General features: G+C 67.9%; 49 protein-coding genes (2 of these 49 running past the window's edge). 23 read left to right on the top strand and 26 right to left on the bottom strand.

The features are described 5' to 3' along the window. Both AC1DS3_RS00730 and AC1DS3_RS00725 read right to left on the bottom strand, forming a co-directional pair. Window positions 1-218, bottom strand: the 5' portion of a protein-coding gene (locus AC1DS3_RS00730; protein WP_441632855.1) for a hypothetical protein. The gene continues 232 nt to the left of window position 1, outside the view; 218 of the gene's 450 nt are visible here — the first part of the coding sequence; it begins with the start codon at window positions 216-218; the stop codon falls past the left edge of the window. Window positions 219-415: 197 nt separating this feature from the next. Next, complete coding sequence (locus tag AC1DS3_RS00725) at window positions 416-1,864, bottom strand: hypothetical protein (protein WP_441632666.1); 1,449 nt, start codon at window positions 1,862-1,864, stop codon at window positions 416-418. A 662-nt stretch (window positions 1,865-2,526) separates the two neighbouring features. Between AC1DS3_RS00725 and AC1DS3_RS00720 the strand changes: the two genes are divergently transcribed. The 4 genes from AC1DS3_RS00720 to AC1DS3_RS00705 are packed head-to-tail and all read left to right on the top strand — an operon-like array spanning window position 2,527 to window position 6,195. After that, the gene (locus tag AC1DS3_RS00720; RefSeq protein ID WP_441632664.1) at window positions 2,527-3,306 is read left to right on the top strand and encodes a GntR family transcriptional regulator; all 780 of its coding nucleotides are present in this window, start codon (window positions 2,527-2,529) and stop codon (window positions 3,304-3,306) included. Between the two features lie 50 nt (window positions 3,307-3,356). Then, window positions 3,357-4,382 carry a tripartite tricarboxylate transporter substrate binding protein gene (locus AC1DS3_RS00715; RefSeq protein WP_441632662.1) on the top strand — a complete coding sequence of 342 codons (1,026 nt, stop codon included), beginning with the start codon at window positions 3,357-3,359 and terminating at the stop codon, window positions 4,380-4,382. Further along, complete coding sequence (locus AC1DS3_RS00710; RefSeq protein WP_441632660.1) at window positions 4,379-5,686, top strand: 3-isopropylmalate dehydratase large subunit; 1,308 nt, start codon at window positions 4,379-4,381, stop codon at window positions 5,684-5,686. Before AC1DS3_RS00715 ends, AC1DS3_RS00710 begins: the two co-directional genes overlap by 4 nt. After that, window positions 5,683-6,195 (top strand): LeuD/DmdB family oxidoreductase small subunit, encoded by a 513-nt coding sequence (locus AC1DS3_RS00705; RefSeq protein ID WP_441632658.1) that lies wholly within the window; start codon window positions 5,683-5,685, stop codon window positions 6,193-6,195. The genes AC1DS3_RS00710 and AC1DS3_RS00705 overlap by 4 nt, the downstream gene beginning before the upstream one ends. A 64-nt stretch (window positions 6,196-6,259) precedes the next feature. On the opposite strand, the gene AC1DS3_RS00700 is transcribed toward AC1DS3_RS00705, so the two are convergent. Beyond that, window positions 6,260-6,967, bottom strand: coding sequence for a phosphoribosyltransferase (locus tag AC1DS3_RS00700; RefSeq protein WP_441632656.1), 708 nt, complete (start codon window positions 6,965-6,967; stop codon window positions 6,260-6,262). A gap of 408 nt (window positions 6,968-7,375) precedes the next feature. Here AC1DS3_RS00700 and AC1DS3_RS00695 point away from each other — a divergent pair, with 408 nt between their 5' ends. Continuing rightward, complete coding sequence (locus AC1DS3_RS00695) at window positions 7,376-7,558, top strand: hypothetical protein (RefSeq protein WP_441632654.1); 183 nt, start codon at window positions 7,376-7,378, stop codon at window positions 7,556-7,558. A gap of 99 nt (window positions 7,559-7,657) precedes the next feature. On the opposite strand, the gene AC1DS3_RS00690 is transcribed toward AC1DS3_RS00695, so the two are convergent. The 3 genes from AC1DS3_RS00690 to AC1DS3_RS00680 form a co-directional block, all read right to left on the bottom strand. Then, window positions 7,658-7,834, bottom strand: a complete 177-nt coding sequence (locus AC1DS3_RS00690) for a CsbD family protein (RefSeq protein WP_441632652.1) — start codon at window positions 7,832-7,834, stop codon at window positions 7,658-7,660. 408 nt (window positions 7,835-8,242) lie between these two features. After that, window positions 8,243-9,889 (bottom strand): EAL domain-containing protein, encoded by a 1,647-nt coding sequence (locus tag AC1DS3_RS00685; RefSeq protein WP_441632650.1) that lies wholly within the window; start codon window positions 9,887-9,889, stop codon window positions 8,243-8,245. Next, window positions 9,886-11,940, bottom strand: a complete 2,055-nt coding sequence (locus tag AC1DS3_RS00680) for an ATP-binding protein (RefSeq protein WP_441632648.1) — start codon at window positions 11,938-11,940, stop codon at window positions 9,886-9,888. Before AC1DS3_RS00680 ends, AC1DS3_RS00685 begins: the two co-directional genes overlap by 4 nt. A 383-nt stretch (window positions 11,941-12,323) precedes the next feature. Between AC1DS3_RS00680 and AC1DS3_RS00675 the strand changes: the two genes are divergently transcribed. After that, window positions 12,324-12,929 (top strand): response regulator, encoded by a 606-nt coding sequence (locus AC1DS3_RS00675; RefSeq protein ID WP_477126540.1) that lies wholly within the window; start codon window positions 12,324-12,326, stop codon window positions 12,927-12,929. 149 nt (window positions 12,930-13,078) lie between these two features. Continuing rightward, the gene (locus tag AC1DS3_RS00670; protein WP_477126539.1) at window positions 13,079-13,522 is read left to right on the top strand and encodes a nucleoside deaminase; all 444 of its coding nucleotides are present in this window, start codon (window positions 13,079-13,081) and stop codon (window positions 13,520-13,522) included. 161 nt (window positions 13,523-13,683) lie between these two features. Here AC1DS3_RS00670 and cynS read toward each other — a convergent pair whose 3' ends face one another. Beyond that, complete coding sequence (cynS, locus tag AC1DS3_RS00665; protein WP_174425784.1) at window positions 13,684-14,127, bottom strand: cyanase; 444 nt, start codon at window positions 14,125-14,127, stop codon at window positions 13,684-13,686. A 77-nt stretch (window positions 14,128-14,204) separates the two neighbouring features. Further along, on the bottom strand, window positions 14,205-14,330 hold the full coding sequence (locus AC1DS3_RS00660) for a hypothetical protein (RefSeq protein ID WP_441632642.1): 126 nt from the start codon (window positions 14,328-14,330) through the stop codon (window positions 14,205-14,207). Window positions 14,331-14,807: 477 nt separating this feature from the next. Between AC1DS3_RS00660 and AC1DS3_RS00655 the strand changes: the two genes are divergently transcribed. From AC1DS3_RS00655 to AC1DS3_RS00600, 12 genes are all read left to right on the top strand, one after another. After that, window positions 14,808-14,999, top strand: coding sequence for a DUF4089 domain-containing protein (locus AC1DS3_RS00655; RefSeq protein WP_174425783.1), 192 nt, complete (start codon window positions 14,808-14,810; stop codon window positions 14,997-14,999). Further along, the gene (locus tag AC1DS3_RS00650) at window positions 14,996-16,408 is read left to right on the top strand and encodes an AtzE family amidohydrolase (RefSeq protein ID WP_441632639.1); all 1,413 of its coding nucleotides are present in this window, start codon (window positions 14,996-14,998) and stop codon (window positions 16,406-16,408) included. Before AC1DS3_RS00655 ends, AC1DS3_RS00650 begins: the two co-directional genes overlap by 4 nt. Next, on the top strand, window positions 16,366-16,998 hold the full coding sequence (locus AC1DS3_RS00645) for a GntR family transcriptional regulator (protein WP_477126538.1): 633 nt from the start codon (window positions 16,366-16,368) through the stop codon (window positions 16,996-16,998). The genes AC1DS3_RS00650 and AC1DS3_RS00645 overlap by 43 nt, the downstream gene beginning before the upstream one ends. Window positions 16,999-17,084: 86 nt before the next feature. Then, the gene (locus AC1DS3_RS00640) at window positions 17,085-18,077 is read left to right on the top strand and encodes an ABC transporter substrate-binding protein (protein WP_441632635.1); all 993 of its coding nucleotides are present in this window, start codon (window positions 17,085-17,087) and stop codon (window positions 18,075-18,077) included. A gap of 1 nt (window position 18,078) precedes the next feature. Next, window positions 18,079-18,843, top strand: coding sequence for an ABC transporter permease (locus tag AC1DS3_RS00635; RefSeq protein WP_441632633.1), 765 nt, complete (start codon window positions 18,079-18,081; stop codon window positions 18,841-18,843). Then, on the top strand, window positions 18,840-19,673 hold the full coding sequence (locus AC1DS3_RS00630) for an ABC transporter ATP-binding protein (protein WP_441632631.1): 834 nt from the start codon (window positions 18,840-18,842) through the stop codon (window positions 19,671-19,673). Before AC1DS3_RS00635 ends, AC1DS3_RS00630 begins: the two co-directional genes overlap by 4 nt. Before the next feature lie 496 nt (window positions 19,674-20,169). After that, entirely contained in the window at window positions 20,170-20,502 is a 333-nt protein-coding gene (locus AC1DS3_RS00625) for a hypothetical protein (protein ID WP_441632629.1), read from the top strand. A gap of 237 nt (window positions 20,503-20,739) precedes the next feature. After that, window positions 20,740-22,164, top strand: a complete 1,425-nt coding sequence (locus AC1DS3_RS00620; protein WP_441632627.1) for a mannose-1-phosphate guanylyltransferase/mannose-6-phosphate isomerase — start codon at window positions 20,740-20,742, stop codon at window positions 22,162-22,164. Then, on the top strand, window positions 22,151-23,371 hold the full coding sequence (gene gmd, locus AC1DS3_RS00615) for a GDP-mannose 4,6-dehydratase (protein WP_441632625.1): 1,221 nt from the start codon (window positions 22,151-22,153) through the stop codon (window positions 23,369-23,371). The genes AC1DS3_RS00620 and gmd overlap by 14 nt, the downstream gene beginning before the upstream one ends. After that, window positions 23,364-24,410: a GDP-L-fucose synthase family protein gene (locus AC1DS3_RS00610; protein WP_441632624.1), complete on the top strand. Its 1,047-nt coding sequence runs from the start codon at window positions 23,364-23,366 to the stop codon at window positions 24,408-24,410. The genes gmd and AC1DS3_RS00610 overlap by 8 nt, the downstream gene beginning before the upstream one ends. A 1-nt stretch (window position 24,411) precedes the next feature. After that, window positions 24,412-25,512 carry a glycosyltransferase gene (locus AC1DS3_RS00605; RefSeq protein WP_441632622.1) on the top strand — a complete coding sequence of 367 codons (1,101 nt, stop codon included), beginning with the start codon at window positions 24,412-24,414 and terminating at the stop codon, window positions 25,510-25,512. A gap of 100 nt (window positions 25,513-25,612) precedes the next feature. Continuing rightward, the gene (locus tag AC1DS3_RS00600) at window positions 25,613-26,875 is read left to right on the top strand and encodes a glycosyltransferase WbuB (RefSeq protein WP_441632620.1); all 1,263 of its coding nucleotides are present in this window, start codon (window positions 25,613-25,615) and stop codon (window positions 26,873-26,875) included. A gap of 53 nt (window positions 26,876-26,928) precedes the next feature. Here AC1DS3_RS00600 and AC1DS3_RS00595 read toward each other — a convergent pair whose 3' ends face one another. The 6 genes from AC1DS3_RS00595 to AC1DS3_RS00570 all read right to left on the bottom strand — a co-directional run bounded on the left by AC1DS3_RS00595 (window position 26,929) and on the right by AC1DS3_RS00570 (window position 34,933). Beyond that, a complete protein-coding gene (locus AC1DS3_RS00595; RefSeq protein ID WP_441632618.1) occupies window positions 26,929-28,122 on the bottom strand; it encodes a glycosyltransferase in 1,194 nt (397 codons plus the stop codon). Window positions 28,123-28,207: 85 nt separating this feature from the next. Beyond that, window positions 28,208-29,548: a hypothetical protein gene (locus tag AC1DS3_RS00590; protein ID WP_441632616.1), complete on the bottom strand. Its 1,341-nt coding sequence runs from the start codon at window positions 29,546-29,548 to the stop codon at window positions 28,208-28,210. After that, entirely contained in the window at window positions 29,542-30,714 is a 1,173-nt protein-coding gene (locus tag AC1DS3_RS00585; RefSeq protein ID WP_441632614.1) for a glycosyltransferase family 4 protein, read from the bottom strand. Before AC1DS3_RS00585 ends, AC1DS3_RS00590 begins: the two co-directional genes overlap by 7 nt. Next, window positions 30,711-32,825 (bottom strand): glycosyltransferase, encoded by a 2,115-nt coding sequence (locus tag AC1DS3_RS00580; RefSeq protein ID WP_477126537.1) that lies wholly within the window; start codon window positions 32,823-32,825, stop codon window positions 30,711-30,713. The genes AC1DS3_RS00585 and AC1DS3_RS00580 overlap by 4 nt, the downstream gene beginning before the upstream one ends. 63 nt (window positions 32,826-32,888) lie before the next feature. Continuing rightward, the gene (locus AC1DS3_RS00575) at window positions 32,889-34,076 is read right to left on the bottom strand and encodes a glycosyltransferase (protein WP_441632608.1); all 1,188 of its coding nucleotides are present in this window, start codon (window positions 34,074-34,076) and stop codon (window positions 32,889-32,891) included. Next, window positions 34,073-34,933 carry a class I SAM-dependent methyltransferase gene (locus AC1DS3_RS00570; protein WP_441632607.1) on the bottom strand — a complete coding sequence of 287 codons (861 nt, stop codon included), beginning with the start codon at window positions 34,931-34,933 and terminating at the stop codon, window positions 34,073-34,075. The genes AC1DS3_RS00575 and AC1DS3_RS00570 overlap by 4 nt, the downstream gene beginning before the upstream one ends. An 887-nt stretch (window positions 34,934-35,820) precedes the next feature. Here AC1DS3_RS00570 and AC1DS3_RS00565 point away from each other — a divergent pair. The 4 genes from AC1DS3_RS00565 to AC1DS3_RS00550 all read left to right on the top strand — a co-directional run bounded on the left by AC1DS3_RS00565 (window position 35,821) and on the right by AC1DS3_RS00550 (window position 40,933). Further along, entirely contained in the window at window positions 35,821-36,762 is a 942-nt protein-coding gene (locus AC1DS3_RS00565) for a response regulator transcription factor (RefSeq protein ID WP_441632606.1), read from the top strand. Window positions 36,763-37,122: 360 nt separating this feature from the next. Next, entirely contained in the window at window positions 37,123-38,217 is a 1,095-nt protein-coding gene (locus AC1DS3_RS00560; RefSeq protein ID WP_441632853.1) for a polysaccharide biosynthesis/export family protein, read from the top strand. Between the two features lie 11 nt (window positions 38,218-38,228). Beyond that, a complete protein-coding gene (locus AC1DS3_RS00555; RefSeq protein ID WP_441632605.1) occupies window positions 38,229-38,693 on the top strand; it encodes an arsenate reductase/protein-tyrosine-phosphatase family protein in 465 nt (154 codons plus the stop codon). Next, window positions 38,690-40,933, top strand: a complete 2,244-nt coding sequence (locus tag AC1DS3_RS00550; RefSeq protein WP_441632603.1) for a polysaccharide biosynthesis tyrosine autokinase — start codon at window positions 38,690-38,692, stop codon at window positions 40,931-40,933. Before AC1DS3_RS00555 ends, AC1DS3_RS00550 begins: the two co-directional genes overlap by 4 nt. Window positions 40,934-41,026: 93 nt before the next feature. Here AC1DS3_RS00550 and AC1DS3_RS00545 read toward each other — a convergent pair whose 3' ends face one another. From AC1DS3_RS00545 to AC1DS3_RS00490, 12 genes are all read right to left on the bottom strand, one after another. Continuing rightward, window positions 41,027-42,877, bottom strand: coding sequence for an alpha/beta fold hydrolase (locus AC1DS3_RS00545; protein ID WP_441632602.1), 1,851 nt, complete (start codon window positions 42,875-42,877; stop codon window positions 41,027-41,029). Window positions 42,878-43,192: 315 nt separating this feature from the next. Continuing rightward, window positions 43,193-45,601: a polysaccharide biosynthesis tyrosine autokinase gene (locus AC1DS3_RS00540; RefSeq protein WP_441632851.1), complete on the bottom strand. Its 2,409-nt coding sequence runs from the start codon at window positions 45,599-45,601 to the stop codon at window positions 43,193-43,195. Window positions 45,602-45,642: 41 nt separating this feature from the next. Further along, window positions 45,643-46,365 (bottom strand): Crp/Fnr family transcriptional regulator, encoded by a 723-nt coding sequence (locus AC1DS3_RS00535; protein WP_441632600.1) that lies wholly within the window; start codon window positions 46,363-46,365, stop codon window positions 45,643-45,645. 279 nt (window positions 46,366-46,644) lie between these two features. After that, window positions 46,645-49,269, bottom strand: coding sequence for a glycoside hydrolase family 2 protein (locus tag AC1DS3_RS00530; protein ID WP_441632598.1), 2,625 nt, complete (start codon window positions 49,267-49,269; stop codon window positions 46,645-46,647). A gap of 11 nt (window positions 49,270-49,280) precedes the next feature. Continuing rightward, window positions 49,281-50,273 carry a DUF1839 family protein gene (locus tag AC1DS3_RS00525; protein ID WP_477109227.1) on the bottom strand — a complete coding sequence of 331 codons (993 nt, stop codon included), beginning with the start codon at window positions 50,271-50,273 and terminating at the stop codon, window positions 49,281-49,283. Continuing rightward, entirely contained in the window at window positions 50,273-51,277 is a 1,005-nt protein-coding gene (locus AC1DS3_RS00520; protein WP_441632594.1) for an amino acid--[acyl-carrier-protein] ligase, read from the bottom strand. The genes AC1DS3_RS00525 and AC1DS3_RS00520 overlap by 1 nt, the downstream gene beginning before the upstream one ends. Window positions 51,278-51,287: 10 nt before the next feature. Further along, a complete protein-coding gene (locus tag AC1DS3_RS00515; RefSeq protein WP_441632592.1) occupies window positions 51,288-52,487 on the bottom strand; it encodes an acyl-CoA dehydrogenase family protein in 1,200 nt (399 codons plus the stop codon). Further along, window positions 52,484-52,735, bottom strand: coding sequence for an acyl carrier protein (locus AC1DS3_RS00510; protein WP_441632590.1), 252 nt, complete (start codon window positions 52,733-52,735; stop codon window positions 52,484-52,486). Before AC1DS3_RS00510 ends, AC1DS3_RS00515 begins: the two co-directional genes overlap by 4 nt. A 127-nt stretch (window positions 52,736-52,862) precedes the next feature. Further along, on the bottom strand, window positions 52,863-54,272 hold the full coding sequence (locus AC1DS3_RS00505) for an undecaprenyl-phosphate glucose phosphotransferase (RefSeq protein WP_441632588.1): 1,410 nt from the start codon (window positions 54,270-54,272) through the stop codon (window positions 52,863-52,865). Window positions 54,273-54,398: 126 nt separating this feature from the next. Beyond that, on the bottom strand, window positions 54,399-55,067 hold the full coding sequence (locus AC1DS3_RS00500; RefSeq protein ID WP_441632586.1) for a phosphatase PAP2 family protein: 669 nt from the start codon (window positions 55,065-55,067) through the stop codon (window positions 54,399-54,401). A gap of 650 nt (window positions 55,068-55,717) precedes the next feature. Further along, window positions 55,718-56,029: a hypothetical protein gene (locus AC1DS3_RS00495; RefSeq protein WP_441632584.1), complete on the bottom strand. Its 312-nt coding sequence runs from the start codon at window positions 56,027-56,029 to the stop codon at window positions 55,718-55,720. 99 nt (window positions 56,030-56,128) lie between these two features. After that, window positions 56,129-56,569, bottom strand: the 3' portion of a protein-coding gene (locus AC1DS3_RS00490) for an ANTAR domain-containing protein (RefSeq protein WP_441632583.1). 9 nt of this gene lie beyond the right edge of the window; the window shows 441 of its 450 coding nt (coding positions 10-450); its start codon lies beyond the right edge, outside the window — the gene reads right to left on this strand; its stop codon occupies window positions 56,129-56,131.

Below are 56,569 nucleotides of genomic sequence, written 5' to 3'. Positions count from 1 at the left end.
ACAGGCTTGCCGAGACCGGCGAGAACGCCGCGCTCACGTGCGGTCGCGGGAGGTATTTGGTCCGGTGCCGCCGCGCTATGTTCCGTGGCGGTGCCGGTGTTGGCCGCGGGCACTGCGGCAGATGGCCCCGCGGGCTGCGGCTCGGCGCAGGCCTGCAGGCCTGGCCAAACGAGGATTGCTGTCGTCATCGCGATGACAGCGGAGCGGACCGATCGCATTGGTGTCTCCTTCAGCCTTCCGTATGCCGCCCCCATCCTGGCGGCCACGCAAAAGACGAGTGGACTCTTCGTCGAATGGGGCATCCCGGACACGAGCAACGCGCCGGAATGCCCTAAGTTGCCGGAGTCAAGCCGTGCCGGCGGAACGTGCGTGCGGGCCATCCACCCGCTGCGCACGCCACCGCCGCGCACTTGCCTTACTTGCCGACCGCCAGGTTGGCCTGGACGTTGACGCTTTGTTGCACCAGCGAAGCGAAGCCGCTGTTTTGGTTGGCGATCATGATGCCCGCCGCCGACTGACCAACGCTGGTCATGGTGTTGGACATATTGAAGGTGCCAGCATTGACGGAGTTGCTACCGCCGGCACCGCCGGCACCACCCACTGCGCCATTACCGGTACCACCAGTGCCGCCCATGCCCACGCCGCCAGCGCCACCGCCGCCGGATGCCGCACCAACCGCGCCGTTGCCGGCCGTTGCGCTGCCGTTGCTGGCCATGGTCGATGCGCCGCCATTGGTCGCGCTGCCGCCTGCACCGCCGTTACCGCCCACGCTGGCTTGGGCTCCGCCCGCGCCGCCCGTGCCGCTAGCTGCGCCGGCAGTAGAGGTCGCTGCGCCGCCGCTACCCGAGCCGCCTGCGCCGCCCGTGCCGCTGGCTGCGCCGCCGGTCGCCACAGCCGTGCCAGAGCCACTGGAGCCACCGGAGCCACCCGATGCCGTTGAGGCGCCGCCAGCCGCAGTAGCCGTACCGGCACTGCCGTTGCCACCACTTCCATTGTTGCCCCTGGCTCTGCTGTCGCCACCGAGGCCAACGCTTGCCGCAAGCGCGCCACCGCCGTCACTGCCGGCGCTACCGCCCTTGCCGCCGCCGCCCGTCTTCGCCGCGCCAAGCGCGCCGCCGCCGTCGCTGTAGACACCGCCGCCCTTGCCACCCAGGCCAGCACTGCCAGCAAGCGAATCGCCACCAGACGCCCTGGCGTTGCCGCCGTCGCCGCCCCAGCCAACGGCCTTGCCGCCATTGCCGCCGTCGCCTGCACTGGCGCTGCCATTGGAGGCATAGCCCGCAGTGGCGCTGCCATTGGTAGCCGAACCGCCGCTGCCGCCGCTGCCGCCGTTGCCGCTGTTGCCGCCATTGCCACCAGTGCCGCCCTTGCCGGTGCCGCCATAGCCAGCGCCGCCCTTGCCACCGGCGCCGCCATTGGCATTGCCGTTGTTGGTGGCAACGTTGCCGATATTGCCGATCGAGATGCCGCTCACCGAGCCAGACAGCTTGCTGATGGCGATGGCCTTGCTACTGTTGAAGGAGTTGCTGAAGTTGGCGGTGGCCGTGCTGCCGTTGTTGGCGCCAGCGTTGCCATAGCCGTCGTCGAAGGTGACCTTGCCCTTGTTATCGGCGTTGGTCTTGGTAACGGTGGTGTTCTTCGTCGAGGTCTTGGTGTCTACCTTGGTGTGAGTGCTGGAATCCTGCCACGCCGTGGAGTTCTCGTTTGCCGCAGCGCCACTACCGGACTGAGTTGAAGTTGCAGTGGCCGTTTGTGTGTTACTGCCAAATGATTTCGCGCTATTGTTGTTCGTCGGATTGGCCCAGGCCTGACCGCCAGCCCCAAGGGCTAAAGCAATCGCCGACGCAAGTAAGGTCTTTTTCATACAAAGCTCCCAGGAGGATGTCACAGCGGCTCAGCCTCGCACCGGCACTCGGGGAGAATGCCGGCCAGAGGCTCAGGTCCGGCATTCCGCCAAACCAGCCTCTCATTGCGCATAATCAGTGCCAGGGAGTGGCTCAAATCCCGCGATCCCTTGAAGCACAAGGGCTACAAAGCCTTCAAATCAGCCTTTCTCTAGCTTCCTGACGACGGGCGCGGGCGCCGCCGCTGTGAACCGCACACGACATGTCACACGGCTGTGACACGGCCGGACGCACTGCATGGACAGGCTTTCCCCGGGACAGCCGAAAATTCCCTGCTATCAGGCCTTTAGCGGGGTTCCTAAGGAAAACCCTTGGCCGCAAGCGCTGTATCAGGAATGAAACACGCCTCGCTGCCGGTGCGCTGGTCGCCGCTCGCGACGGGTCTCAAGCCTTCGGATGACACCCGGCCGTTGCAGTCAGGCACGGCATGCGTTGCCCTGCCGCGCAGGGGGTTTAATGTATGGTGATTGCGCTGCATGCTGCCCATGCGGTGCGCGCGCGCAACGCCTTCGCAATGTTTAAGCAACTAATAAGCAACATGCAGCAACATGACTAGGCTCTATGTCTGATTTAAAGTACATTAAGGCTAATTCAAACCTGTCGCCCAATCACAAGGGAAACCATGAGTGAAGCCGTCGTTCCCCTGTATCACCAGATTTACGTGGTACTACGCCAACAGATCGTGGAAGGCCGCTTTGGTCAAGGCCCCTTGCCCGGTGAAATCGACCTCGCCAAGCAGTTTCACGCCTCGCGCGTGACCATGCGGCGCGTGTTCGATCGCCTGGTGCAGGAGGGGTTGGTACGCCGTCACCGTGGCCTTGGCACCTTCGTCAACCCGCATCCGATCAAGCCGGTCACGCTCGGCGACCGGCCCGGCAGCCTGCTCGACAATATCATCGACATGGGCCAGAAGACCTCGGTCAAGGTGATCTCGATCGACGATGTGCATGCCACCCCGGAAGTCGCCGAAGCGCTTGGCCTGCAGCCGGGCGACCCGGTGGTCAAGGTGGTGCGCGTGCGTCACTACGGCAGCCGCCCGCTGTCGCACATCACGGCCTATCTGCCGGCCGACCTGGGCCGCGGCCTGAACCGCAAGGATCTCGAGATCACGCCGATGCTGCGCCTGCTCGAGGCCGCGGGCGTGCAGCTTGGGCGCGCCACCCAAACGCTCTCGGCCCGGCTGGCCGACGTGGTGGTAGCGCCGCTGCTGGACGTGCCGGTAGGCGGTGCGCTGCTGGCGGTGCGCCGCGTGGTGCTGGACAAGGCTGGCCGCCCGGTGCAATTCCTGCTCGGCCAATACCGTCCGGACCGCTACGAGTACCGCATGGAGCTGTCTCCCGCCGGCGGCGACAGCGCCAACGTATGGGTGGAGCGCGAAGCACGAACGGGGCTGCGCGAGTAAGAAAAGCAAGCGATACTGCACGCTCACGATCATCCTGGAAGGAAACCGCGATGCCTGCACCCCGCATGGGCCGACCACGCTCCCAAGCGCTCACACACCCCTCGCGCCGCAAGGCAATGCGCGGGCTGCTCGGCGCCGCCAGCCTTGCCTTGCTTGCGCAGGCGCCGTCAGCGCGCGCCCAGGTGGCCGGGCGCAAACCCATCCGCATCCTGGTGGGGGCGCCCGCCGGCGGCACCACGGACACGCTGGCGCGCACCATCGCCCAGGAGATGTCCCGGGAGCTGGACCAGCCTGTGCTGGTGGAAAACCGCCCGGGTGCCGGCGGCAATATCGCCGCCGACCTGGTCGCCAAGAGCGCACCCGACGGCACCACCTTGCTGATGAGTTTCACCAGCCACACCATCAACGCCACGCTGTACAAGAAGCTGCCCTTCGACCCGGTCCAGGATTTCACGCCGATCACGCTGGTGGCGACCGTTCCCAGCGTGCTGGTTGCCTCGCCGAGCCTGCCCGCGAATAACATCCCGGAATTGATCCAGCTGGCCAAGAGCCAGCCGGGTAAGCTGAATTTTGCGATCGGCTCGGTGGGTTCGTCCGTGCACCTGGCCGGCGACATGTTCAAGATGATGACGGGCACCTACATCGTCAACATCCCCTACAAGGGCACCGCGCCGGCCATTACCGACCTGCTCTCGGGCCAGGTCGACCTGATGTTCGCCAGTACCTTCAACGTGCTCCCGCACGTCAGGACCGGGAAACTCAAGGTGCTTGGCGTCACCAGCCCGGCGCCGCTGCCGCAGTTCCCCGGGGTCGCACCGATCGGCGCCACCGTCAAGGGGTTCGAGTCCAGCGCCTGGTTCGGCCTGTTCGGCCCCGCTGGCCTGCCGCCGGACGTCTTGCAGGCGCTCTACCAGGCTGCCCGCAAGGGCCTTGAGGCACCCGCGGTGCGCAAGCGCCTGGAGCTCGACGGCGCGCAACCGGTCGGCAATTCGCCAGAGGCCTTTGCCGCCTTCGTGCGCAATGACATCAAGCGCTGGGCCAAGGTGGTCAAGTATTCGGGAGCCACGCCGGAATGAGACCGCTTGCCGGCCCCGCCCACACGCCGGCCACGTTGGCGCAGAAGCTGGTTGCCCGGGCTGCCGGCCTGGAGACGGTCACGCCGGGCACCATCGTGACGTGCCGGGTGGACCTGGCCATGTCGCACGATTCCAGCGGCCCGCGCCGGGTGGCGCCGCTGCTGCGCGAACTGGGCGCCAAAGTGTGGGACCCGGAGCGCTATGTGGTGGTGACCGATCACTACCTGCCCGCGGCCGATCCCGAGGCAGAGGCCATCGTGCGTTTCACCCGCGACTGGGTCCGCGAGGCGCGCTTGCCCCACTTCATCGACGGCGAAGGCATCTGCCACCTGGTATTGCCCGAACACGGCCACGTGCTGCCGGGACGCTTCATCGTGGGCGGCGACAGCCACAGCCCCACCGGGGGCGCGTTCGGGGCCTATATGTTCGGCATCGGCGCGACCGAGATGGCTGGCGTGCTGGCCACCGGCGAGATCTGGTTGCGCGTGCCGCATACCATCCGCCTGCAATGGGACGGCAGGCTCTCTGCCGGGGTTTGCGCCAAGGACATCATGCTGTTCCTGTGTGGCCGGCTAGGACTGGACGGCGGGCGCTATGAAGCCATCGAATATACCGGCGAGGCCGTGATGGCCCTGCCCATGCAGGAACGCATGACGCTTGCCAACATGAGCGCGGAGCTTGGCGCACAGACCGGCCTGATCGCGCCCGACGCCACCACGCAGGCCTGGCTGGCGCAGGCCGGCGTGCCCGCCGCGACGCTCGACGCCATCACACTCTCGCACTGGCGCACCGAGCCGGGCGCGCCAGTGCTGGCGAACCACCGCTTCGACGCGGCCGCGCTGGCGCCGCAGGTGGCCGCGCCGCATTCGCCGGCCAACACCGGCCCGGTCGACCAGGCCGCCGGCCAGCGCGTGGACATCGCCTACCTGGGGGCCTGCACCGGCGCCAAGCTGGAGGACCTGCGCATGGCTGCCAGCGTGCTGCGCGGCCGGCGCGTGGCGCCGGGGGTCACGCTGCAGGTGGCGCCCGCCTCGCGGCGCGACCAGCGCCAGGCCGAGAGCGAGGGCACGCTGGCCATCCTGCTGGATGCCGGGGCGCAATTGCTGCCCAATGCGTGCAACGCGTGCGCGGGTTATGGCCCTTCCCGCTTTCCTGCCAACAGCCGCGCCATCGCCTCGACCGCGCGCAATTTTGCCGGCCGCATGGGCGAGAGCGGCAGCGCGGTCTGGCTGGCTTCGCCGCTGACCGTGGCGGCGTCCGCCGTCACCGGAAGCATCACCGACCCGCGCGGGTTGCTGCCATGAGCCCAGCCCCCATCCCTCCCCTTCCGGGCGGCCGGATCTGGCGCTTTGGCGACAACGTGGATACCGACCAGATGGCACCCGGCGCCCATATGAAGGGCGGTGTCGAAGAGATTGCACGCCACTGCCTGGCCGGGCTGCGGCCCGAGTTTCCAGCCACGGTGCGCCCCGGCGACCTGCTGGTGGCCGGGCGTAATTTTGGCGTGGGTTCCTCGCGCGAGCAGGCGCCGCAGGCACTGCGCCATCTCGGCCTGGCCGCGGTGATCGCGCCGTCTTTCGCCGGCCTGTTCTACCGCAATGCGATCAATCTGGGCCTGCCGGCGCTGATCTGCCCCGATGTCACACACCTGGTGGATGGCGGCACCGCGCGGCTCGAGCTTGCGCAGGCTTGCCTGATGCTGCCCGATGGCAAGCGCGTGGCGTGCGAGCCGATCCCCGAATTTCTGCGTGCCCTGCTGCAGGCCGGCGGGCTGGTGCCGCATTTGCGGGCCAGGCTGGCGGCGCAGCGCTAAACGCGCCCGCACAGGCAGCCGCACAGGCAGCCGCACAGGCAGCCGCGCAGGCAGCCGCGCAATCTCAAGCCGGGCGCCAGCAGGCGTACTGGCGCAGCAGGGCCATCACTTCCTCATCGGTGGTCTGCCTGAAATCCAGGTAGAACGCGCCCACGGCGCCAAAGCTGGCTGGCACGTTCAGGCAGATCACCTCGTCCGCCGATGCGCGCAGGCTGGCTTCGCCCTCGATGGAGGCCACTGGCACGGCCGCCACCACCCGCTTTGCCTGCGCCCGGCGCACGCCTTCCAGCGCGGCGCGCATGGTGGCACCGGTTGCCACGCCATCGTCCACCACGATCACGGTGCGCCCAGCCATGGCCGGCACCGAGGCATCACCGCGATAACGCCGCTGCCGCCGCCCGATCTCGTCGAGCTGGCGGCCGCGCTCGGCATCGAACGAACCACTTTCGCGTGCGCGGCGCGTCCAGGGATCGTCGTTGGCCACCGTCAGCGGCGCACTGCCGGCAGCGTCGCCCTCCACCACCGCGCCCAGCGCCAGCTCGGGATAGCCGGGAGCACCGATCTTGCGGACCAGCAGGATATCGAGCCGTCCTTCAAGGATCCGCGCCACCTCGAAGGCAACCGGCACACCGCCGCGCGGCAGCGCCAGCACCAACGGCGCCTCGCCGGCCTCGGCGGCGCCAAAGCCGCGTTCCGCCAGGTGCCGTCCAAGAAAGACCCCGGCTTCGCGGCGATCGGCAAAGCACGGCGGCAACGGCGGGAAGCGTGACATGGCTGGCTCCTGCAGTGGGTCGGTCGGGCCGGGGCAGGCCAGTGCCGCAGCGGTGCCGGCACGCGCTCACGGCAGCGAGGCAACGCGGCGTGCGCGTGCACTAGCCAAATATAGACCGATAAGGCCGGTGAATCGAGATGGGGAAAGGGAATCCGGAAAGGAATGCCGGATGGGACGGCTAAGGCACCACGCATGCCCGATCAGCGCGCCACGTGCTGGCGGCGCCTCGGCCCGCGCACCATTGGATGGGATTGCGCAACAGTGTATTTTGCCAGGGCCGGATTATCTTTCCGGCGCGTTTAGCTAAGATGGCCCGCATCGATGGCAGCCACAGGGATCGCCATTTCACCAGCGCCAGCCACGAGGCATCACCGCGTGGCACGCCAGTCAGACTCAGCGAGAACGCACATGAGCACGCATCACAAATCCACGCACGACACCCAGCGCAAGGAACAGGCGTTTACTGACGCCAGCGGCCTCGGCCTCGATATCCCATACGGCTCGCTCGACGCAGCGGCGCTTGCCGAGCTGCCGTATACGTTCCGGCCGGTGGGCACGGCCACTCGCTTCTACAACGAGTGCTTCAGCTAAGCCGCTCTGAACCGCTGAATGCAGCAACGCCGCGGATGCCCCAGGTCGCATGACCCCGGGCATCCGCGGCGTTTTCCATTGCGCCATGGCGCTCACGCGCTAGCGGCCACGCTTGGCGTCTTCCTTGGCGTCACCATAGGCGGCCTGCGTCTTGCCGGCGATCTGCTCCGCCTTGCCTTTGATCTCGGTACTGACGCTGCCGGTCATCTTCCCGGCAACTTCCTTCACCTTGCCCTTGGCTTCCTCGATACGGCCCTTCACTTGATCCTTGTTCATGGTCAGCTCCAGTTTTAGCGACGGTACAGGAATGAATCGCCCTCCGGCGGCGCGGCCGGCAATCTCGCCGTGCCCGCGCCGTGTCCACATGCATGGACAGGAGGGCGCTGAGATCAGCTTAGGCAGCCGCGGCGGCTTTGCGTGTCAGGTGGCGGCTGTAAGCCCTGTAGGACGAATGCCCACGCGAACGAGGCCCGGCCGTCCGGGAGACAGGGAAATCCGCTGGGAAATCAAAAGAGCGCCTCGCGTGGGAACACGAGGCGCTGGCCGGCAAGGAGATACCAGCAGGGAGGCGCATAGCCCGACGGGGAAAGTAAGGCTACACGCGGATTCTATATCATTTTTATCAATTAAAAATAGGGGGGGGATGTTTCATATTTGCGCAAAGACCGGTCAGGCGGAACAGGATCAGACGCGCTCCGGCACACCCAGGCTGCTGCCGGGCAACGCTGCCGGCGTGCCGCGCTCGAGATGCGCGGGCAGCCACTCGCATAGCCCGGCCCGCGTCAGCGGGCGCGCGAAGTGATAGCCCTGCCCCAGGCGCACGCCCTTGCCCGCCAGCCACGCGCGCTGCGCCTCGCATTCGATGCCTTCAGCCACCACCGCCAGATCCAGGGCGTGGGCAAAGTTGATGGTGACGTCGACAATCTGCCCGCTCACCTTGTCGCCAGGATCGGCCTGCACAAAGATGCGATCGAGCTTGAGGAAGTCCACCTCGAATTGCTTGAAGTAGGCCAGCCCGCAATAGCCGGTGCCGAAGTCGTCCACCGCCAGCTTGATGCCGCGTGCCTTGGCGCGCTGGATCGCACTGCGCTGGTGCTCCACGAGCGAGACGGCATCGCGCTCCGTGATTTCCAGCACCGGGGTCACGTTGGCCCGCAGCAGCGCGAACAGCGGCGAGTCTTCGGCCCAGAAGCCCGCATCGTCGAAGTGCTCGCTGGTGACGTTGAAGGCGAGATGGAACGCGGGCGGCAACGCCAGCGACTCGAGATCGCGCAGCACGCGAGGGATCAGGTTCAGCGTCAGCGCGACCGCCAGATGCTGTTGCTCGATGGCCGGGATGAAATGCTCCGCCTCGAGCAAGCCGCGCCGCGGGTGTGCCCAGCGTGCCAGCACTTCCACCCCCGCGCACAGCCCGCTTTCGAGATCGACCAGCGGTTGGTAGTAAGGCACGAATTCGCCATTGCGCAGCCCGCGCTGCATGTCCGCGGCAACGGAGCGGCGCGCCGCCCGGCGCGAATGCAGCCCCAGCACCACCAGCGCGGCGATGCCCGCGGCCAGCGGTGGCAGCACCATGTACTTGAGGCATTTTTGCAGCACCAGGCCGTGCGGCGCGCTCGCGATGACGGTGATCGGGTGTCCCGCCAGTGGCCGGATGTCGACAATGCCGTGCGCGCCCTGCCCGGCGTCATCACGCCGCACCAGGGTTGGGGCGACGGCAGGCTCGCCCGCGTCGCCCATTTCATCGCCAGCGCCGCCGCTGAGCATGAAGCGTGTGCCCGCCACCTCGATCTCGATACCGGGAAATCCCAGCTTGCCCGCCGACTGCACCATGTCGGCCAGGTAACGCCCCTCCACCCAGACCAGTACGCCGCTGCCCGGGACGGTGCCTAAGAACACGGCGAGCGCCATGCTGCTGCCGCGATGGGGTTTGGCAAGGTGGTACTGCAACCCGGGCCGCCAGTTCAGCAGCTCGCCCAGCGGGGTCGCGATCTCGCCACGCACCGCCGAGCAATAGCGCATGCCGCGCGCCACCAGCACCACATCGCGGATATAGGCGGTGTAGGCAACCTGCTCCTGCAACTGGCGCGCCACGCCGCGGCAGGGTGCGCCTGCCAGCGCGCGGTCCCGGTAGGCAATGTCAAGCGTATCGGCCAGCGCGAGTTCGAGGTTGTCGCGCACCGCCGACGACATGCGCTCCACGCGCTCGCGCGCATCGTGCGCGGCCAGCATCGCGCTCAGCCATAGCGCTAGGCCGGTGGCAAGCAACGCCGCCAGCACGGCGGGCCGCCGCGCCCCCGCGCGGCCGGCTTCTTCCCGCAGACAGCGCTTCATATTGCCGCCGGCAGGCTGAGGGTGACGATGGTGCCCTTGCCGATCTCACTGGCAAGCGTGATCTGCCCCTGATGCGCCGCCACGATCTCGCGCACGATCGCCAGGCCCAGGCCGTTCCCCGTTGTATTGCCCTGCCGGTTGGCCCGGTAAAAATTGTCGAACGCCATGCCCGCTTCTTCCTTCGTCATGCCGATACCCCGATCCTCGACCCTGACCGAGACCTTTTCCTGCTCTAGCGGCAGGGGCTCGACCGTGACGGTAACTTCGTCTTTCCCGTCAGAATACTTCAGCGCATTTTCTATCAGGTTGCGTACCGCCTGTGTCAATTGCGCGCGGTCCGCCAAAACGTGCAGCGGCACGCCGGCATCGATCACGCGCACCCTGCCGGCTTCGGCGAACTCGCCCGCCACCGTTTCGCGCACGAGCGTGGCCACCTCCACGCGTTCACGCTCGAGCATGCCGCTGCTGCGCGCTTCGATGCGGGCCAGGTCGAGCAGGTCGGACAACAGCGCATTGAGCTGGCTGGCGCGGGCGTGGATGGCATGATAAATGCCGCTGCGCCGCTCCACCGGCACCACATCGGCACTCAGCAGTTCGGCATAGCCAGCAATGCCCGCCACGGGCGCCTTGAGCTCATGCGCGGCCGCGGAGACAAAATGGGATTTCATGCGGTCATGGCGCAGTTGCGTCGTCACGTCGCGCAGCACCAGCACCAGGCCGCCGCCGCTGGCCGCATGCACGATGCGCACCTCGTAGGCGGGCGACACCGCCATGTCGAACTCGACGATGCCGGCAAACTCCCCGGCCGGCTCGGCCCGGTCCAGCTCCGCCAGGAGCTGCTCGGCACGGCAGGCCTGCCGCGCCGCACGCCGGCCGCGGTAGAGCCAGTGGACAAACTCGCGTTGCGTGGCGCCGCGCAGCCGCGACAACGGCACGCCTAGCAGTTCGCACAGCGCGGTATTGGTCTCGTCGATCACACGATCGCGGCCAAACACCGCCACACCGTCGGGCATGGCCAGAAACAGCCCGCGCAAATGCTGCTTCTTCTCGGCCAGGATATCGCGCACCACGGTCTCGCGGTCGGCCAGCGCGGCGAGCTGGCCCAGCGCGACGAACTGCCTGACCTGGAAGAACATCACCAGTACGGTGACCATGCCGGCGATCGCGATCCCAGCGCGCAAGCGGTCGTGATAGCTGGCAAGGGCCGCATCGCTGCTGATACCTGCCAGCACCGCGAGATTGCGCCCCGGCAAGCGCTGGATGGCGTAGATGCGGCGAACGCCATCCAACCCGCCGACGGCCGTGATGAGGCTGTCCTGCGCGCTGGCCAGCGCCCCGCGCAACGCGGAGCCGGGCATCAGCACCTGCCCTGGCTGGCTGCTTTCCTGGCTCCAGCGCGCGCGCACCACGAAGTCGTCCGTGCCCGCCAGCAGCACAGTGCCGGAATCCCCCAGGCCCGCCTTGGCGTAGACCCGCGACAGGTCGCCGGGGTCGAGCGACACCACCACCACGCCCGCGAAGCGGCCATCCTTGGCGCCCGCGATACCCCGGGACAGTTGCACGGACCAGCGGCCGCTGACACGCCCGACAAGCGGCATGCCGACATACAGCGACGGCAGCGCGCGGCTCTCGTGTACGCGGAAATACTGGCGGTCGCTCAGGTCCAGCGACTCGAAGCCAGCGCTGGTGGATGCACGCAGCCTGCCGGCGCGGTCGAGCACGGATACCTCGAGAAAGGGGTCGATGGCAAGGTAGCCGCCACGCTTCCATTGCGCCAGCGGCAACGCGGGCCCGCGCTCCACCACCGCGCCACCAACGAGCGACGCGATCTGGTCGGCCTCGGCCAGCGTGCGCTCGGCGTGCTCGCCGAGCAGCCCGGCCACGCGGGCCAGGCCAGCATGCACGTGCCGCAATTCGGCTTCGCGGTCCCATAGCCCCAAGCCGGCGAGCGCGCACCAGATGCAGGCCACGATGACAATGCCTGACCAGAACGGGTGTCTCGCGGAGCGATGCGCACCTGCCAATGCCTGTCGGTAGATTTCCAGCCTCATGGGAAAGCTACCAAAAAACGAATATATTGTTCATCACAGCCGTGAATCGCAGCCTTCGATACTAGTCCGCGCGTGCGTGCGCCCCGCGCACCCCCCCGGGTGCCGCTGCCTGAAGGCAGCCTGCTTGCGGCAAAACTTCACAGTATGATCTATTCGGCTGCGCCAGTCCGCTCGCACTGGCCCATCGCCCCGGGACATCCGGCGTAGCCGGCCAGGTGCATCGCGAAGCGTTAACTTCAACGGTTCAGCGAGGCTTTATCATAATTGCGTGTCTTCCTGGCATTAAGTTGCGCTTAGGCAGCTTTCCGAAGAATAATGAAAACAATACGATACGTAACGCCGCGGCCTCACCCGGCGCGCGTTGCGTCAGTTGAAGAGGCCATATGACCGATCTGCGCTTTTATTCCACCAAGACCGCTGCCGAGATGCTGGGCGTCTCCCTGCGCACGGTCCAGCTCTGGGTCGAAAATGGCCGGCGGCCCGCGTGGAAGACCGACGGCGGACATCGCAGGATCCCGGCCGATTCGGTCGACCGCATGGTGGCCGACCAGCGCAGCCAGACCGCCGCGCCCACGACAGCGGCAGCCGCCCCGGCGGGAAAGGCGTTTCGCGTACTGCTGGTGGAAGACGACGAACACCTGCTGCAGATTTACCGCATGGCGCTGGAAACCCTCAACCCGTCGGTCGAAATACTCGAGGCCACGAACGGATACGACGGCCTGCTGCTCATTGGCAGCAGCAAACCCGACCTTGTCCTCCTGGATCTGATCATGCCTGGCATCGATGGCTTCCGCCTGTGCAGGACCATCGACGCGCAGCAAGAGTTTGCCGCCACGCGCATCGTCGTGGTGACTTCGCTGGACAAGCATGCCATTGCGGACCGCGGCGGCATTCCCGGGCATATCCGCGTCTTTTCCAAGCCAATCCCGATGTCCGTGCTGCAGTCGCTGGTGGTGACCTTGCAGGTCGGCCCTGGCACGCCAGCCTAGGATTTGGGCAGGCGCAATGGCGGGATTCAGCGTCGCCATTGTATATCATTTTTTTCAAATACCCTGATGCGCAAAGTTTCATATTTACATGCATCGCGTGCGGCAAAGGACTATCTGCTCTAGCCACACCCCCCTTCCCGGAGATCCCCATGTCCATCCATGAACAACACCTGCGGGAAGCCGTACGCCTGGCGCACGCCAATCGCGCGCGCGGCGGCCGCCCCTTTGGCGCGGTGCTCACGCTCGATGGCGAGCAGGTGGCGACCGGCGTCAATGACATCGAGCACAGCTTCGATCCCACCACGCACGCGGAGATGCAGGCCATCCGCGCCGCGTGCCGCAAACTCGGCCGGCCGAGCCTCAAGGGTGCCGTGGTGTACGCCAGCGGGCATCCGTGCCCGATGTGCCTGGCCGCGTTGATCATGACCGGCGTGGAGGCGGTGTACTACGCCTTCGACAATGCCGACGCCGCACCCTACGGGCTTTCGAGCGAGGCCGCCTACCAGGCGCTGCGCCTGCCGCTGGATCCGCCGCCGCTGCCGCTCACGCGCCTGCCGGCGGGGATGACAGCAGCGCAACTGTATGGGGCATAGGGCGAAAACCATGCGCAAAAACGGGCCGCAAAGCAAAGCGTACCCGTTTCTGCGTGACCGTCAGGGCCGCTCCGTACCCGTTTCTGCGTGATTTTCAGCAGGCCGGAACAGGGGGCGTACCCGTTTCTGCGTGGCGCAAAGCGCCTGGGCGCCAGCCCCGGTCAGTAGGTTTTGTAGGGCAGGAACTTGCCCGACATCTCGATCTTCACGCGATCGCCATTCGGATCGGCCTCGCGCTGCAGGTCCATGCGGAAATCGATCGCGCTCATGATGCCGTCGCCAAACTCTTCGTGGATCAGGGCCTTGAAGGTCGTCCCGTAGATGCTGACCAGTTCATAGAAGCGGTAGATCAGCGGATCGGTCGGCACGGGCGTGGGCAGCGAGCCCTTGTAAGGCACGGTGCGCAGCCACGGCTCGGCCTCCGGCGGCAAGCCGAAGATCTCCATCACGGCCTGCGCGCCGGGCGCGTCGAAGGCCATCTGGCCCAGGCACGCGGCGGTCGTCCACTCCTTGCTCTTGCCGACCTTCTCGGCCACATCGGACCACCGGATGCCTTTGGTGACCTTGGCCTCGATGATCAGGTCAGTGATATCGCTGCGATTCATTGGATTTGCGCTCCTCTGGATTCTGGATTGGCTTGGGGGCGGATGCCGCGACGGGGCGGCACTAGCGCCGGACGATGTCAGGGAAGCCCATCCAGCCGCGTGCAAGCCGCGGTGCGCGCGTTGTCGTATCGCACCAGCGCGGCAAAGGACGTAGCACCCGGCACGAGGGCCTGCAGCGCCAACACGACAAGAAGGATCGGCATCGCACCTCCGCAGGTTCATGCGCACTAGATGGTGACGCGTCCGGCACGCTTCAGGCATGCATCAGGCAATGTCACCGCGTGCCAGCATGGATCGTTGCGCGCATCGCCAGAATGACCACGCGCGCGCTCCCGTGACAAAGCGCTCCGCGCAAGGTTCATGCCACTGCACGGGACACTTGACGCTTCGCCAGGTGGCGCATGCAAGCGCGGGCGCAACACGCAGGCGCACCAAGGCCGCTGCGGCGCACGCACTGCCGCGGTGAATCACGCCGCGCGTGCGCACCTGGCATTGCACCCTCGCCCCCAAGCGGTGCAGCGCGGCGGGTGGCATCCTGCCGCACGCCGTGCATCGCGTCGCACCGCACGTGGCACAGCCATTGCTTGCATACAAGATCGCATACAAGCAGGGCACAACGGCCGCACAGCGCGCCCCCTGCAGGCCGTGGCCTGAGACCCACGAACTCCCGGAGAAATGCCATGACCCAACTTTGCGACGAGACGCTGGCGCACTACGCCCGCAGCGCGCTCAAGCTGCACGGGCTGGAGCTGCCCAAGGACGCCGAGGCGCGCGTGATCGAACAATTCCTACGCGTGGCCGCGGTCGCGGCACCCATGCTGGCGCACCCGCTGGATGCGCACGACGAGCCGGCTCCGGTGTACCGGCCATGAACGCGCGCGAACCCTTGTTCGACTCCGCGCTGGCGATCCGCAGCGACATCGACACCGGCGCGCGCAGCGCGCTGGATGTGGCCACCGCCACGCTCGCGCGCATCGAGGCCTGCGACCCGCTGCTGCACGCCTTCACCGCCGTGACGCGCGAGCGCGCGCTGGGCGAGGCGCGCCGCGTCGATGCGCTGCGCGCCCAAGGCGCGCGGCTGCCGCCGCTGGCGGGTGTGCCCTACGCCGTGAAAAACCTGTTCGACGTGGCGGACCTCACCACGCTGGCGGGCTCTCGCGTGCTGGCCGGCGCCGCACCGGCCCGGCGCGACGCGGTGCTGGTTTCGCGCATGCGCGAGGCGGGCGCGGTGCTGGTGGGCACGCTCAACATGGACGAGTTCGCCTACGGCTTCACCACCGAGAACGCGCATCGGGGCACCTGCCGCAATCCGCACGACCTGGCCCGCGTGGCGGGCGGCTCCTCCGGCGGCAGCGCGGCGGCGGTGGCCGCGGGCCTGGTGCCGCTGTCGCTAGGCTCGGACACCAATGGCTCGATCCGCGTGCCGGCGGCGCTCACCGGCATCTTCGGGCTCAAGCCCACTTATGGGCGGCTGTCCCGCCGCGGCAGCTATCCGTTCGTGCACAGCCTGGACCACGTCGGCCCCTTCGCACGCTCGGTGGCGGACCTCGCGGCGGCCTACGATATGCTGCAGTTCGCCGACGCCCGGGATCCGGCCTGCGCGCGCCGCCCGCTCGAAGCCGTCAGCGGGCAGGCGCCGATGCGCGTGCGCGCGGCACGCCTGGGCGGCTACTTCGACGACATGGCCGGCCCCGATGCGCGCGCCGCCGCGCAGCGCGTGGCCGATGCGCTCGAAGCCACGGGCGTGATCCATCTGCCGGGCGCGGCGGCCGCGCGCTCGGCCGCCTTCGTCATCACCGGCACCGAGGGCGGGCACCTGCACCGCGAGCATCTGCGGCACCAGTATGCGCAGATGGAGCCGCTCTCGCGCGACCGCCTGGCTGCCGGGCTGGTGCTGCCGGCCGCGTGGTATGTGCGCGCACAGCAGGTGCGCGCGGCCTTTCGCCAGGAACTGCTCGACGCCTTCATGCGCGCCGAGCTGCTGATCGCCCCGGCCACGCCGGTGGCAGCGCCGCTGGCCGGGCAAGAGAGCATCGACATCAACGGCCAGGTACTGCCAGCGCGCGCCAGCCTGGGCCTGCTGACCCAGCCCATCTCGTGCATCGGCCTGCCGGTGCTCACGGTGCCGCTGGCCGGCCCCGACGGCTTGCCGCTAGGCGTGCAACTGATCGCGCCGCCGTGGCGCGAGGACCTGGCCTTTGCAGCCGCCCAGGCGCTGGAGGCCGCAGGTGTGGCCGCATGCCCGCGGCCATCCGCATTGCTCGCGCGGGCCGCGGCATGAGCGGCGCCGAGGTCCGTGTGGTTTCACGCGCCGAAGCGGTCTACGCGCAGCTGCGCGACGACATCTTCGTGCAGGTGTATTTCCGCAGCGGCTGGGAGGTGGTGCCGCTGGATTTCACACGCTTCGACGAGCTCTACGAGCTGCGCAAGCTGATCGAGGTCAACGCCGTGCGCATGCTGTGCACGCACGCCACGCCCACGGTGGATCACGGCGCGCTGGCCCAGCTTGCGCAGTTCTGGCAGGTGCCGCGGAACGCGCGCCTGGACGACGGCCGCCTGGTGGCGCAGCACGATGAGGCCTTTCACGCGGCACTGGTAGCAGCGGCGGGCAATCGCGAAATCGCCAGCGTGCACCGGCAGGTGACCGAGCGCATCCGCATCATCCGCCGGCTCGATTTCACCTACGCCGCGCGCGTGACCGCCACCTACGACGAGCACGCCGCCATCCTGCGCGAGATCCAGCGCCAGCGCGCGGAGCAGGCCGTGCTGCTGCTGTCCAGCCATATTGAAGAAAGCCGCGCCGAAGTGCGCAAGATCACGCTGCACCGCTTGCAGACGATACGCACCGACGGCGCGCGCGCGCGCGCCTGACATGCACCGCGATAGCCCCACCTGGGCGCGGCGCTACCGGGCGTCTCCTGATTTTGTCCCTCCACTCCTTTAGCCGCGAGATCACCATGACCGATTCACGCTTCAACCCACGCCGCCGCCTCGCCCTGCGCCAGGGCCTTGCCGCCGGTGCGATGCTGGCCGCGCCTGCCATCGTGCGCGCGCAGACGCCGAAGATCCGCCTGGGCTTCTGGCCGATCGCCGGCGGCATCCCGCTGTATGCGGGCATCGAAACGGGGCTGTTCAAGCGAGCCGGCCTGGAGGTGGAAGCCGTGAAGTTCGCCAGCGCCCAGCAAGTGGTGGAGGCCATGATCGCCGGGCGCATCGAGGGCTCGGCCAACGGCACGGCTTCCGCGGCGCTGGGCCTGGGCGAGATCACTTCGCCCGGCCTGTGCAAGATCTTTGCCGCCAACCCGTCCAACGCCACACTGCTGCTTGATGAAATCCTGGTGGCCAAGGACAGCCCGTTCAAGACCCTGGCCGATCTCAAGGGCAAGCGCATCGGCTGCGGCCCCGGCATCCAGAACGTGACGCTGGCCAGGGTGATCTTCGAGAAGAACGGCTATGCCGACGTCAAACCCGTCGAGTTGCCGGTAGGCCAGCACGTGGCCGCGCTGGCCGCGGGCCAGCTCGACGCGGTCTACACGCTGGAACCCACCGGCACCGTGGGCCGGCTCAACGGCACCTGCCGCGCGCTGGAGTACGGCGTGATCTCGCGCTACGTGCTGGGCAACGCCAGCCTGCCGTGGTTTGGCGGCTCGGCTTCGCTGACCTCGGCCTTCCTCTCGTCCAGCCCCGAGTTGTCGAAACGCTTTATCGCCGCCTACGGCCAGGCCATCGACATGGTACGCAAGGATCCCGTCAAGGTGCGCCCCTTCCTGAAGGGCTACACCAGCATCGACGACCAGCTGGCCAGGGAAGTGCCGCTACCCGGCTTCACGCTCTACAACGAGTTCAAGCCGGCCGATATCGAGGCCTTCCAGAAATTCTTCGACGTCTTCCACGACCGCAAGCTGTTTGCCCGGCGGGTGCCGGTGGCGGACATGCTCTACCGGGGCTGACATGCGTGCATCCAACCTGGCGCCGCGGCTGCTGCCGCTGATCGGCCCACTGGCGCTGCTGGCGCTGTGGCAAGCGGCGGTGTCGGCCAAATGGGTCAACCCGGTGCTGCTGCCATCGCCGGCGGCAACGCTCGGGGTGCTGTTCGCAAGCGTTGCCGACGGTTCCTTCAGCGCGGACCTGCTGGCCACCGTCTCGCGCACCTTCTATGCGTTCGCGATCGCCGCGGTGATCGGCGTGCCGCTGGGTGTGGCGCTGGGCAGCTCGGTCCCGGCCTATCGCAGCGTGGAGTTCCTGATCGACTTCTTCCGCTCCACGCCGTCATCCGCGCTGATCCCGCTGTTCATGCTGCTGTTCGGCCTGTCGGATGCGAACAAGATCGCCATTGCCGCCTTCGCGGCGGTGCTGCTGATCCTGTTCAACAGCGCATATGGCGTGATGAACGCCAGGAAGACGCGCGTGCTGGCGGTGCAGGCCATGGGCGTATCGAAATGGCACGTGTTCAAGGATGTGCTGCTGATGGAGAGCCTGCCGCAGACCTTTGTCGGGCTGCGCACCGGCGTGTCGATGTCGCTGGTGATCGTGATCGTGGCGGAGATGTTCATCGGCTCGGACACGGGCCTTGGCCACCGCATCATCGATGCGCAGCAGGTCTTCAATATCCGCAGCATGTACGCCGCCATCCTGGTCACCGGCGCGCTCGGCTACGTGCTCAACCTGGCCTTCTTCATGCTGGAGAAGCGCTTTGTCCACTGGAGCGGCAAATGAGAGTCCTGCAATCGGGCGCCGGCGTGGCCGACGCGCCGCCGCCATCGCCGCTGGTGGCCGCACCGGCCGGGCGCGAGGTCCATGTCACCATCCGCGGCCTGTCCAAGGCCTTCGGCGGCGTGCCGCTGTACCAGCATCTCGACCTGGACCTGCCGCGCGGCAAGATCGTCTCGATCTTCGGGCCCAATGGCTGCGGCAAGTCGACGCTGATCAACATGGTGGCGGGCCTGTTGCCCCTCGACCGGGGCGAGGTGCTGTTCGATGGCAAGACGCTGCGCCAGACCGTGATCGGCTACGTCTTCCAGAACTACCGGGACGCCCTGCTGCCGTGGATCTCCGCGCGCGACAACGTGGCCTACCCGCTGCGCCGCAAAGGCATGCCGGAGGCGCAGGCCAAGGCGCGCACCGAGGAGCTGCTGCGCGCCTTCGACGTGCGCTTCGACGTTAACCGCTTTCCCTATGAGCTCTCGGGCGGGCAGCAGCAGCTGATCTGCATCATGCGCGCGCTGGCGCCGCGGCCCGAGGTGCTGTTCCTCGACGAACCTTTTTCCGCGCTGGATTTCGAGACCACCCTGTTCATTCGCGACAAGCTCCAGGAAGTGCAACTGGCGGAGGGCACCACCATGGTGATCGTCTCGCACGACCTGGAAGACGCGGTCTTCCTGGCCGACCGCATCCTGCTGCTGACGCGCCGGCCCACGCGCGTGGCCGAGGCGATCGACTTCGACATGCCGCGCCCGCGCGATGCGCAGGCGGTGGCCGATCCGCGCTTCATCGCCACCCGCGCGCATGCGCTGACGGTGTTCCAGCGCGAGGTGCGGGCACGCTGAGACGCGCGCAAACGGGCCGCTGCACTGGCAAATCCTTGCGAGAATTATTTCCGATGTAACGCCACATTACGGGACCGGCCACGGTCCCTTTTCTTTTCGAGGCTGCGGCCGGCCCCGCACCACCACCCGTACGCCCAACGCCGGCAAGGCCTGGCGGGTGGCGCGCAAGGCCCCGGAATGCCTCGCCAAAGGTGAAGCCGGGGCCCTTGAAAGTGTGATTGCGCCTTACAAGTGCAAGCACACCGGCGCGGGCCCGATGGCTACAGTGAGGCCATGTTCAACGCGAAGCCAGTCACGGAGTCCCCAACATGAAACGCGCCATCGCCCTGGTTGTCCTGCTCTCCTCCGCAGCGGCCCTGCTGTCCGCCTGCATCGTGGTGCCCCCGCGTGGCGGCCCGCCGCCGTACCGTTACCACGACCGCTATTGAGCAGCCTCAGGTAACACGCACGCGCCGCCCCCGAATCCAATGCATCGCTCGCCCCCCGGAGTTGAACCATGAAACGCCAACTGCTGCTCGCCCTCACTACCCTTGCCGCCGGCGCCGCGCTTGGCCTGATCTCGCCGGCCCAGGCCCAGGCCTATCCCCCGGGCTACCACGGCACCCCGCACATGCGCCCCGCGCCGCCTCCGCCGCGCTATGAGCCGCGCCCGCAGGGCCGCCCCGGCCAGGCATGGGTGCCGGGGCATTGGAACGCCCACGGCGGCAGCTATGCCTGGCGCGGCGGCTACTGGCAACGCGAACGCCCCGGTCACCGCTATGTGCCCGAGCGCTGGGTGCAAAGCCCGCACGGCGGCTGGGTGATGCGGCCCGGCTACTGGACCCGCTAAGCCGGCTAAGCCGATTTACCCCGGCAAGGTAGCCACATACGCCGTCCCCGCCTTGCGCGCAGACGGCGTCTTTTTTTGTGCTCGCATAGCGCACCCGGCACGCCGCGCCAGTGCGCCATCGAGTGTGTGCTAGCCAACAGTCCCCCCCGCGGCCCGGCAGTACAGTCACCTCACTACCCGTCACCCGGCTCCCCACGAACGCGAGCCAGGCTTCGTGCTGCGTGAAGGAGACATGCCATGGCAGACGACAAGCAGATCGTACCGGTCATCCTGTGTGGCGGCGCGGGCTCGCGGCTGTGGCCATTGTCGCGCGACGGCTATCCCAAGCAGTTCCTGCGCCTGCTCGGACAGGACTCGCTGCTGCAGGACACCCTGTTGCGGGTGCGGGAGATTCCCGGTGCGCAAGCCCCGATCCTGGTCAGCAACGAAGCGCACCGTTTTGTGGTGGCCGAGCAAGCGCGGGAGGCAGGCTGTGCGCTGTCCGCCATCGTGCTCGAGCCGCATCCGCGCAATACCGCGCCCGCCGCGGCGGTGGCCGCGCTGCAAGCGCGCGGCGGCGGCGCGGACCCGGTGCTGCTGGTGCTGCCGTCCGATCACCTGATCCGCGACCGCGCCGCCTTCACGCAGACCGTGTGCCAGGCCAGCGCCGTGGCCGCAACGGGCGTGGTGGTGACGCTGGGCGTGGTGCCCACGTTTGCCGCCACCGGCTACGGCTATATCAAGGCGGTGCCCAGCAATACGGCCGACTTGCTGCCGGTCGCGCGCTTCGTCGAAAAGCCCTCGCTGGAAATGGCCACCGGCTACCTGCAGGAAGGCAACTGCTTCTGGAACAGCGGCATCTTCCTGTTCCGCGCCTCCGTCTATCTCGCCGCGCTGGAGCGGTTCGCCCCCGACATCCTGCTGGCCGCGCAAGAGGCGATGGTGCGCGGCCACCGCGACCTGGATTTCTTCCGGCTCGACACAGACGCTTTCGCCGCCTGCCGCTCCGACTCGATCGACTACGCCGTGATGGAGCACCTGCGTGACGCGCAAATGGCCCCGCTGTCCGCCGACTGGAGCGACGTGGGCTCCTGGGATGCGGTCTGGAAGGCCGCCGAGAAGACCGCCGATGGCAACGTGGCCATCGGCGACGTGGTCACGCACCACGCGCAGGGCTGCCTCGTCCACGCCTCGCACCGGATGGTGGCGGTCGCCGGCCTGGACGACGTGATGGTGGTGGAAACGCCGGACGTGGTGCTGGTGGTCCACAAGGATCACTGCCAGGACGTGAAGCAACTTGTGGAAACGGTGCGCGCCCAGGGCCGCCCCGAGGCCACCCAGCATCGCAAGGTATACCGGCCCTGGGGCGCCTACGACGCGGTGGACCACGGTACGCGCTACCAGGTCAAGCGCATCACGGTCAAACCCGGCGCCAAGCTCTCGCTGCAACTGCATCACCACCGTGCCGAGCACTGGGTGGTGGTTTCCGGCACGGCGCGCGTGCGCCGCGGAGACGTCGAGTACCTGCTGACCGAAGACCAATCCACCTATATCCCGATCGGCGAGGCGCACAGCCTTGAAAACCCCGGCCGGATCCCGCTCGAACTGATCGAGATCCAGTCCGGCTCCTACCTTGGCGAAGACGACATCATCCGGATGGCAGATATCTATGGGCGCACATGAGCTCGAACCCATCGGCCGGCTCGCGACCGCCGAGCTGCAGCCCGAGGCCAGCGGCAACACCGGCAGCGCAGGGGTGCAACGCCCGCGCCGCGCGCTGATCACCGGCATCACCGGCCAGGACGGCGCCTACCTGTGTGAGCTGCTGATTGCCAAAGGCTACGAGGTGCACGGCATCAAGCGCCGCAGTTCGCTGTTCAACACCGAGCGCATCGACCACCTGTACCAGGATCCGCAAGCGCCCAGGCGCAGCCTGATCCTGCATCACGGCGACATGACCGACGCCGCCAGCCTGGTGCGGGTGGTGCAGCAATCGCAACCTGATGAAATCTACAACCTGGCGGCGCAAAGCCACGTGCAGGTGTCGTTCGAGGAGCCGGAATACACCGCCAACACGGACGCGCTGGGCACGCTGCGCCTGCTCGAAGCCGTGCGCATCCTTGGCCTGGAGAAGCAAGCGCGCTTCTACCAGGCGTCCACATCCGAGCTGTACGGCCTGGTGCAGGCAACACCACAGATTGAGACCACGCCGTTCTACCCGCGCAGCCCCTATGCAGCCGCCAAGTTGTACGCCTACTGGATCACGGTGAACTATCGCGAGGCCTACGGCATGTATGCCTGCAACGGCATCCTGTTCAACCATGAGAGCCCGGTGCGCGGCGAGACCTTTGTCACGCGCAAGATCACGCGGGCAATGGCGCGCATCGTGCTGGGGCTGCAGGACACGCTCTATCTCGGCAACCTGTCGGCCCTGCGCGACTGGGGCCACGCGCGCGACTACGTGGAAATGCAGTGGCTGATGCTGCAGCAGGACAAACCCGAGGACTACGTGATCGCCAGCGGCGAGCAGCACAGCGTGCGCGAGTTCGTGCAGCTGGCCGCCCTGGAGCTCGGCATCGCGGTGCGCTTCGAGGGCGAGGGCGCCAGCGAGGTGGGCGTGGTGGCCCGCGTCGATGTCGCCACCTGCCCGGTGGCAGCGCGCTGCAAGCCGGGCGACATCATTGTGCGGGTGGATCCGCGCTACTTCCGCCCGACCGAAGTCGAGACGTTGCTGGGCGACGCCAGCAAGGCGCGCGAACAGCTGGGCTGGTCGCCGCGCACGAGCTTCGGGGCCCTGGTGCGGGAAATGATGCAAGCGGACTTTGCCGCTGCGCGGCGCGATGCGTTCGTCAAGCTGGCTGGCTTCCGGGCCTACGACCATCATGAGTGAAGCCAGCACCGCAGTGTCAAGCGACCCCGCGCCGTCATCCGCGTCCCAGCCAGCGCGGCAAGCGCGGGTGTTCGTGGCGGGCCACCGCGGCATGGTCGGCTCAGCCATCGTGCGTGCGCTGGACGCGCGCGGCCAGGCCGACATCGTCACGCGCGGCCACGCCGAGCTCGACCTAACCGACCAGCAGCAGGTGCGCGCGTTCTTTGCCACCCAGGGCATCGACACGGTCTACCTGGCAGCCGCGCGCGTAGGCGGCATCCACGCCAACCACACCTTTCCCGCCGAGTTCATCCAGCAGAACCTGATGATCGCGGCCATCGTCATCCACGAAGCCTGGCGCGCGGGCGTGAAGCGCCTGCTATTCCTCGGCTCGAGCTGCATCTACCCGAAGTTCGCACCCCAGCCCATCAGCGAAGCCGCGCTGCTTTCCGGGCCGCTGGAACCCACCAACGCCCCCTACGCCCTGGCCAAGATCGCCGGCATTGCGCTGTGCGAGAGCTACAACCGCCAGTACGGCACCGACTACCGCAGCGTGATGCCGACCAATCTCTACGGCCCGGGCGACAACTATCACCCCGACAACAGCCACGTGATACCGGGCCTGCTGCGGCGCTTCCACGAAGCCGGCATGGCGCACGCCCAGCACGTGCTGGTGTGGGGCAGCGGCACGCCGCTGCGCGAGTTCCTCTACGCGGACGACCTGGCCGCGGCATGCCTGCATGTGATGGCGCTGACCGAGGACGTGTACCGCCAGACCGCGCCGGCCGGATTCCTGAACGTGGGCAGCAGCGAGGAAGTCAGCGTGCGCGAGCTGGCGAGGCTGGTGGCGCAGACCGTGGGGTTTCGCGGCGACATCGTCTTCGACAGCGGCAAGCCCGACGGCACACCGCGCAAGCGGCTCGACTGCACGGCCCTTGCCGCCACGGGCTGGCAACCGGCCGTGGCGCTGCGCGACGGCCTGCGGCTGGCCTACCTGGATGCGCTGCAGAGCGGAAGGCTGGCGCATGGCACAGCACCGGCACAACACGTGGAGGCCTGACATGAAACCCCTGCTCCGCCATCCCGGCAAGCGCGCGCGGCCTCAGGCCACTGCGTCCGCAGCGTCCGCAACGTCGGCTACCTCGGCTACCTCGGCCGCCAACGGCGCGGCAGCGTGTCCCGGCACGCTCTGGCCCGGGCAGGTCATCTTTCCCACGGGCAGCGCGGATGCGGGCCTGTGGAGGCGCTGCCTGCAGCAGATGCGCGCCATCTCGCTCAGCCCCGGCGCGCTGGTGGTGCTGGCGGGCCAGAGCCGGCTCGAGAACTGGGCCATGCTGCTGGCCAGCATGGCGCTTGGGCGGCGGCGCGCGGCCTTCTTCCACGGGGCCGCCTTTGCCAGCGTGCCTGGGCGCTTTGGCGCACTGGCAGACGCGGTATTGCTGCGCCATTGCCAGGGCGTCTTCGTGGGCAGCGAGCGCGGCTGCGCGCGCGCCATTGCCGCCGACGTTCCCCCGTGCAAGATCTTTGCTTGCCGCCCGCCGGCCGTGCTGCCGGACGGATTCGATGCCGCCGCCGAACGGCGCGAGCGGGTCGAGCGCGCTGCGCCGCCGCATGCGCCGCATTTCCTGCATGTTGGCGCGCTCACGCACGATCCGGCCCTGGTGCTGCTGCTCTATGCCTTTGCCGGCGCGCGGCAGGCGTGGCCGGCGGCGACGTTATCGCTGGTGGGCACCGGCCGCGCCTATGGCCGGCTGCGCACCATGGCCGACGCGCTCGGGCTGGGGCCGTCGGTACGCTTCCTGGGCGCGATGGCGCCGGCCGACTGCGCCGTGGAGTACCGCAAGGCGAGCTGCCTGGTGCTGCCCGACGCCGCGCAGCGCTGGCACCCGCTGGTGCGCGAGGCACTGAGCTATGGCTGCCCGGTGGTGGTGAGCGTAAACAACGACGACGCCGGCGAACTGATACGCGACGGCGTCACCGGCCTGTATTTCAAGGCGGGCGACGCCGGTGCGCTGGCCAGGTGCCTGGTGCAGGTGCCCACGCGTTTTGCGGATGCCGCCGCCACCGCCGAGCGCTGCCAGGCCGCCGCGCTGGAGGACTCTCCTGCCTCCGCGGGCAGGGCCATGGCGGCTGGCTGCGTGCGGATCATGGCCGCGGACTAGGCGCACGCCGGCATATGCCGGCACGCACCCTGCGCACCGCAGCGGGCGTGACGGCTGCGTACCCATACAGAGCATCGATGCCACTGACGCTACCGTTGCCATGAAGATACTCATGTACTGCCTGAACTATGCGCCCGAGCTGACCGGCATCGGCAAGTACACCTGCGAGCAGGCCGAGTGGCTGGCCGCGCGCGGCCATGAGGTGCGGGTGGTCACCGCGCCGCCGTACTATCCGGCGTGGCGCGTGGGCGAGGGCTATCGCGCATGGCAATACAGCCGCGAGCGGCGGCACTGGGTGGAGGTGTATCGCGCGCCGCTGTGGGTACCGCGCAAGCCAGGCGGCATCGCGCGGCTGCTGCACCTGGCAAGCTTTGCCGTAGCCAGCCTGCCCAGCCTGATGGCCCAGTTGCGCTGGCGCCCGGATGTGCTGTTCGTGGTGGAGCCCCCGCTGATGTGCGCGCCGGCCGCTTTGCTGTTCGCGCGCTGGAGCGGCTGCAAGACCTGGCTGCATGTGCAGGACTACGAGGTCGACGCGGCGTTTGCGCTGGGGCTGCTCCGCCGGCCCTGGCTGCGCCGCGTGGCGCACCGCGTGGAGCATCAGTTGATGATGCGCTTTGACCGGGTCTCGTCGATCTCGCAGGCCATGGTCTCGCTGGCGCGCGGCAAGGGCACGGAGCCCGAGCGCGCGGCCTTGCTGCCCAACTGGGTCAACCTGAGGGAAATCGGCGCCGGCAGCGCCACGCTGGCGCGCCGCGCGCTGGGCATCCCGGCTGATGCCGTGGTGGCGCTGTACTCGGGCAATATGGGCGCCAAGCAGGGGCTGGATGTCATGGCTGATGCCGCCCGCCTGCTCGATGGCCATGAACGCCTGCACTTCATCTTCTGCGGCGACGGCGCCGGGCGCCCCGCGCTGGAGGCCGCCTGCGCGGGGCTGCCACAGGTGCGCTTCCTGCCCTTGCAGCCCGCCGGCATGTTTGCCTCGTTGCTGGCCGCCGCCGACGTTCACCTGCTGCCACAACGCGCCGGCGCCGCCGACCTGGTCATGCCCTCGAAGCTGACCGGCATGCTGGCCAGCGCTCGCCCGGTGGTCGCCACCGCGCAGCCGGACACGGAACTTGGCCGCGTGGTTGCGCAATGCGGCGTGGTGGTGCCGCCGGGCGACGCGGCCGCGCTGGCCGCCGCCATCGACACGCTGGCGGCGCAGCCCGCGCTGCGCGCGCACCTGGGCAACGCGGGCCGGCGCTGGGCCGAGCAGCACCTGGACCGCGACATGGTGCTGGGCGAACTGGAGAAGGCGCTGTTCGCGCTGATCAGGCACCAGCCCGCCGGCGCGCCCAGCACCGCCGGGCTCGGCAGCGAATAGCACACGCCACCGTTCAGGTGTTCAGGTGTTCAGGTGTTCAGGTGTTCAGGTGTTCAGGCGTCCACCGACACGCGATCTTCCACCGAAGCCGCTGCCAGCACCGTGAGATAGATGCTCTCGTACTGGTCCATGGCCTTCTCGGCGGAGAAGTTCCCGGCCCACGCGATCGAGCGCGCGGCCACCTTGGCGCGCCGCGCTTGCGGCCATGCGAGCATCGCGGCCAGCATGTCCGCACCGCGTTGCGCCCAACCTTCCATGTCACCGCTGGCCATCGGTTCAAGCAGCTGCACCTGGTCGCCACCGATCTCGGTCATCGGCGCGCGGTTGGTGGTCAGCACCGGCGCGCCGCATGCCATGGCTTCGATGATGGGCCAGCCAAAGCCTTCTTCCAGGCTCGGAAACAGCATCACGGCGGCCAGTGAGTAGGCTGCCTGCACCGCCTCGGTGGGCAGCCCCGTCAGGAAGCGCACGCTGCCGCCAAAGGCGATTGCCCGCTGGCCCTGCTCGCGCATTTCCGCGGTGGGATCGCCACCGATCATCCACAGCGCCCGCGGCTCGCCGCACTGCCGGCAATAGGCGAGGTAGAGCGCCAGCACGCCTTCGCGGTTCTTGTACCACTGGTTGCCGCCGACATGCACCAGCATGCCTTGCGGATCGGCCGGCACGCCAGCGCGCTGCAGGCAGGCCAGCGCTTCGGTGGTGCCCATCCTGTGGAACGGAAAGTTCATCCCGTTGTAGACCACCCACGCGGCCTCGGGCGCGCACGGATGCAGGCGCCGCAGGTCGCGCATGGTCTTGTTGGAGACGGCGATAAACGCCCTTCCCTGCAACAGGCCCCAACGGATCAGCGACTGGTAGGTGTGCCCGCTGGCCGAAAGCCCGTGCTCGGGGAACTCGCCAGCGAGCGTGCGCAAGGCAATGAAATCATGGCAATGCACCACGTGCGGACGATGGCGCAGCAGCGGCATCCAGATGCCCAGCGCATGATCGGCCAGCACCAGCAAGGTGTCCTTGTCGACCTTGCGCAGACGCCAGAGCGCAAGCATCGGGAACAGGATGTACTGGTCGATGTAGCCCAGCCATTTTCGCAGCCCACCGCGCGCCGGCAGGCGGCACATCACGGCGGCGGGGGTCCATAGTTCAGCCTGGTGGCCGCGCGCGCGCATGCCGTCGATGATCATCGCGGCAAAGCGGTCCATGCTGTGGCTGCCAAAGAAGGCGGGGTGACCCAACAAGATGATTTTCATGGCGATTGAAAAGTGTGCGGATAGCTGGTCGTTGCCGTGTCGTTTTTTTCTGTCCTGATTTCGTCATGCCGATCCGGGACAGGGCTTAGCCGGGGTGATACAAGCGTTGGCTCGCTTGCCGCGTGGCCGCCAGCGTAATGCCGGCAAACACGAAGCCAAGCGCGTTGGCCGTGAGTTGCCCGACTATCGGCCAGGAGGTCAGCCCGAAGATGGCAACGGTCCACATCAGGATGAGAAAAGCGCTGCCGGTGCGCCTGGCCACGCGCAATGCGCGCCACATGCCGTTGATGAAGATCAGCGCCTTGAGCAAGATGCTCAGATAGCCGACCAGGCCCATCTCGCCGATGACGCGGCCGGTCTCGGTTTCGCTGATCACGAACAGCAGGCCGGTCTGCAGGAAGTAGTTGGCCAGGTTGCTGCCAAGCCCGAGCCCGCTCCCAAGCAGGCTCTGCTCGGCCGAAATATCGTTAACACCGAAGAACATCGACTCCACCCGGTCGCCGAAGCTCTCCATCTGCGCCGCGGAACTGAAGCGCTCCAAGGTCGCGTCCACCGCCGAGCTGACGAACAGCACGATGACCACGCTCATGAGGATGGAAACAATGCCCCACGACACCGCCGCCCTGCGCCGTTTTCCCTTGCCGTAGCGCAAGCTTGCCAGCAGCGCGATGCCAAACACGATCGGCAACAGCAGGATGGCCGAACGCGACCCGCTGACCAGCGAGGCGATGAACAGACTGCCGATGACCGCAAGCGAATGCAGCTTGCCCCAGAGCCCCGGCTTCTGCTCGCCCAGTACGGCCTCCAGCGCGAAGGGGCTGACGATCGCCAGGAACAAGGTGTAGCCCAGCGTGAACGAGAAGGTGCCCGTGGTGCGCACCACGTCGGCCGTCACGCGGAAAACCGTATCCGGATCGCCCTCGATCTGACGATTGAGGAAACTCTCCGGCGGTTGAAAATGCTGCATCAGTGCCAGCGGAGCCATGATCAGCAGCATGGCAAGCGCGGCCTTGGAGATGGCTTGCAGGTCCTGCTCCTCGAGCAGCTCGGCCGCGGCGTAGGCAAACCACAGGTACAGCAGCCAGAAGCGCACGCCGATCAGGAAAATGGGCAGCGAGTTGATGCCCGCAGCAAGCTGCAGCAAGCCCCAGAAGCAAACAATGGCCGACCACCACAGCAGCATGCGCACGGTGCGCCGCGCCGGGGTAAAGCCTGAATAGCGCGCCGCGTGGTACAGCGCATACACCACCATCAGGTCGCGCAGCAGGATCAGCGGCATGGTGAGCGAATCCGAGACCCACTTGCGCGCGGCGCCCTCGAACACGGCAATCACGAAGACGGTGATGAAGATCCGCCCGAACACGGTGACGCGCGCCCGGCGGGCTGGCACGGCGGGTTTCGCGTAGGGAAGGGAATGGCTCAGCATAGCGCGCCTACCGTTTCGGCTGCACTCAGGCGGTACCTCGCCCAGGTGTACTTCTGCCCGGCGCTACGGGCATGGGCGCGCGCCCGCTCCAGCTGCGCGCGATCTATCGCCAGGGCCAGCATGCGTTGGTACAGCGCGTCCGCGCAAAGCGGCACCACCCACCCGGCCTGCGGGAATTCATCGATGATTTCTTTCGCACCGACCCGATCCGAGAGCAGCACCGGCGTGCCGCATGCCAGGGCCTCGGCTACCACCATGCCAAAGGAATCGAAGCGCGACGGCAGCACGAAGCAGTCGGCATCGGCAAATACCTGGAACAGCGCCGGCTGCGGCAACGCGCCAAGCTGAAGCACGCCCGGCGTGGCAGCGATGCGCCCGCCCAGCTCCGGCTCCACTAGCGCACCGGCAAGCACCAGCTCCGCCTCCGGCACCCGCTCCCGCACCCGCGCGAATGCGTCAAGCAGCAGGTCGATGCCTTTGCCCACGCGCACCGCCCCGGCGAACACAAAGCGCGGGCCGCCGGCGAGCCGCTGGCGGCGGACGCCGTCCGGCAGCGTTGCGCCAAGCAGGATCGGCTTGAGCTTGGCCGGGGGCACGCCGGCGTCGATGTAGGTACGCGCGGCAAACGCCGAGCAGGTGATGATGATGTCCGCCAGCGCGATCTCCGCATCTTTTTGCGCGTTGATCTGTGCAAGGTAGGTGCGGTCCTCGACCGGCACCATGGCTTCGGCCGCGCGATGATGCACGGAGGGTGCCTCCAGCACGCAGCGCGCGCCGATGCGCCGCGCCGCCTGGAAGGTCCGTAGCGCAGAGTTCTCGTAGGCGACCACCACATCCGGGCGCACCGCCTCCACCCGGGCGGCCACCCATTGGTCGAACAGATGGAAGATCCGGTGCGCGTAGGCCGACCCGGAGCGGCCGACATAGCGATTGAGTCCAAGCTTGAGCACACCGGGAAAAAACACCGGGTGCCGCCGCAGGGCCTTGGGGATGGCGACCTCGCGCACCTTGGCGCGATATCCGGCCGGCAGCCACCAGGGCGGCGCTTCGCCCGGGGCGCGCACCGGCACACCGGACCAGTATTGCTTGAGCATGTCGTGCTCATAAAGCGCCTGTGCCATCTGGTGCGAATGCTGCAGGCCGGGATGCGTGACGAGGGCTTTCATGCTTCGCTCCCCTGTGGGGGGCCATCGAGCCTCGCCCCCGCGGGCACGGCTTGCGCGGGCGGCCCGGCGCAGCGCGTGGGCCGGCCGGGCGGCTGCATGCGCAGCGTGCCCGCCAGGCGCACGCCCTGCACGAAACCACCCCAGCCACCCAGCAATTGCCCGGGCAGGCTGCGTGGACGCTTGAGCAGGCTGTGCGCCAGGAAGTAAGCGCCGGGGCAACTGCGCGACCCCACCAGCAGCTGGAACAGCACCAGCCGCAGGCGCATCGCCGGCGGTGCGTATGCCATCGAGATCGCCGTCATGTTGCAGGTCTCTTCGAAACAGCGCCTGCGCCCATAGCTCTGGCGCTCGTAGTTGTAGCGCGCGGCCGGATAGTGATCGACGATGGCGCCGGGATCGAGCACCAGGCGCCATCCTGCGTGGCGAAGCATCTGGCACATCCACGTCTCGTTGCCGGGCTGCGCGCCCTGCCCCTGCAGCCGCTCGTCAAAGCGCGCGGTGCCAAGCGCCGCCCGGCGCAGGATCCAGTTGCAGCCCTTGAGCGTTTCCACCGCGCGCGGCGCGCCGCACACCCGATGGGTCTCGCCGATGATCCTGCCCCAGCCGTCGCGATAGCCGGCCAGCGGCACATCCGGCACGGCCAGTGGCGCGCCATCGGCGCTGCGCACGACATCACGGCCGCCAGCGCCGCCCACCGCGGCATCGGCAAAGTGGGGCAGCAAGCGGGCCAGCCAGTCCGCGCGCGGCAGCGCGTCGTCGTCCAGGATCGCGAGCAGCTCGCCGGTTGCGTGCGGCAGGCCGGCATTCATGGCAGCCACCACGCCGGGCTCGGTCACCTTGACTACCCGCAACGCCGGATAGCGAGCCTGCGCCGTATTTGCCAGCCACGCCGCCGTGTCGGGATCGTCCGCGCCGCGGCAGACCACGATCAGTTGATCCGGCGCCGGCACGAGCGCGGTAGCGGCCCGCAGGCAGCGCTGGAGCATGTCCGGGCGCCGGTAGGCCGCGCACCAGGCCAGCACCACCGGCACCTGCACGAAGGCAAAATGATTCAGGCCGCGGTTGGCCAGCAACTGCCAGGCGATGCCGACCACGCTGGCAACGCCCGCGCCAAGGCAGGCGATCATCAGTTCGGCGCCCAGCGAGGCGTAGTTCGGCCCCACCAGCCACAGCAGCAACCCCGGCCATGTCGCGGCAAGAAGCACCAGCGCGGCGGCAGGCAGGCAAGCCAGCGCCACCCAGCCGGCAAAGCGCCGCAGCACGCCGTCGCGCGCTTGCGCGAAGCGCGGAATCACATACGCGGCGACCACGGCGCCCACCGGCATCAGCAATTGCCCGATGCGCGACAGCGCGCCCAGCGAGGCCGTTTGCCCGACCGCGCCGTGATAGGCGACGATGGCAAACACCAGTTGCCCCTGGACGCAGTAGAACGCCTCCAGCGGCAATTGCCGCCGCATGATGCGGCCGATGTATTGGCTGTCTTCCGCCTTGCCCGCGCTGCCGGCGTGCGCCGCCAGTGGTATCTCACGCGCGATCCAGCGCCGCACAAACGGCACGCGCAGTCCCGCGAACAGCACGTTGACGAGGGTCGCGCCCAGCACGCCGAGCAGGCCCAGCGCGTAGAGCGCGGACGACAGCACCAGGCGGCCCACGGACAAGCCGGTATCCAGCGCCTGCAGCGCGGGCGCGCGGTTGGCAAACAGCAGCACCTGGTCCACGACGCGCGATTGCATGTCGAAGTACCAGGTCGTCAGCAACAGCGCCAGCAGCAACACGATCAGGAGCACGCCAGCATGGTTGCGATACAGCAGCCACGCGGCGATCGCCAGCACCACCGGCAATAGCCAGGCGGAGAGCTTCCAGCGCTGGCCCATGGCCGCGCAGGCCAGTTCCGCGGCACGCTCCCGGTCCGGCCAGGTCTTGCCCAGCAGCGCGTTCAGGCCAAGCTGGATGCCACCCTTGGTGACGATGGCGATGGCGCCCATGATGAGGCCGACCACGGTGTAGATGGCGTAGTCGCCCACCTCAAGCCAACGGGCCAGCAGCAGGCCGGTGACCGCGCCGATCCCCTGCGAAAGCACCGCATAGACGAGGAATCCGAGCAGCTTCATGGCGGTCCCGCTCCCCGCTCAATGACGCTGTGGCATGACGGCGCGAGCATGGCCTTGCCTCCTCTATCCCGCCGCCGCGTGGTGGACAGGCTGCGCAGCCTCGGTCGCGCCATGGAGGATGTCCAGCAGCCGCTGTGCGGCCTGTCCGGCATGAAAGCGCCGGGCAAAGGACTGCCGCGCGGCAATACGCATGCGCGCTTGCGCGGCGGGCTCGGCCTGCAGCCACTGCCGCAGGCAGGCGGCGGCGCCCTGCGCCGTGTCCGGGCCCACCAGCCCGGCGCCGTCGGCGACGATCTCGCGCCAGATGTTGACCTTGTCGGAGATCAGCACCGGCACGCCGCAGCCGAGCGCCTCGGCCACCGCCACGCCGAAATTCTCCTGGTGCGAAGGCAGGCAGAACACCTCGGCCGCATGAAACGCGCCCCACTTGAGCTCGCCCTTGAGCATGCCGGTCCAGCTCACGCGCGCGGACAGCCCATGCGCGGCAATGCGTTGCTCCAGCATCGCGCGCAACGCGGCGTCGTGCGGTCCGGCCAGCACCAGATGCAGCGCGGGATGCGCTGCGGCCACGCCTGCGAAGGCGTCGACCAGCAGGTCGCAACCCTTCTTCTCGTGGATCCGGCCAAGGAACAGCGCGATGCGCTTGCCGCGCACCTCCGGGAAGGCGCTAAGGAAGGCCTCACGCAACGGCGCGCTGTCCTGCGGTGGCTGCGCCGTGCCGTAGCTTGCCACCACCTCCCGGCACCGATATGGCCAGAACGCGCCGCTGGAGCGCTGCTTCTCTTCGCTGCACGTGAACAGCACGCCGCGCGCGTGGCGCAGGACCCAGTAGTCGCCGACCAGCCAGTAGAGACTCTTCTTCAGATGCTTGAGCGGATAGTGGTCGCGAAACCAGGGGTCCAGCATGCCGTGCGTAAACACAAAATACGGTACCCGCTTGCCACGCAGCGCCAGCCACACGGCCAGCGCGTGGAACTGCCACAGGCCTTCGACAATGACCGCATCGTACTCATCGCAATGCGCGCGCAACCAGGCCACCATGCGCCGGTTGAAGCCGTACTTGAGCGATGACGGCCCCAGCGCGATGACGTCGAGCTCGCTATCGCGCACGCAGGGCGCGTCGGGCGCGTCGCCGCAGCACACCTGCACCTGCACGCCACGCTCGCGTAGCGGCGCGCGCAGCTGGCGCACGCCCTCTATGGGGCCACCACCACCCGGATCGATCGACGAGATCACGTGCAAGATCTTCATTGCCGGGTTCCGGGGGCCGCCGGTGACGAGTCGCCGGACGCGGGCTTGCGCGCGATGAAATGAAACCAGTGCACGTCGCGCAGGTCCTGGCCTTCGCGCACCGGCTCGCCGTTCAGGTTGCCGAACACCACATCGGTGTGCAGCCCTAGCTCCGCGAGCGCGCGCTTTTGCGCGGCGAACTCGGTGTAGACGATCACGATGCCGAACTTGTGGGCGGCGCAAACCCGGATGGCATAGCCATCGAACTCGCGGTTCAGCCGCGAGTGCCGTAGATAGTTGAAGGTGGCAATCGGCAGGTTGCAGATCACCCGCGCGGTATCGATGCCAACCGCGATAGGGTTGGCCGACAGATGCGGAAGCCGCACGAAGCGCGAGAGATTCTCGCGATAGCTGGGCCCACGCATGTTGTGCGTGGAAAACAGCATCAGGCCGCCGGGCCGCAGCACACGCGCGAACTCGCGCAGGATGGCGACGCGCCCCGCGTAGTCGACCGCATCGATGCCGTTGAAGCTGAACATCACCAGCGCGAAGCTGCTGTCCGCAAAGCGCGACATGTTGCGCGCATCCATCTGCATCACCCGCACGCCGGGATGATTGCGCTGGCAGATCTCGACCATCTCGGGCATGTAGTCGACCGCCGTATAGTCGTCGCTCAGCGCGCGCAGCAGCGCCACGGTGCGCCCACCGCCCACGCCAACGTCGAGGATGGGCTGGCCCCGCACTTCGTCCGCCACCCGGGCGATCGCCGCGGCCTCGCCAGGGTCGGTCCAATCGCTGGCGGTGCCGAACCACCGGCGCGCGCCCCAGCTACGCCATGCGTGTTGATTGATGCGATCCTGCGCCGTGCCTGAAGCCATGACATCCTCGTGAAGATGAGCAACGTTGGACCAAAGCGCAGCCGTGCCGCTGGCATGCAATGCCGGGCGGATGACCGTTCTGCCTGCAGTGAGGATGCCGGGGCGGAATTCGGGTTTCTGTACGTTGCCACACACGGGTCGGCACGCCGGGAACAGGCAAGACCGGCGTGCGCCGCGAGGTATGCGGGGCCTTGCTCAGGCGCGGCGGCGGGGTACCGCCAGCATCGCTTTCCTGCAGCGCAAGGGGGGCATCCGGCACCGCGGGCATGCTCGCGTGCCGGCTGGCGCTCTCCCCTCATCCTGATGGCTGAGATGGCTCTCATCCGTTTGTCGCGCGGCGCTCGCCCAAGGCTCATGCCGGAGGCGCAAGAGGGTCGCGGACTCCACCTCGGCGCGCGTTTCAAGATTGATTCGCCACGCGGGCGCGCCACCCGGAAAAGCCGTAAATGCGCTAGCAACACCCCTTTCTGTTGCAGCTGTGAAACTATATTGGCCAATAACTGTTTCAGTCCTGAAACATAATCCCGGCAATTATCCATCACCCATTCGGGTAACCCGCCATGCGGCCACTACCAAGGCTTTCCGGATGATGAGAACAAACCTCTCCAACCCAATTAGAGCGCCGCCAAAGCAACTTGATTTCGTGCAGATCAGACCATAATATGACCTTAATTCGTTTTAAGACGAATGGCATTTTGGGGTGGGTTCAGGGGGTCAGCCTTCCGGCTCGCGGTCAGTTCCCGGCAATAAGAACGGGCGCTCCGGCTTGGCGGTGGTACGGGGATAAATTGGGGCGGCGCGCGTGGAGCACCACGAGGGTCGCGCAGGTCATTATTCCGCTGCGTTCAACCTGTTTCCTACCGCAATCATACGGGGGGAATAACAACATGAACGCACTGCTCATCGAGGGTCACCCATTGCTGCGTCTCGGGTTGCTGCAAATGCTCGAGCGCATCCATGGCGTCGACCACGTCATCACCGTCGACCCGGCCGACGTCGCCCTGCTGGAAGGCAATCATTGCGACCTGCTCGTGTTCGGCATGCCGGCCGACACCGACGCCGGATGGCAACTGCTCAACAAGGTGCGCTCCGTGCTCTCGGCCGATCGCTTGCTGCTGCTCGCCGAGATGATCCCGCTGCAGATTCCCGCGCTCGCCATGGCGCAAGGGATCTGCGGCTGCCTGCCGAAATCCGCTTCGCTGGCGGTGCTGGAAGCCGGCATCCGCCTGGCCATGGTCGGCGGGCAATACGTGCGCGGCCAGAACAACCGCCAGGCCGGCGCGTCAAGCAGCGGATCGCCGGGCCTCTCGGCCGGCAACTATCCTGTAGGTGGACGCATTCCCGTGCTGGCGCCGCTGGCTGACAGCGCGCAATGCAACTCCGCCGGCATGCGCATCCAGGCCGCGCCATCCTCGCGCGAGTCCCTGGCTGCTATGTCTCGCCAGAGCGCTGTCCCGGCCGACGCCGGTAGCACCGCCGGGCACAGCGAGACCGCGTACGACGAAGCCGAGATGCTGCAGATCACCCCGAGGCAATATGAGGTCCTGGTGCTGCTGGCGCGCGGACATCCCATCAAGACTGTGAGCCGCATGCTCAATATCTCGGTGGCGACCGTCAAGAGCCATGCCTGCACCCTGTACCAGCGGCTCAAGGTGCGCAACAAGGGCGAGGCGGTCTACGCGGCGCTCCAACGCGGCGCGTCGCTGGAATGGGTCAGCGGCGACGAGGCCGCGCCGCGCACGGCGGCGCGCACCGCGCCGTCTGCCGGCACCAGGCCGGTACGCACGGTTGCGGAGTACGGCACGGGCGTTTCCGCCGCGATGCGCTGAGGCGCGCTTGCGACGCAACCAACCGGCGGCGGCAGGCGCAAGCCTGCCGCCGTTGTCTTTTCTCCGGGCCGCAGGGCACGCTCTCCAGCATCCGTCGTGTGTCTTCGCCCCGCCCAAGGGCAGGCCCGGTTCGTTCGCCCTGGCGCCTCGCGCACGCTGGTTCCGGCATCGCAGTGCAATGTGTGACAGCGCACCGATTGGCCCCCTCACGCCTCCTAGGATGGCAGCATCGGGGGACTGTCGCAGCGGTTGCGATGTCCCTGTCGCCCAATGCAGGAGGCTGCCGTGAACAAGATCACCGACCATGACGGGCAACACAGGAAGACGCAACGCCAAGGCCGGCCGCTGGCATGCCTTGCCATGCTATGCGCGACCCTGATGCTCGCCGCCTGCGCAAGCTCCCCAGGCATGCACTTCGACCCCAAGGCGCCCGTCGGCGCGGTCGGACCCGATGCCATGCCCAACATCACGCCGATCACGCTGGAGGTGGTGCGCAACCAGCGCACCATGGCGCAGCGCGAGGTCGAGAAGCTGGACGAACTCTACGGCAAGCCGCAGCCCTATCTGATCGGCCCGGGCGACATCGTCTCGGTGGTGGTATGGGATCACCCGGAACTGGTCTTCCCCAACCAGACCTACAGCATCGGCGCCGCGTATGAAATCCCCGCGGTGGGTGGCGGCTCCAATGTGCCCGGCTATGTGGTGAGCGCGCAGGGCGATATCCAGTTTCCCTACGCTGGCGTGATGAAGGTCGCCGGCAGGACGGCGAACGACGTGCGCGACCAGATCGCGAAGGTGCTCTCGCGCGTGGTGCGTGATCCCCAGATGACGGTGCGCGTGCTCGCGTTCCGCAGCCAGCGCATCTATGTCGATGGCGAAGTGCGCACGCCTGGCATGCAACCGATCGACGACGCGCCGATGACGCTGATCGAGGCGCTTAACCGCGCTGGCGGCGTGCTCAACCTGACAGGCGACAACAGCCGCATCCGCATCACGCGCGGCGAGCGCAGCTGGCACGTCAACATCCCCGCACTGCTCGCGCGCGGCATCGATCCCTCGCGCATCATGCTCAAGAACGGCGACATCGTGCGCGTGGAACAGCGCGAGGACAGCAAGATCTTCGTCACCGGCGAGGTGGTGCGCCCCACCAGCTTGCTGATGCGCAATGGCCGCATGACGCTGAATGAGGCCATTGGCGACGCTGGCGGCGTGAACCCGAACACCGCCAACGCAGAGCAGATCTTCGTGATCCGCAAGGCGGCGGACGGCGAACCCAAGGTGTATCACCTCGACGGCACATCGCCCGTGGCCCTGGCCATTGCCGAAGGCTTCGAACTCGAGGCAAAGGACGTGGTGTATGTCGACGCGCGCGAACTGGTGCGCTGGAGCCGCGTGGTCAACCTGCTGCTGCCATCGACGAGCGGTGCGTTCAGCGCCGCCAGCGTGGTCAAGTAAGCGAGGCCGCGATGATCCGCTCAATCCTGGTTGTGTGCATTGGCAATACCTGCCGCAGCCCCATGGCGCAGGGCCTGCTGCGCCACGCGCTGCCCGGCTGCACGGTGAGTTCCGCCGGGCTGGCCCCGCTGGAGGGCGCCGCCGCCGATCCGCACACGGTGCGCCTGCTCGAGGAGGACGGCCTCGATCTCTCAGGGCACCGCGCGCGCACCTTGGACGGGGACATGATCAACGGCGCCGACCTGGTGCTGGTGATGGACACGGAACAAAGAGAAGCGCTTGAGCGCCAGTATCCGCAGGCACGCGGCAAGGTCTACCGCCTTTGCGAATTCATGCACGCCGACGTGCCCGATCCCTATGGCTGTTCGCAGAATATGTTCAGGATCGTGCTGGGGCTGATCAAGCAAGGGGTCGATTCATGGTCGGTGCGCATTCGCGCCATTGCACAGGATCAATGTCACGGGGAGGTCGCATGAACACGTTCAATCCAAACGAGGCATTGCCGGGGGGATGCACTCAGCGGGAAAAACCGGTTGACCTGACCGGCTATCTCGACGTGCTGATGCGCTATCGCTGGACCTTCATCCTGATCGCGGGCACGGTCTTCGCCCTGGGCGCGACCTACGCGTTCTTCACCAAGTCCGTCTACCGTACCGATATCGTGGTGCAAGTGGAGGACACGGGGAGCAGCGCCAACACAAAGCTCGCGGGCAGCGTGGCGCCGGTCTTCGACGTCAAGCCGGCCGCCGCCGCGGAGATCGAGCTGCTGCAATCGCGCATGGTGGTGGGCAAGGCAGTGGAAAGCCTGAAGCTGTTCATCGATGCCAGGCCGAGCTACTTTCCGCTGATCGGCCAGGCGCTGGCACGCTACAACCCTGGCCTGTCGGAACCCGGCCTCTTCGGCTGGGGCGGCTTCGTCTGGGGCGACGAGCGCATTACGGTAGACCGCCTCGACATGCCGACGCGGCTGGAAGGCACCAGGATGACGGTGACGGCCCTTGACGGCAAACGGTACCGGCTGAAAGTCAAGGGCGAGCAGGCCATGGCAACGGGCACCGTCGGCCAGCCGCTGGTCGTGCCAACCTCACGCGGCAACGTCGAGATCCTCATTACGGAACTGGAAGGCAACCCTGGCGCCACCTTCAACGTGACGCGGCTGCCTCGGGCCATTGCCATCGCGCGGCTGCAGCAATCCCTGCAGATTGCCGAGCGCGGCAAGTCGAGCGGAGTGATCGGCGTCACCCTTGAAGGCCCGGACCCGGACCTGATCGCGGCAACGCTCAACGAGATCGGCAGCGAGTATGTCGACCAGAACGTGCGCCGCAGGGCGGAGGAAGCCGAGAAATCCCTGGCCTTCCTCGACCAGCAGCTGCCGCAGGTCAAGCAGCAGGTCGAAACCGCCGAGACGCGCTACAACGCGCTGCGCAACCAGCGCGGCACGATCGACCTGACCGAAGAGTCGAAGCTGATCCTCTCGCAGTCCGTGCAGATCCAGACGCGCCTGCAGGAGCTGCGCGCGAAACGCCAGGAACTGGTGACGCGCTTTACCGGCAACCATCCCAGCATCGGCATCATCGATGAGCAGATCGGCAGCCTGAATGGCGCGCTCGCCGGCGTGACCACGCGTATCCAGAAACTGCCCGAAGTGGAGCAAAACGTGTTGCGCCTGCTGCGCGATGTCAAGGTCAGCACCGAGCTTTACCAATCGCTGCTCAATGACGCCCAGCAGCTCAAGCTGACCAAGGCCAGCAAGGTGGGGACCGCGCGCATGGTCGATCCGGCCGAAGTGCCCTTGCAGCCCGTGCGGCCCAACCGGTCGCTGCTGGTGATATTCGCGGCCATGCTTGGCACCGTGGGCGCGCTGATCGTCGTGGGCCTGCGCCACATGCTGGACGGCGGCGTCGCCGAGGCCGACGATATCGAGAACCTGACAGGGTTCACGGTGTACTCCACCATCCCGTTCAGCCCGGAACAGTCGCGCCTGGTCACGCAGGGCAACCCGAACGCCGCGCTGCTGGCCTGCCAGATGCCTGACGATCCCGCCATGGAGAGCTTGCGCAGCTTCCGCACCGCCTTGCAGTTCTCGCTGCTTGGCAACCGCCATCCGGTGGTGCTGGTGACGGGCCCGGCGCCCGGTGTCGGAAAGTCCTTCATCTGCGCCAACTTCGCCGCGGTGCTCGCCGCCGGCGGCAAGCGTGTGATGCTGATCGACGCCGACCTGCGGCGGGGCAGCCTGAACCGGCGCTTCGACACCGACCGCGGCCCCGGCCTGACCGATCTGCTGCAGGGCGCGCCGGTGGAACCCGCCGTGCGCAGGCAGGTTGTGCCCGGGCTGGATTTCATTCCCACTGGGACGCTGCCCGAGCATCCCGCGGACCTGCTGCTGAGTCCCGCTATGGACGCGTTGCTCAACGCGCTAAAGGCGAACTACGACATCGTGCTGATCGACACGCCGCCAGTGCTGGCCGCCTCGGATACCGGAATCCTCGCTACCAAGGCGGATGCGGTCTTCATGGTGGCCCGGGCGGACTCCACTACCGTGGATGAACTGGAAGCCGCGGGCAGGGCCATCAGGCAGGTGGGCGGGGAAGTCAAGGGCGTGCTGTTCAACGGGTTGAATGTGCAAGGGCGGTGGTATCGGGCGCATTACAACTTCGGGAAGTACCGGTATCTGAACTATCGGTACCAGGACGTGGATACGGTGCAGAGCCGGTAGGGCTGCCCCGCGCAGCGCGCAATCGAAGGCGCCGGGATCCGGCGCCTCTTCTTTCGTCGTTGCACGGGGGCCACGAGGGCTCGCCGCCCGCGCTCAGGCGCTCGCCGTGCCCGACACCGCTTCCGCCAGCGCGCCGGAGCTGTCCTCGTCCGCCTCGCTCACCTCGCCCGGCTCGCCACGCGCCAGCTGCGCCTCGACGTAGCGCACCAGATGCGCCGCCAGCGCGGCGCGGCTGTCAGCAAGAAACAGCGAATGATCGAACGTGGGCAGGGTGCGCACGCGGATGTTGCCCAGGCCCTGCAGCGCTTCGAGGTTGCCGCCAAAGCGGTCCTTGGCTTCTTCCAGCCCGATATCGCTCATGCCGTAGAGGAAATCCGTCCGCACGCCGCGCCGGTCGAGCTCCCGCATGGCCGCCCGCGCGAAGCCGGTCACGGTGGTGGTGTCGTCGCTGCCGCGCCAGCGCGCCACGACGGCTGCGCCGCGTTGCAGCGCGCGCCGCGTGCATCGGCGTGCGAAGCCGGACAGGATCGGCCAGACCTTGACCTGGCCGCGCCACAGCCGCCGCCAGTTCTGCGCGCGGCGCACGGCCGCCACGTAGCCTCGCATGGACTGCACCCGTTCGTTCACCGCGGCGGTGTCGGCATCGTCCCAGCGGAATTTCGCCAGGTTGGCAAGGACCAGGCCGTTGACCGCCGGATTGCGCAGCGCCACATGCAAGCTGATGAACGCGCCCGAGCAAACCCCGGCCATGACGATGCGCTGGTACCCCTGCGCGCGCAGCCAGTCGACGGCGGCACTGGCATCGTCGCAGGCGCTCTGCGCGTAGACCGCGGGAATGCTCATCTGGCGAGCCGGGGCCGGACTATCGCCCAGCGTGGAGAGATCGAGGCGCAATGCGGTGACGCCGTGCCGGGCCAGCTCGCGCGACAGGCTCACGAAGACCCGCCCGTCGCCCACATGATGGTTGCCGCCGGTATTGGGAAAGAGCACCGCGACATCGCTCGCGCCGCGCCGCGCGGGCTGGCAAAGAATGCCGAACTGGCGCCCGCGGTCCAGCCATACCCGTTGCTCGCGCACGCCGTCCACCTCGCACTCCAGCGCAAGGCTCTCATGGCCCGGCGCAGGCCGGCCGGGCGCGGCGCCGCGGCGCCCGGCGGCGATGGCCGGGCGCACCCAGGCCAGCACCTCTTGCCAGGCGCTCTCAGGCACCTGCGCGTACTCGGCGGCTTGCATCATGCCGGGATACTCGCCAAAGGTGCCCAGCGTGACTTCAGCCCCCGAGCCGCGATAAAGCGTACCCATTTCTGCGACGGGGGAGGTGGCGCCCGGCCAGGCGTCGAGCAGCAGCACGCGCGGCGCGGGGCAGCCTTTGCGGCGGGTCAGGCGCAGGCCTTCGAGCGCCGTCACGGTGTCGGGCTGGAAGCGATAGGCCAGCACGTCGAGCGACCCGTCGGTGGGCGGCGTGAGCTCGATGTCGGGGATGACGTTGTTGACCCAGCTAGTGTGCAACGCGCGCAGCTCGCGCAGATAGGCGCGCCCGCTCACCACCGGCGCCAGCAAGACCAGGCCGGCCACGGCACCGGGCTCGCGCGCGGCCAGTGCCTCGGCGGCGAGCACGGCCAGCGTGGCCCCCAGGCGCAGGCCGCACAGCACGACCCGGCTCACCGCGGCCTGCTCGCGCAGCGTGGTTACCGCGGCCAGGATGCCATGCACACACCAGGCAATGTGCTCGGCATCCGCATCGGTACCGGCGGAGTCACCGGTGCCGGGATAGTCGAAACGCAGCACAGGCAAGCCCGCGGCGGCGAGGTCTGTGGCCAGGTGGCGAAACGCCCGGTGGGACCACATCGCCTCGTGGCCGTGCGGGTTGCACAGCACCACGCCCGTGGTGCCTGGCGCCTCGTGCAGCCAGCCGGCACAGCCCTCGAACAAGACCGGTTTCATGACCTCTCCCAGCGAAAAATGAGGCATTGGCCCCAGGCATTGGCGCACGCAGAAACGGGTACGCTTTGCCTGCTGATGTTGTTAGTTCGTGTTCGTGCGCCATGCCCGCCGGCGGCTACCGACCTGGCACAAGCCATCAAAATCCGTGCCGCGGCCCGCCCAACGGCCCTGATCGGCCACCACAGGCTGCGATTTTCATGACAACGCGCAACGTGCGGGGCACGCTGCGCGCAGGTTGCGAGGCGGCGTTTCACAAGGTCCAGGCGCACGCAGAAACGGGTACGCTCATGGCGATTTCCCTGGCATCCCCGGCTATCAGGCGGCCGGCATGGAGCCACGGCCCGCCTGCTGCTCCGCCGTGCCGTCCCGTGCGGGGCGCGACTCCAGCGCCAGCGCTTCAGGCTGCGCGGCCGGCAGCGGCAGCCCCAGGTACGGGCTCATCGCGGCGAAGTCCGCGCGGTTGCTGCGCCGGCGCGTGACGCCGTTAAGCATGCCGCCGGCAAGCCGCGCCCCGGCGCGAGCCAGGCGCTTTAGCGTCTCGTCCACTTGCGCGGCGGGCGTGACATCGGCGCGCACCACCAGCAGCGTCGAGCCGGCCAGGTTGGCGACCAGGGTGGCATCGGCCACGGCCAGCACCGGCGGCGTGTCGATGATGATCAGGTCGAAGCGCGCCTTGCAGGCCTGCAGCGTCTCGGCCAGCGCCGGCATCATCAGCAGCTCGGAGGGATTGGGTGGCATCGATCCGGCGGTGATCACCGAAAGCCCCGACACCACGGTGGGCCGCATCACCGCCGCGAGCTCGGCATGGCCCGCGAGCAGTTCGGCCAGCCCCGGCTCGGCGGCCTGGTCGAACCAGTTGGCAACCTTGCCGCGGCGCAGGTCGGCATCGATCAGCAGCACGCGCTGGCCAGCCTCGGCGAACAGCACGGCCAGGTTAACGGATGCAAAGGTCTTGCCGGTGCCCGGTGCCGGGCTGGTCACGGCCAGCACCGCATCGGGCGCGTTGCGCACGGCGAAATGCAAGGCCGCGCGCACGCTGCGCAGGCCCTCCACCGCGAGCGCGTGCGGCGAGCGCCGCGCCAGCAGGAAGCGGTCATGCAGCCCGCACCGCAGCAGCCGATCGGCCTCGCCGCTGGAGAACCCGCCGGGCTCGGCCAAGGCGCTGCCAGGCGCGGGCGCATACAGGCGCGGGGCGGGCTGGGCGGCGAAGCCCATCATCATGCCCAGGCGGCGATGCACCTCGGACTGGTGTTCGAGCTCGGTCTGCTCGCTGCTGAACGCGATCTCGCCGAGCATGGGCATGCCCAGCCGCGCCTCGGCATCGGCTGCGTCGGCCACCGAGGGCCTGTAGCGCTGCCGCGCGGCCACGCCGGCCAGCGCGAGGCACAGCCCAAGCAGCGCGCCGCCGCCGGTCAGCGGCCACGGGCCAACCCCGTCGGGGCGGGCGGGCGGAAGCGCCGCGTCGACGATACGCATGTTGTTGGTGCGATCCGACTGCACCAGCGAGAGCTGCTGCACCCGGTTGCGCAACGTCATGTACATGTCCTCGGCCACCTTCACGTCGCGCGTGAGCGCCACGGACTCGCGCTCCGTCTCCGACAGGTTCTGCATGCGCGAGTCCATGTCGCGGCGCACCTTGCTGAGCTCCTGGATCTGGGTGTCGACCGTGCGCACTTCATTGCTGTCGGTGGTAAAGCGTTGCAGCAGGCGGGTGCGCTCCAGCCGCAGCGCGGCGATCTGGCGCTGGTAGTCCATGCTGCCGTTCAGGTACGACTGCGCGTCCTGGGTCGGCGCCATGGTGCCGCTACGGGTGCGGTAGCGCGTGAGCGCGGCCTCGGCGCGCTCCAGCTCGCCCTGCACGCGCGGCAGCTCGCCGGTGACAAAGGCAAGGCTGCCGGCCGCATCGTCGCGGCGCTGGGTGGTCTGGCTGTCGATATACGCTTGCGCCACGCCATTGACCAGCGCGGCGGCCAGCTTGCGATCGGGGTAGCGCCACGAGATGCGAACCGTGCCGGCGTCGCGTGTGTGTTCGTCCACCACCAGCTCGCGCGAGATGGCATCCACAGTGGAAAGCGGATCGCGGCGGATCAGTTCGAAGCGCGTGCCCGGCTGCGCATCGAGGTTGGCCACCTGCAGCTCCACATCGTTGCCCGCACCCAGCTCGCCCGCCACGCCCTCGAACAGCAGCGCATTGCCAGCATACAAGCGATAGTGGCCCTGCGGCTGGACCTCCAGCGTCAGCGGCACGTTAAGCAGGCGCTCGGGCACCGCCAGGCTTTCGATCTGGATGCGCTCGCCGCCCCAGGCGTAGCCCAGGCTTTCCGGCCAAGGGGCCATGGCTTGCCCTGGCTCGGCAAAGCGCGCCACCAGCGCACCCACCAGCGGCGCGCGCAACGGCACCGCCGAGACGTCCAGGTGCAGCCGCTCCACCACGGGCCCGACCACTGCGCGGCTGGTCAGCATGCCGGCATCGAACGGGGCGGCGGGGCCGGCCTGCGCCGCGCCGCGCGCGCCGGCATTCTGGCCTGCGTCGTGTGGCTCCACCTGCACCAGTGCCTCGACGCGATAGCGCTGCGGCATGGACAGGGCGACCAGGGCACCGATGGCGCCACCGGCGAGCGTCAGCGCGACGATCCAGCCAAGGTGATCGACTAGTGCGCGCGAGCCGTGCGCTCGCGGCTGCGCCGGCTCATTTGCAGCCGGCGACGCACCGGCAAAGGTCAACCTGTTCACGGCAATCTCCCTGACCCAACCCCACTCCCGCCTCAAGCACTGGCAAGCGCCGGCAGCAAACGATCGAACTCGCGCTTGACGAGCTTGTAGCACTCACAGGAATGTGCCTCCAGCCCATGCCGGTCGAGCACCGTGATGTGCCCGCGGCTATGCTGGATCAGGCCCAGGTCCTCCAGCTTGCCGGCGGCCTCCGTCACCCCTTCGCGGCGCACGCCCAGCATGTTGGCGATGACCTGCTGGGTGATCACCAGCTCGTTGGACGCCATGCGATCGAGGGCCAGCAGCAGCCAGCGGCAAAGCTGCTTGTTGAGCGAGTGGTGACGATTGCACACGGCGGTCTGCGCGATCTGGGTGAGCACGGCCTGCACATAGAGCAAGGTGACGCGCTGGATGGCCGGGGAGTGCGTGAATTCCTGTTTGAGCGTGGCGGCGGAAAGGCGGTAGGCAAAGCCCGGCGTGCGTACCTCGACGCGGCAGGGCATGGTGTCGCCACCGGTCAGCACCGGGATGCCGACGAGGCCTTCATTGCCGATGGCGGCGATCTCGACGGTGGCGCCGTCCTCCAGCAGCGACAGCATCGAGACGATGGCCGTCGTGGGGAAATAGACATGATGGATGCGCTGGCCGGAATCGGTCAGCAACTGCCCGGCGCGCATGCGTACCAGCTCAAGATTCGAGGACAGTGCTTCCCAATCGTTGCGCGGCAAGGCGCCAAGCACATGATTGACGTGCAGATCCGAACGCTGACTGATCATGACTCTCTCCCCGTGACCAGCCGTACGAACACCTCGACCGAAGCCGGCCCGCCGTGATCCGGAAGACCCGCGCCGACCACCTTTTCTCTGACCCTGGTTCGCACGGCATTTGTGCTTGTATTAAGTGCCATATGTGGCCCTGCCAACAGTAGCCGCACGGCTGAAACCTGATCATCCTTCGGTAGGTGTGAGAGCGCGGCCGGGGCCGCATCGCCGGTGCGCGGCAATGACACCTAGGCGGCGCTTCGCACCGTCATCGCCTGGCGTTTTTCCGCCTCTTCAGGCGCATGGCGCGCTGTAGGCAATCGCGCGGCGCGCATTGAGCGCATTGACCTCCCCCATCGGGATGGGATCTGCCTGCGCGCGGCCTACACCCTGCGCGCCTTCACGGCCTCCACCTTGCTGGCCGTTATCGGGTAAGAGTTTCACGCGCCGCTGGCTGCCGGGCGCGAGATGGAACCAGTCGTGTTCCGCGCGAAAGGCGATATCGTCGATGTGCACCCAGCGCGCAAAGCGCCGGGTCGATACCGTGAGCCACCAATCGCCATCCTCGCGCGCCACGCCCACCGTCAGCTCCGGCGGCTCGAGAGCGGCCGCGCTGCGCTCGGGCAGGTAGCAGGCCTGGCTCAGCAGGGCGCCGTCGCTGGGATCGACCAGCGCGGCGCGCACCACGTCATGCAGGCACGGCCCGAAGCGATAGGCGTATGTGAAATCGAAAAAGGCCCCTGCCAGCGCGGCGCCGCTGATGTGCTGCGTGGAGCGCGGGGCCAGGCACACATCGCGCGCGACATCGAGTAGCGCGGTCTCGCCGCCGCGCCAGCATTGCAGTTGCAGGCGCACATTGCGCGGCGTGGCGCGCTCATTGATCAAGTGCAGGTGAATGCCATTGAGGCCTTCGTCAGTGATCAGCACCTGCAGCGGCTGCCACACCTGGCGCAAGGCATGCCAAGCCGACTTGGGCCGGGCCAGCGCATCGACAATGCCCCAGCCCGCGCCCGGCAGCAGATCCTGCAGCTGCCACACCAGGCCGCCCGAGCAGGTCGAGCCCGCTCGCCGCCATTCGCTGAAGACGTCGGTCATCAGCTCCGCCACCACGGCGCGGGACAACGCCAGGTAGCGCGCCGTGTCCTCGTAGCGCAGGCGCGGTGGGTCCACCTTGAACAATTCTCGCAAATAGTAGTCGCGCACGTCTTCGAAGTCCCAGCCGCTGCCGGCATCGCGCGGCACACGGGCCTTCCAGCGCGGATCATGCACGGGCGGCACCGCGAGCGCGTCCGCCAGGGTGCGTGCGCATGGCACGTTGGAGAACGCCAGGCACTCCGAGGTAAACCGCACATTGGCGCGGCGCGCGTCGTCAAGCGGGCGCTGGTACGCGCCCACGCCGTAGTAGTGCGTCACGCCGCTGTCGGCCTGGAAGGGCCATGCACCGCCGCACGGCGAGTTGCGCACATAGACCGCGTCGGGATGCCAGGCCGCAATGCACGCCGGAATGATCTCGTCGAACAAGGGCTGGCGCCAGCTGGCCGCAGGCGTGCCCATCATCGCGGCCTGCTGCTCGGCTTCGCTGCCGCCGCACAGCACCGCCACGCTGGGATGGTGGCGATGCGCCGCCAGCCACTCGCTGACCTCGCGCGTGGCCTGCGCCATCAGCGGGCGCGCGGCCTCGGCGCTGGCCGAGTAATCGAAGTTCGCGAACATGAAATCCTGCCAGACCAGCAGGCCAAGCGCGTCGCACGCGTCGAAGAAGGCCTCTCCCTGGTAGCAGGTGACGCCGCTCACGCGCACCATGTTCATGCCCGCGCCGTGCGCCAGCGCAAGCCACTTCTGCACTTGGTCGGGCGCATCGGCGTGGCCGGCAAGGTCGTGGCTGGTCCAGCAGGCCCCGCGGCAGAAGATGCGCTCGCCATTGATGCGCAGCGCAAACGCCTGGGCGTCCTCTTCTCGGTCCGCCAGGCCGTCGGTGCTGCCATGGACGGTTCGGTCGAGCTCGATACGGCGAAAGCCAACCTGCCCGCACGCGATGCGCTCTTCGCCCAGCCGCAGATGCACCGCATAGCGCTCGGGCTCGCCATGCGTGTGCGGCCACCACAAGCGCGGCTCGGGCACGGCCAGCTCGCCCTCGTAGGCGATGCCGCCGGTGCCCGCGTCCACGGCTTTCATGGGTGCCTCGCGGCCATCGGCGCACAGCATGATCGCCATCGCCGGCGGCAGCGATGCCACGTCGCGCAGGCGCAGCCGGATGACGCCACCCTGCGCGGCATCGGCGGCCAGGCTTGCCTGCAGGTCCAGGCGCGCCGTCAGCAGCGGGCTCGCGTCGGTGGCAAGCGCCAGCAGGTCGATGCCGCGCCAGGGCCCGATCGTGTGCACGCTTGGGCACCAGCCGGGCATGTGGCCGAGCAGCGTGGTGCGGACCAGGCGCAACGCGGGCGGCGTGATCATGCGCGGCCTCCAGCGCACCGGGCCGCGCTGCGCGCGCAGCCAGCGGTGCAGCGAGCGGAAGCACAGGCAGAGCACATGCTCGCCATCGAGATGGAGCTCGGCCTCGAACGCCGTAAACATGTTCTGCGCGTCGAGCACGCGCACCTCATCCAGCCAGACCTCGGCCACGGTGGCCAGGCCGTGCAGGCGCAGCCGGTACGCGCCCGCGCCGGACACCGTCACGCGGTACCAGTAGTCGTGGTCGTGCAGCGGCCGCGGTGCCGCCGCCTGCCATTGCCCCGCAGCCTGAAGCGCCTGTGCCACCGTCCCGGGCACCTGGGCCGCCATCCACGGGCCGCGCCCGGCCAGCGCCGCGGGCGATGCCACGGCGCCGGCGGGCGTCTCCAGCAAGGCCCAGTTGCCGGCGAGCGGCTGCCGGTGCACGGGCCGCCCGGGGACGGGTGTCAAGCCAAGCGGCGCATGCATGGCAGGCACCCTCAATACTCGGCTTCGCCCACGTAGCCCGCCAGCGCCGGCACCGCGGCCTCGTAGGAGGCCTCGAGCTGGTCCAGGCAATCCCGGCAGCGATCCACGCGGCGGCTGATGATGGAGCGCACCAGGCGGAACTGCATCACCATGGCCTCGGACGCGAGCTTCTGGCACGCGCCCGCTATGCTCTCAGGCATCGGCTGGCCATGCTGCGCCAGCCAGCGCAGGTACTGCCCGAGCAGCTCGAAGTTGGCGCCCAGCTGGCGCAGCACGCTAAAGGCGTAGGGATGGAAGGTCTGCTCGCCACCGGCCATCAGTGCTTCCTGATGCGCGGGAAACGCCGTGCGGAATGCCGTGATGGGATTCTGGCGCGGACGGCGCGCCAGGTGCTTGCGCAAGAGCGCCAGCGAGGCGCGCACCAGCATCGTTCCTTCCAGCGAGGGGAACCGGCGGCGCGCCACCTCGGCATAGGGAAACAGCAGGTTCACGTCGTCCGCCAGCGCGGGCAGGCGGCGGAACAGCCCGGCGTAGTCCTCGCCGGTGGCCACGTGATAGCCCTCGTTATGGTAGTAACCCACGGACTGCGCCTCGGGCATCATCACGTCGATGCCGATGGTGGTCTTGGTATGCTCGCGCCGGTACGACGTAGCCCGGTTGTCCGGCAGGTAAAATCCATCCACCTCGAGCAGCACCACGTGGCCGCGGCAGGTCTGCCCGGCGACGCGGTCTTCCATCGACTCATACAGCGACAGCTCCTGCACCACCACGCCGTAGAGACGTTCGAGATCGTCCGGCGGGTATTTGAAGAAGGTGAACTGATCGCCCTCGAAATCCTGCGACACGGTGAATCCGAGCGCCGCAACCGGGTCCAGCTCCCAGCCGTGCAGCAGCTCGATCCACAAGTCCACATAGCAGTTGGTCTGCGGCCAGACGGGATTGCCATTGTGCAAGGCGTGCGACACGTGCATGCCGCGCTCCAGGTTCCGCGGGTCAACGAGCATTACAGCCCTCCCAGGGTGGCGCGTACGTCCTTGGGCCACAGCGACAGGTCGAAGCCGTGGTGGCGCAGCAGCGCCAGCGTCAGGCGCTCGATGCCAAATCCCGCGCAGCCGGTGTGCGCCGGCTCGCCGTCGGCGGTACGCAGCGTCCACACCTGGCCGAAGTGGTCCATGTGGTAGTTGAAGCTCATGCACGCCGTGGGCGGGGCGCCCTCGTTGATCGGGACCAGCAACTCGAACTTGAGCTTCAGCTCGCGCTGGCAGTCCGCCACGATCTTGCCGCCACGCCCGAAGAACGGGTCATTGGCCACCTCCACCTCGTGCGGGAGCTCGAGCATGGTAGCCAGCTGCTGGCCGCGCTCCATCCACAGCTGACGAAAGGCGATGATCTGCCCGGCGTTGCCCAGGCGCACGTACTCGCGCTGGCGGAACATCTGCATGCGCGCCGGATCGATCGAAGGCTCGTGGCGGAAGCAATATGACAGCACATCCACCACCAGCCCCTGCGGCGGCATCGGGCCGCGCCGCGCCACCGCCGGATAGATCGGGTAGCACGCGGCCGGCGTGAGCACCACGCGGGTCGGCCGCTGCTCGTCGGCCCATTCCTCGCCTGCCTCCATCCGTGCAAGCAGGCGATGATGGTCGCGATCGCTGCCGCAAAAGCTGTGCACGGTGCCGGCCAGCTGCGGAAAGCTCTTCAGGTAGCCGCTAGCCTCGAAATCCTCGCGCGACATGGCGGGCGGAAAGCGCATCACTTCCGCGCGCTGGTCGGCACCGAGCGCAGTGACGGCCACGTTCAGGCCGTCCGCGATGGCCTCGAACACCGCGCTGCGGCCATAAACGCCATCGACCCCGCTCGGGATCAGCAGGCCCGCCTCGATCAATGCCTGCTGGTAGCGCCGCTGGCCTGCCTGCGGATCGCTGTACGAAGGCGTAGCGGCCGACGCGGCGGCGGCGTCCGCGGGCGCGGAGTTGGCGCGATCTTCCACGCTGACGTTGGCATCCATGTCGTGCTCCTTAGCTGGAACGCTCGGCCAGCAGCAAGCTAGCGGTATTGGTCAGGATCCGGTCGTTGTTGATCATCAGCGGCGCGGACCAGAGATCGCGCAGGTGACGCCCGAGGCTGTAAGGCGTGCCTTGCTTGTAGCCGGCCATGCCGCAGATCATCATCGCCTGCTGCACCACCTCGATCGCCATCGTGCTCACACTGGTCTTCAGGCCGTTCATCTCCGCGGCGAGCGAGAACAGTGCCGACACCGAGAGGCCCGCGTGACGCTGGCGCTGGTGCTCCAATGCGAGCTCAAGCCGCCCTTCCATCATCTGCACCATCGCCACCGCATCGGCCACCCGCGTGGCCGACGGCGGAAGCGACCCCGGGCGCGCACGCGCCTGCCCCTGGAAGAAGGCCTTGGCGCGCTGCACGGCATCGCCAGCGATGCCGGTCCACAAGGCGGCCCACAGGATGTGCGAAACCGGCGTCATGGTGCCGTCCGCGATCTCGCCGAACGCCACCGGCAGGATCTGCTCGCAGGCGCCGCGCGCTTCCAGGCGAAAGCCGTTGCTGCAGGTACCACGCATGCCAAGGGTGTCCCACGTGCTGAGGCTCTGCAGCGTGAAATCGTCTTTGAGCAGGCACACCATGACCTGGTCCGAGGGCGAGGCATCGGCATGGCGGCGCGCGGTGGCCAGGATGGCGTCGGACTGCGCGCCATAGGAAATCGTGGGCGCCATCTTGAGCAGATGGAATCGGTCGTTCTCGACATTGACGGCGCAGCCGCTGTTGCGCAGGGCGCCGCCGATGGCTTCCTCGGACGTGGCCGAGGCCAGCAGCAATTGCTCTGAGGCAATACGTTGAAGCAACTGCTCGTGCCAGGGGTTACCTGTTCCGTGCTCGACGATGCAGGCCACCTGGATCTGGTGCATGGCGTAGACCATGCCGGCCGAGGAGCAGGCCGCACCCAGCACGCGGCAGATGGCCGCGACCGTGTCGAGCGACGCGCCTGCGCCGCCGTGCGCCGCGGGCACCATGGCGCTAAGCAGCCGGTGCTGCCGGATTGCAGTAAACGCGTCGTGCGGGAACGCTGCGTCGCGGTCGACCTGATCGGCGTGCTTGGCCGCTTCGAGCGCGGCAAGCTGCGCCGCCGCCATCAGCTCGGCGGCAGTGCTGTGCGCAGCCATCGGGCGTGCCAGGTCCACGCGGGCTAAGGGGGGGCTCATGCTGCCTCCTGTTGCCGTCTTAGCTGCTCGGCCGCCGCTGCCAGCGAGTTGACGCTGCGAAAGAGCTGCCGGGTCAGCATGGCGTCCGGGATCTCGATGTTGAATGCGTTTTCGATTGCCAGCATCACATGAACGGTGGCAAGCGATGACAATCCGGCTTCGTAAAGATCGGCCTGGTCGTCGAGCGCGTCTACCGACACGTCGAGCCGCGCCACCTCGGCAAGAATTTGTCGAATGGTTGCCTTCATCACTGGTTCTCCTCGGTGAGGATGCTCGGGTCTCATCATTGGGCCGCAGCTACCGGCCGGTTTCGGTGCGCTGGCCCACCAACTTTGCATGTAGGTTGGCGGCGCGGGCGCACTGGGGGAGAAGGACTCAGAACGCCTCGCGTCCCGTCCAGCCATACAGCGCCGTGCGCAAGATAATGTGCAGGTCCAGGCGGAAGGACCAGTTGCGGATGTAGAAGATGTCGAACTCGATGCGCTGGCGCATCTTCTCTACCGTGTCGGTCGGGCCGCGAAAGCCGTTGATCTGCGCCCAGCCGGTGATGCCGGGCTTGACCCGGTGGCGCAGCATGTAGCGATCGATGACTTCCTTGTAGAGTTCGTTGTGCTCGATGGCGTGCGGGCGCGGGCCCACCACCGACATCTCGCCACGCAGCACGTTGATGAACTGCGGCAGCTCGTCCAGGCTGGTGCGGCGCAGGAAGGCACCGATGCGCGTGACGCGTGCATCGCCGCGCACGGCCTGGGTCACGCAGCCCGCGTCTTGATGCTGCACCATGGTGCGGAACTTGTAGACGTGGAACGGCCGGCCATCCATGCCCAGGCGAGTCTGGCGGAACAGGACAGGGCCGGGAGACGAGCGCTTGACCAGCACGGCGATCACCAGCAGCAGCGGCGACAGCCCGACCAACGCCGCCAGCGCGAAAGCGCGGTCGAAGCTGCCCTTGAGCAAACCCGTGATGCCCGACTGCGGTGGGCTGTTCAGGTCGATGACCGGCAGGCCGAGGAAGTCGCTGAAGCGATGGCCGAGCAGTTCGACCGCCATGATGTCGGGCACCCAACGGATGTCGATCAGGTCGTTGCGGAAGTGGGAGACCACGTCATAGAGATCGCGGCACGCAGCCATCGGCAGCGTCAGCCAGATCTCGCGCACGCCGTTGTTGCGCACGAACGTGCAGACCTGCTCCAGCGAATCCAGCCGCGTTACGCCCGCGGGCACCGGCTGCTCCATGCCTTCGTCGTAGATGCCGGCCACGTCGTAGCCCGCGCCGCGATTGTTCCGTACGCGCTGGTACATCTCGTGGCCGAGTGATCCATAGCCCAGGATCACCACACGCTTGGCATTGATGCCAAGCTCGCGCACGCTGCCCAGCATGCCGTAGAGCACCACCCGGGAGGCCAGCAGCATGACGGCCACGCTCAGGACCCAGCCCATCGACCAGAGCCGGGACAACGCGGCCGACTGGTGCATCAGGTACGCAGTGACCAGGCCCAGCATGCACACCGCACCCCAGGCCGCGAGCGTACGCACCGCCAACGCGGCACGGCTGCGGCCGCGCCAGGAGTTGTACAGGCCACAGGCGGGGAACACCAGCAAGGTGCTGACCGAGCACAACACGGTGATGAAGCCATGGACCGGGGCGGCGCCACGCAGGCCTTGGGGGAACAGCAGTTCGCCTACCACCGCGCCGCAGGCGGCAACGATGGCCGCATCGGCGAAGCGATACAGGATTTGGAGGGCGGCCTGCCTCTCGGCAACGAATGCGCGAACCGTCGACATGATCTGCCTCCATCCGGCGAGCCGGACTTGCTATGCAGATCATGGTTACGCCGCGGCAGCGCTACCGTCTGTTTGCTTGCGCACAGACGGGCTCGGGGCGCGTGCTGGCGGGCCGGGCCTCCCGGCTCAGCGGAGCGGGGCGGGGGGCTGGCAAGCCAGCACCGCGGATCCCTCGCGCTGGCCAGCCCATTCGCGCCATTGCCCGCGCTGGAACGGCTTGTCACGCCCGGCCAGCCGGGCGGCAATGATTTCAAGCCAGTGATGCGTGGGCGCGGCGACGCCAACCGCCGACACGCCCAGCATCAGGACGACCACCAGCACGGCTGCCAGGGCCGGCGCCGAGCGGGCCGGCCGCCGGCCCCAGAAGATGAAGCTCAGGCTGACGGCAAAGCCGAGCGCAAGCCCGCTCAGCACTTCCGAGCCTGAATGCGCCTGCAGCTTCAGCCGTGAGACGCCCACCAGCAACGCTAGCAACAGGCCGATCCCGCCGGCGCCAACGGCAAGACGAGGATGCCGAGCCGACACGATCAGGTAGAACAGCACCGGCAATACCGACGCCGACATCATGCTATGGCCGGAAACCCCCGTGAAGTTGAGCGCCGCGCAGCCAATGCCCCAGCCCATGAAGGCCAGCTTGGAGGCCAGCACCACCGCGGCGGTCACGCCGAAGCTCAGCACCCAGCGGCGCGCGCTGGCAACGGCGCCGGCATGGAACAGCCATGCGGCGATCAACACGGCGCAGGGCAGCAGCAGGGAGGTTTCGCCGAAGCGGGAGATGAGGTGCCAGGGAATCATGATGGCTGTTGGAGGGTCGAGCACGCGAGCAAAGTAACACAGTTGCATAACAGCCTTCCCCGCAGGCTTGCCGGCTGCGCGGGCCTTCGGGCCGGCTTCAACCCAGCCAGAAGCATGAGGCGGCCAAGGTGCCACCCGCTGGCCATGCGGCGATGCGAAGCACGCACTGGGCTGGCGGGTTTCCCTAGGCACTGGCGGGCAATCCCTTCAGCCATGTGGCAGTTGCATCTTCTGGTCGATACAGCTACCGCGGGTGTTTGGCTATCGTCGGAGAGTGGCCCGCCGAGCGGAATCGAGCTGGCCACTTTAGAGTCCGCATGGTCCCCCGGTCGGCGGACTCTTTTTTTGTGCGGCGCCTTTGGATTTCGGCAATTATGCGGGCGGCCAGCGCAGGCAGGAAAAGAAACAGGCCACGGTTTGCCGCCTCTGCCAGCCGGCTCAACCGTGGCCATCAAGATCCGGCGCAGCATGCGCTGCGGCCGAAACGCGCGTGCGCGCATCCCTGCCGGCATGCGCACCGGAAAAGCTCCGGTCCCCCGAACACGCGCTCGTCGTCGCCCCCTCTTGCCTTACTCTCGTTGTCTTGTGGCGGATGAACAGCCGGTGGCATCCCGCACTGCTACCGGGATGCCCTGGCTAGCGGCCACGGCCTAGCCGGGCGCCGGCTCATGCACGCTCTCCAGCGCCGGTTCGCTTGCCACCACCACGCAGTACTCGTGGCGAGCAAGCAGTCCGGCCCGCACGGATGCCACCTGCCTGCGTGCTTCCTGCTCACCGGCAAAGGTAGCTGCCGCGATCGCAGCAGCCTCGCAGGTGTAGCGCCTGCCATGCAACTCTCCGCGATACAGCAGCGGTTCGTCGCGCCCGGTAGTCAGCCTGATTTCGTAGCAGCACGCCCACTTGCCCCGGCCCTCCGGCACGGCAAAGCCGCGCACGACCAGGATATCCAGCCCGTTTTCCATACGACCCCCTGTGCATCGCGCGGTGGCCGGCTTGACATTGAGCGTCCCGGCTTCATGACCCGTGCACGTTCAGCATAGGCAGTCGCAGTGGCGCGCGCATCATCCCCTTGCCGTAGACCCACCTGAACAGATGGGGGAGGACGGTGGCATGGCAAAGGCCCGGCGCGGAAAACACTGGCCCCCGGCGCGCACCAGCGCCACCGCAGCCCGCGTTTGCTCGGGCGAGGCTGGCACCGGCAGGCAGCCGCTAGCGCCAAGGCCGGCGGCGTAGCGCGCGAACTCGGGGTCGGGGGTCTCGCACATGACCAGCCAGCGCCGGGGCGCCAGGCGGGAGTGCAGTGCATCGAGCAGACGGAACGAATCGGTATCGGTGCCGCTGCAGTCAAGCAGCGCGAAATCGATGGGCCCCGGCGGTAATTCGGCTGGGGTCGCCTCCAGCAGCCATTCGGGGGTATGCGATAGCACGGGGGCGAGCGCGGCAAGCTCGCGGAGGTGCCGCAGCACACCTCGTCGCAGCATCATGTTGTGGGCAAGCAGGAG

It is taken from the genome of Cupriavidus sp. 01L46 (genome assembly GCF_056399905.1).
This window is presented reverse-complemented; position numbering and strand designations above follow the sequence as displayed.

Coding starts and splice junctions, on each gene's coding strand:
- AC1DS3_RS00725 (WP_441632666.1), bottom strand. CDS start 1,864: ATGAAAAAGACCTTACTTGCGTCGGCGATTGCTTTAGCCCTTGGGGCT.
- AC1DS3_RS00720 (WP_441632664.1), top strand. CDS start 2,527: ATGAGTGAAGCCGTCGTTCCCCTGTATCACCAGATTTACGTGGTACTA.
- AC1DS3_RS00715 (WP_441632662.1), top strand. CDS start 3,357: ATGCCTGCACCCCGCATGGGCCGACCACGCTCCCAAGCGCTCACACAC.
- AC1DS3_RS00710 (WP_441632660.1), top strand. CDS start 4,379: ATGAGACCGCTTGCCGGCCCCGCCCACACGCCGGCCACGTTGGCGCAG.
- AC1DS3_RS00705 (WP_441632658.1), top strand. CDS start 5,683: ATGAGCCCAGCCCCCATCCCTCCCCTTCCGGGCGGCCGGATCTGGCGC.
- AC1DS3_RS00700 (WP_441632656.1), bottom strand. CDS start 6,967: ATGTCACGCTTCCCGCCGTTGCCGCCGTGCTTTGCCGATCGCCGCGAA.
- AC1DS3_RS00695 (WP_441632654.1), top strand. CDS start 7,376: ATGAGCACGCATCACAAATCCACGCACGACACCCAGCGCAAGGAACAG.
- AC1DS3_RS00690 (WP_441632652.1), bottom strand. CDS start 7,834: ATGAACAAGGATCAAGTGAAGGGCCGTATCGAGGAAGCCAAGGGCAAG.
- AC1DS3_RS00685 (WP_441632650.1), bottom strand. CDS start 9,889: ATGAAGCGCTGTCTGCGGGAAGAAGCCGGCCGCGCGGGGGCGCGGCGG.
- AC1DS3_RS00680 (WP_441632648.1), bottom strand. CDS start 11,940: ATGAGGCTGGAAATCTACCGACAGGCATTGGCAGGTGCGCATCGCTCC.
- AC1DS3_RS00675 (WP_477126540.1), top strand. CDS start 12,324: ATGACCGATCTGCGCTTTTATTCCACCAAGACCGCTGCCGAGATGCTG.
- AC1DS3_RS00670 (WP_477126539.1), top strand. CDS start 13,079: ATGTCCATCCATGAACAACACCTGCGGGAAGCCGTACGCCTGGCGCAC.
- cynS (WP_174425784.1), bottom strand. CDS start 14,127: ATGAATCGCAGCGATATCACTGACCTGATCATCGAGGCCAAGGTCACC.
- AC1DS3_RS00660 (WP_441632642.1), bottom strand. CDS start 14,330: ATGCCGATCCTTCTTGTCGTGTTGGCGCTGCAGGCCCTCGTGCCGGGT.
- AC1DS3_RS00655 (WP_174425783.1), top strand. CDS start 14,808: ATGACCCAACTTTGCGACGAGACGCTGGCGCACTACGCCCGCAGCGCG.
- AC1DS3_RS00650 (WP_441632639.1), top strand. CDS start 14,996: ATGAACGCGCGCGAACCCTTGTTCGACTCCGCGCTGGCGATCCGCAGC.
- AC1DS3_RS00645 (WP_477126538.1), top strand. CDS start 16,366: ATGCCCGCGGCCATCCGCATTGCTCGCGCGGGCCGCGGCATGAGCGGC.
- AC1DS3_RS00640 (WP_441632635.1), top strand. CDS start 17,085: ATGACCGATTCACGCTTCAACCCACGCCGCCGCCTCGCCCTGCGCCAG.
- AC1DS3_RS00635 (WP_441632633.1), top strand. CDS start 18,079: ATGCGTGCATCCAACCTGGCGCCGCGGCTGCTGCCGCTGATCGGCCCA.
- AC1DS3_RS00630 (WP_441632631.1), top strand. CDS start 18,840: ATGAGAGTCCTGCAATCGGGCGCCGGCGTGGCCGACGCGCCGCCGCCA.
- AC1DS3_RS00625 (WP_441632629.1), top strand. CDS start 20,170: ATGAAACGCCAACTGCTGCTCGCCCTCACTACCCTTGCCGCCGGCGCC.
- AC1DS3_RS00620 (WP_441632627.1), top strand. CDS start 20,740: ATGGCAGACGACAAGCAGATCGTACCGGTCATCCTGTGTGGCGGCGCG.
- gmd (WP_441632625.1), top strand. CDS start 22,151: ATGGGCGCACATGAGCTCGAACCCATCGGCCGGCTCGCGACCGCCGAG.
- AC1DS3_RS00610 (WP_441632624.1), top strand. CDS start 23,364: ATGAGTGAAGCCAGCACCGCAGTGTCAAGCGACCCCGCGCCGTCATCC.
- AC1DS3_RS00605 (WP_441632622.1), top strand. CDS start 24,412: ATGAAACCCCTGCTCCGCCATCCCGGCAAGCGCGCGCGGCCTCAGGCC.
- AC1DS3_RS00600 (WP_441632620.1), top strand. CDS start 25,613: ATGAAGATACTCATGTACTGCCTGAACTATGCGCCCGAGCTGACCGGC.
- AC1DS3_RS00595 (WP_441632618.1), bottom strand. CDS start 28,122: ATGAAAATCATCTTGTTGGGTCACCCCGCCTTCTTTGGCAGCCACAGC.
- AC1DS3_RS00590 (WP_441632616.1), bottom strand. CDS start 29,548: ATGCTGAGCCATTCCCTTCCCTACGCGAAACCCGCCGTGCCAGCCCGC.
- AC1DS3_RS00585 (WP_441632614.1), bottom strand. CDS start 30,714: ATGAAAGCCCTCGTCACGCATCCCGGCCTGCAGCATTCGCACCAGATG.
- AC1DS3_RS00580 (WP_477126537.1), bottom strand. CDS start 32,825: ATGAAGCTGCTCGGATTCCTCGTCTATGCGGTGCTTTCGCAGGGGATC.
- AC1DS3_RS00575 (WP_441632608.1), bottom strand. CDS start 34,076: ATGAAGATCTTGCACGTGATCTCGTCGATCGATCCGGGTGGTGGTGGC.
- AC1DS3_RS00570 (WP_441632607.1), bottom strand. CDS start 34,933: ATGGCTTCAGGCACGGCGCAGGATCGCATCAATCAACACGCATGGCGT.
- AC1DS3_RS00565 (WP_441632606.1), top strand. CDS start 35,821: ATGAACGCACTGCTCATCGAGGGTCACCCATTGCTGCGTCTCGGGTTG.
- AC1DS3_RS00560 (WP_441632853.1), top strand. CDS start 37,123: ATGCTATGCGCGACCCTGATGCTCGCCGCCTGCGCAAGCTCCCCAGGC.
- AC1DS3_RS00555 (WP_441632605.1), top strand. CDS start 38,229: ATGATCCGCTCAATCCTGGTTGTGTGCATTGGCAATACCTGCCGCAGC.
- AC1DS3_RS00550 (WP_441632603.1), top strand. CDS start 38,690: ATGAACACGTTCAATCCAAACGAGGCATTGCCGGGGGGATGCACTCAG.
- AC1DS3_RS00545 (WP_441632602.1), bottom strand. CDS start 42,877: ATGAAACCGGTCTTGTTCGAGGGCTGTGCCGGCTGGCTGCACGAGGCG.
- AC1DS3_RS00535 (WP_441632600.1), bottom strand. CDS start 46,365: ATGATCAGTCAGCGTTCGGATCTGCACGTCAATCATGTGCTTGGCGCC.
- AC1DS3_RS00530 (WP_441632598.1), bottom strand. CDS start 49,269: ATGCATGCGCCGCTTGGCTTGACACCCGTCCCCGGGCGGCCCGTGCAC.
- AC1DS3_RS00525 (WP_477109227.1), bottom strand. CDS start 50,273: ATGCTCGTTGACCCGCGGAACCTGGAGCGCGGCATGCACGTGTCGCAC.
- AC1DS3_RS00520 (WP_441632594.1), bottom strand. CDS start 51,277: ATGGATGCCAACGTCAGCGTGGAAGATCGCGCCAACTCCGCGCCCGCG.
- AC1DS3_RS00515 (WP_441632592.1), bottom strand. CDS start 52,487: ATGAGCCCCCCCTTAGCCCGCGTGGACCTGGCACGCCCGATGGCTGCG.
- AC1DS3_RS00510 (WP_441632590.1), bottom strand. CDS start 52,735: ATGAAGGCAACCATTCGACAAATTCTTGCCGAGGTGGCGCGGCTCGAC.
- AC1DS3_RS00505 (WP_441632588.1), bottom strand. CDS start 54,272: ATGTCGACGGTTCGCGCATTCGTTGCCGAGAGGCAGGCCGCCCTCCAA.
- AC1DS3_RS00500 (WP_441632586.1), bottom strand. CDS start 55,067: ATGATTCCCTGGCACCTCATCTCCCGCTTCGGCGAAACCTCCCTGCTG.
- AC1DS3_RS00495 (WP_441632584.1), bottom strand. CDS start 56,029: ATGGAAAACGGGCTGGATATCCTGGTCGTGCGCGGCTTTGCCGTGCCG.